Annotated in this window: 48 protein-coding genes, 4 tRNA genes and 1 pseudogene; 17 read left to right on the top strand and 36 right to left on the bottom strand. The window is 44.2% G+C overall.

Translation table 11 applies throughout. The features are described 5' to 3' along the window. A partial coding sequence (locus VGD82_RS05805) for a LexA family protein (protein ID WP_331019500.1) occupies positions 1 to 219 on the top strand: 219 nt, incomplete at its 5' end. Between the two features lie 507 nt (positions 220 to 726). On the opposite strand, the gene VGD82_RS05800 is transcribed toward VGD82_RS05805, so the two are convergent. Further along, the gene (locus VGD82_RS05800) at positions 727 to 870 is read right to left on the bottom strand and encodes a hypothetical protein (RefSeq protein WP_331019499.1); all 144 of its coding nucleotides are present in this window, start codon (positions 868 to 870) and stop codon (positions 727 to 729) included. Positions 871 to 1,087: 217 nt separating this feature from the next. Here VGD82_RS05800 and VGD82_RS05795 point away from each other — a divergent pair, with 217 nt between their 5' ends. Further along, complete coding sequence (locus tag VGD82_RS05795; protein WP_331019502.1) at positions 1,088 to 2,149, top strand: integron integrase; 1,062 nt, start codon at positions 1,088 to 1,090, stop codon at positions 2,147 to 2,149. A gap of 502 nt (positions 2,150 to 2,651) precedes the next feature. On the opposite strand, the gene VGD82_RS05790 is transcribed toward VGD82_RS05795, so the two are convergent. Continuing rightward, positions 2,652 to 4,175 (bottom strand): alkaline phosphatase, encoded by a 1,524-nt coding sequence (locus tag VGD82_RS05790; RefSeq protein ID WP_331019498.1) that lies wholly within the window; start codon positions 4,173 to 4,175, stop codon positions 2,652 to 2,654. Positions 4,176 to 4,801: 626 nt separating this feature from the next. Here VGD82_RS05790 and VGD82_RS05785 point away from each other — a divergent pair. Together VGD82_RS05785 and VGD82_RS05780 are read left to right on the top strand one after the other, a co-directional pair. Then, positions 4,802 to 5,137 (top strand): rhodanese-like domain-containing protein, encoded by a 336-nt coding sequence (locus tag VGD82_RS05785; protein WP_331019497.1) that lies wholly within the window; start codon positions 4,802 to 4,804, stop codon positions 5,135 to 5,137. Between the two features lie 33 nt (positions 5,138 to 5,170). Continuing rightward, positions 5,171 to 5,404, top strand: coding sequence for a sulfurtransferase TusA family protein (locus tag VGD82_RS05780; protein ID WP_331019496.1), 234 nt, complete (start codon positions 5,171 to 5,173; stop codon positions 5,402 to 5,404). 119 nt (positions 5,405 to 5,523) lie between these two features. Here the strand turns inward: VGD82_RS05780 and VGD82_RS05775 are convergent, their stop codons facing one another. The 4 genes from VGD82_RS05775 to VGD82_RS05760 all read right to left on the bottom strand — a co-directional run bounded on the left by VGD82_RS05775 (position 5,524) and on the right by VGD82_RS05760 (position 11,230). Further along, a complete protein-coding gene (locus tag VGD82_RS05775; RefSeq protein ID WP_331019495.1) occupies positions 5,524 to 8,412 on the bottom strand; it encodes a valine--tRNA ligase in 2,889 nt (962 codons plus the stop codon). Between the two features lie 33 nt (positions 8,413 to 8,445). Beyond that, the gene (locus VGD82_RS05770; protein ID WP_331019494.1) at positions 8,446 to 9,342 is read right to left on the bottom strand and encodes a hypothetical protein; all 897 of its coding nucleotides are present in this window, start codon (positions 9,340 to 9,342) and stop codon (positions 8,446 to 8,448) included. A gap of 8 nt (positions 9,343 to 9,350) precedes the next feature. Next, positions 9,351 to 9,917, bottom strand: coding sequence for a LemA family protein (locus VGD82_RS05765; RefSeq protein ID WP_331019493.1), 567 nt, complete (start codon positions 9,915 to 9,917; stop codon positions 9,351 to 9,353). Between the two features lie 89 nt (positions 9,918 to 10,006). Then, positions 10,007 to 11,230, bottom strand: a complete 1,224-nt coding sequence (locus tag VGD82_RS05760) for an FAD-binding domain-containing protein (protein WP_331019492.1) — start codon at positions 11,228 to 11,230, stop codon at positions 10,007 to 10,009. A gap of 157 nt (positions 11,231 to 11,387) precedes the next feature. Here VGD82_RS05760 and VGD82_RS05755 point away from each other — a divergent pair, with 157 nt between their 5' ends. Continuing rightward, a complete protein-coding gene (locus tag VGD82_RS05755; RefSeq protein WP_331019491.1) occupies positions 11,388 to 11,837 on the top strand; it encodes an NfeD family protein in 450 nt (149 codons plus the stop codon). Between the two features lie 36 nt (positions 11,838 to 11,873). Continuing rightward, entirely contained in the window at positions 11,874 to 12,716 is an 843-nt protein-coding gene (locus VGD82_RS05750; protein WP_331019490.1) for an SPFH domain-containing protein, read from the top strand. 42 nt (positions 12,717 to 12,758) lie between these two features. On the opposite strand, the gene VGD82_RS05745 is transcribed toward VGD82_RS05750, so the two are convergent. The 16 genes from VGD82_RS05745 to VGD82_RS05670 all read right to left on the bottom strand — a co-directional run bounded on the left by VGD82_RS05745 (position 12,759) and on the right by VGD82_RS05670 (position 32,831). Further along, on the bottom strand, positions 12,759 to 13,502 hold the full coding sequence (locus VGD82_RS05745) for a molybdopterin-synthase adenylyltransferase MoeB (RefSeq protein ID WP_331019489.1): 744 nt from the start codon (positions 13,500 to 13,502) through the stop codon (positions 12,759 to 12,761). Between the two features lie 3 nt (positions 13,503 to 13,505). After that, positions 13,506 to 14,330: a type II secretion system protein gene (locus VGD82_RS05740; RefSeq protein ID WP_331019488.1), complete on the bottom strand. Its 825-nt coding sequence runs from the start codon at positions 14,328 to 14,330 to the stop codon at positions 13,506 to 13,508. Beyond that, entirely contained in the window at positions 14,327 to 16,024 is a 1,698-nt protein-coding gene (locus VGD82_RS05735; protein WP_331019487.1) for a hypothetical protein, read from the bottom strand. The genes VGD82_RS05740 and VGD82_RS05735 overlap by 4 nt, the downstream gene beginning before the upstream one ends. Further along, positions 16,017 to 16,547 carry a hypothetical protein gene (locus VGD82_RS05730; protein ID WP_331019486.1) on the bottom strand — a complete coding sequence of 177 codons (531 nt, stop codon included), beginning with the start codon at positions 16,545 to 16,547 and terminating at the stop codon, positions 16,017 to 16,019. The genes VGD82_RS05735 and VGD82_RS05730 overlap by 8 nt, the downstream gene beginning before the upstream one ends. Before the next feature lie 2 nt (positions 16,548 to 16,549). Beyond that, a complete protein-coding gene (locus VGD82_RS05725; protein WP_331019485.1) occupies positions 16,550 to 17,182 on the bottom strand; it encodes a hypothetical protein in 633 nt (210 codons plus the stop codon). Continuing rightward, positions 17,179 to 18,825 carry a hypothetical protein gene (locus VGD82_RS05720; RefSeq protein ID WP_331019484.1) on the bottom strand — a complete coding sequence of 549 codons (1,647 nt, stop codon included), beginning with the start codon at positions 18,823 to 18,825 and terminating at the stop codon, positions 17,179 to 17,181. The genes VGD82_RS05725 and VGD82_RS05720 overlap by 4 nt, the downstream gene beginning before the upstream one ends. Before the next feature lie 20 nt (positions 18,826 to 18,845). Beyond that, positions 18,846 to 20,051, bottom strand: a complete 1,206-nt coding sequence (locus VGD82_RS05715) for a type II secretion system F family protein (RefSeq protein ID WP_331019483.1) — start codon at positions 20,049 to 20,051, stop codon at positions 18,846 to 18,848. Positions 20,052 to 20,054: 3 nt separating this feature from the next. Further along, a complete protein-coding gene (locus VGD82_RS05710) occupies positions 20,055 to 21,761 on the bottom strand; it encodes a GspE/PulE family protein (RefSeq protein WP_331019482.1) in 1,707 nt (568 codons plus the stop codon). A gap of 91 nt (positions 21,762 to 21,852) precedes the next feature. Then, a complete protein-coding gene (locus tag VGD82_RS05705; protein WP_331019481.1) occupies positions 21,853 to 23,373 on the bottom strand; it encodes a hypothetical protein in 1,521 nt (506 codons plus the stop codon). 7 nt (positions 23,374 to 23,380) lie between these two features. Continuing rightward, complete coding sequence (gene mshL / locus VGD82_RS05700) at positions 23,381 to 25,252, bottom strand: pilus (MSHA type) biogenesis protein MshL (protein WP_414684460.1); 1,872 nt, start codon at positions 25,250 to 25,252, stop codon at positions 23,381 to 23,383. Positions 25,253 to 25,511: 259 nt separating this feature from the next. After that, positions 25,512 to 27,011: an ExeA family protein gene (locus VGD82_RS05695; RefSeq protein WP_331019480.1), complete on the bottom strand. Its 1,500-nt coding sequence runs from the start codon at positions 27,009 to 27,011 to the stop codon at positions 25,512 to 25,514. Between the two features lie 18 nt (positions 27,012 to 27,029). After that, entirely contained in the window at positions 27,030 to 28,451 is a 1,422-nt protein-coding gene (locus VGD82_RS05690; RefSeq protein ID WP_331019479.1) for a sigma-54 dependent transcriptional regulator, read from the bottom strand. 197 nt (positions 28,452 to 28,648) lie between these two features. Then, a complete protein-coding gene (locus tag VGD82_RS05685; protein ID WP_331019478.1) occupies positions 28,649 to 29,128 on the bottom strand; it encodes a diguanylate cyclase domain-containing protein in 480 nt (159 codons plus the stop codon). Positions 29,129 to 29,544: 416 nt separating this feature from the next. Then, positions 29,545 to 32,001 carry a TonB-dependent receptor gene (locus tag VGD82_RS05680; protein ID WP_331019477.1) on the bottom strand — a complete coding sequence of 819 codons (2,457 nt, stop codon included), beginning with the start codon at positions 31,999 to 32,001 and terminating at the stop codon, positions 29,545 to 29,547. A gap of 384 nt (positions 32,002 to 32,385) precedes the next feature. Further along, positions 32,386 to 32,601: a hypothetical protein gene (locus tag VGD82_RS05675; protein ID WP_331019476.1), complete on the bottom strand. Its 216-nt coding sequence runs from the start codon at positions 32,599 to 32,601 to the stop codon at positions 32,386 to 32,388. Between the two features lie 154 nt (positions 32,602 to 32,755). Next, positions 32,756 to 32,831 (bottom strand) — tRNA-His (locus VGD82_RS05670). A gap of 217 nt (positions 32,832 to 33,048) precedes the next feature. Between VGD82_RS05670 and VGD82_RS05665 the strand changes: the two genes are divergently transcribed. Beyond that, the gene (locus VGD82_RS05665; RefSeq protein ID WP_331019475.1) at positions 33,049 to 33,645 is read left to right on the top strand and encodes a hypothetical protein; all 597 of its coding nucleotides are present in this window, start codon (positions 33,049 to 33,051) and stop codon (positions 33,643 to 33,645) included. A 97-nt stretch (positions 33,646 to 33,742) separates the two neighbouring features. Continuing rightward, complete coding sequence (locus VGD82_RS05660) at positions 33,743 to 34,777, top strand: DUF2806 domain-containing protein (RefSeq protein ID WP_331019474.1); 1,035 nt, start codon at positions 33,743 to 33,745, stop codon at positions 34,775 to 34,777. A 241-nt stretch (positions 34,778 to 35,018) separates the two neighbouring features. On the opposite strand, the gene VGD82_RS05655 is transcribed toward VGD82_RS05660, so the two are convergent. Both VGD82_RS05655 and VGD82_RS05650 read right to left on the bottom strand, forming a co-directional pair. After that, the gene (locus VGD82_RS05655) at positions 35,019 to 35,201 is read right to left on the bottom strand and encodes a hypothetical protein (protein WP_331019473.1); all 183 of its coding nucleotides are present in this window, start codon (positions 35,199 to 35,201) and stop codon (positions 35,019 to 35,021) included. Between the two features lie 259 nt (positions 35,202 to 35,460). Continuing rightward, the gene (locus tag VGD82_RS05650; protein WP_331019472.1) at positions 35,461 to 36,072 is read right to left on the bottom strand and encodes a recombinase family protein; all 612 of its coding nucleotides are present in this window, start codon (positions 36,070 to 36,072) and stop codon (positions 35,461 to 35,463) included. A 475-nt stretch (positions 36,073 to 36,547) separates the two neighbouring features. Here VGD82_RS05650 and VGD82_RS05645 point away from each other — a divergent pair, with 475 nt between their 5' ends. The 5 genes from VGD82_RS05645 to VGD82_RS05625 all read left to right on the top strand — a co-directional run bounded on the left by VGD82_RS05645 (position 36,548) and on the right by VGD82_RS05625 (position 40,462). Continuing rightward, positions 36,548 to 36,940: a DUF1376 domain-containing protein gene (locus VGD82_RS05645; protein WP_331019471.1), complete on the top strand. Its 393-nt coding sequence runs from the start codon at positions 36,548 to 36,550 to the stop codon at positions 36,938 to 36,940. Between the two features lie 637 nt (positions 36,941 to 37,577). Beyond that, a complete protein-coding gene (locus VGD82_RS05640) occupies positions 37,578 to 38,093 on the top strand; it encodes a virion core protein, T7 gp14 family (RefSeq protein WP_331019470.1) in 516 nt (171 codons plus the stop codon). Positions 38,094 to 38,297: 204 nt separating this feature from the next. Beyond that, positions 38,298 to 38,675 (top strand): thermonuclease family protein, encoded by a 378-nt coding sequence (locus tag VGD82_RS05635; protein WP_331019469.1) that lies wholly within the window; start codon positions 38,298 to 38,300, stop codon positions 38,673 to 38,675. 73 nt (positions 38,676 to 38,748) lie between these two features. After that, a complete protein-coding gene (locus VGD82_RS05630) occupies positions 38,749 to 39,579 on the top strand; it encodes a hypothetical protein (protein WP_331019468.1) in 831 nt (276 codons plus the stop codon). After that, entirely contained in the window at positions 39,563 to 40,462 is a 900-nt protein-coding gene (locus tag VGD82_RS05625) for a hypothetical protein (protein WP_331019467.1), read from the top strand. The genes VGD82_RS05630 and VGD82_RS05625 overlap by 17 nt, the downstream gene beginning before the upstream one ends. A 164-nt stretch (positions 40,463 to 40,626) precedes the next feature. Here the strand turns inward: VGD82_RS05625 and VGD82_RS05620 are convergent, their stop codons facing one another. From VGD82_RS05620 to VGD82_RS05600, 5 genes are all read right to left on the bottom strand, one after another. Continuing rightward, a complete protein-coding gene (locus tag VGD82_RS05620; RefSeq protein ID WP_331019466.1) occupies positions 40,627 to 40,929 on the bottom strand; it encodes a hypothetical protein in 303 nt (100 codons plus the stop codon). A gap of 73 nt (positions 40,930 to 41,002) precedes the next feature. After that, positions 41,003 to 41,980 (bottom strand): site-specific integrase, encoded by a 978-nt coding sequence (locus VGD82_RS05615; protein ID WP_331019465.1) that lies wholly within the window; start codon positions 41,978 to 41,980, stop codon positions 41,003 to 41,005. Between the two features lie 97 nt (positions 41,981 to 42,077). Next, positions 42,078 to 42,153: transfer RNA gene (locus VGD82_RS05610), tRNA-His, on the bottom strand. A 21-nt stretch (positions 42,154 to 42,174) separates the two neighbouring features. Continuing rightward, positions 42,175 to 42,251, bottom strand: a tRNA-Arg gene (locus VGD82_RS05605). 109 nt (positions 42,252 to 42,360) lie between these two features. Next, positions 42,361 to 42,437, bottom strand: a tRNA-Pro gene (locus VGD82_RS05600). Positions 42,438 to 42,540: 103 nt separating this feature from the next. Between VGD82_RS05600 and folD the strand changes: the two genes are divergently transcribed. Both folD and dksA read left to right on the top strand, forming a co-directional pair. Continuing rightward, the gene (gene folD / locus VGD82_RS05595) at positions 42,541 to 43,407 is read left to right on the top strand and encodes a bifunctional methylenetetrahydrofolate dehydrogenase/methenyltetrahydrofolate cyclohydrolase FolD (protein WP_331019464.1); all 867 of its coding nucleotides are present in this window, start codon (positions 42,541 to 42,543) and stop codon (positions 43,405 to 43,407) included. 149 nt (positions 43,408 to 43,556) lie between these two features. Further along, positions 43,557 to 43,979, top strand: a complete 423-nt coding sequence (gene dksA, locus VGD82_RS05590) for an RNA polymerase-binding protein DksA (protein ID WP_331019463.1) — start codon at positions 43,557 to 43,559, stop codon at positions 43,977 to 43,979. A 135-nt stretch (positions 43,980 to 44,114) separates the two neighbouring features. On the opposite strand, the gene pnp is transcribed toward dksA, so the two are convergent. From pnp to rimP, 7 genes are all read right to left on the bottom strand, one after another. Next, positions 44,115 to 46,244 (bottom strand): polyribonucleotide nucleotidyltransferase, encoded by a 2,130-nt coding sequence (gene pnp, locus VGD82_RS05585; RefSeq protein WP_331019462.1) that lies wholly within the window; start codon positions 46,242 to 46,244, stop codon positions 44,115 to 44,117. 139 nt (positions 46,245 to 46,383) lie between these two features. Next, positions 46,384 to 46,653, bottom strand: a complete 270-nt coding sequence (gene rpsO, locus VGD82_RS05580; RefSeq protein WP_135278183.1) for a 30S ribosomal protein S15 — start codon at positions 46,651 to 46,653, stop codon at positions 46,384 to 46,386. 151 nt (positions 46,654 to 46,804) lie between these two features. Next, on the bottom strand, positions 46,805 to 47,710 hold the full coding sequence (truB, locus tag VGD82_RS05575; protein ID WP_331019461.1) for a tRNA pseudouridine(55) synthase TruB: 906 nt from the start codon (positions 47,708 to 47,710) through the stop codon (positions 46,805 to 46,807). 21 nt (positions 47,711 to 47,731) lie between these two features. Next, positions 47,732 to 48,088, bottom strand: coding sequence for a 30S ribosome-binding factor RbfA (gene rbfA / locus VGD82_RS05570; protein WP_331019460.1), 357 nt, complete (start codon positions 48,086 to 48,088; stop codon positions 47,732 to 47,734). Between the two features lie 78 nt (positions 48,089 to 48,166). Next, positions 48,167 to 50,893, bottom strand: a complete 2,727-nt coding sequence (infB, locus tag VGD82_RS05565) for a translation initiation factor IF-2 (RefSeq protein WP_331019459.1) — start codon at positions 50,891 to 50,893, stop codon at positions 48,167 to 48,169. 132 nt (positions 50,894 to 51,025) lie between these two features. Continuing rightward, positions 51,026 to 52,492 (bottom strand): transcription termination factor NusA, encoded by a 1,467-nt coding sequence (nusA, locus tag VGD82_RS05560; RefSeq protein ID WP_294841647.1) that lies wholly within the window; start codon positions 52,490 to 52,492, stop codon positions 51,026 to 51,028. A gap of 72 nt (positions 52,493 to 52,564) precedes the next feature. Further along, positions 52,565 to 53,050, bottom strand: a complete 486-nt coding sequence (rimP, locus tag VGD82_RS05555) for a ribosome maturation factor RimP (protein WP_331019458.1) — start codon at positions 53,048 to 53,050, stop codon at positions 52,565 to 52,567. Between the two features lie 293 nt (positions 53,051 to 53,343). Between rimP and VGD82_RS05550 the strand changes: the two genes are divergently transcribed. After that, positions 53,344 to 53,535 carry a YezD family protein gene (locus VGD82_RS05550; protein WP_331019457.1) on the top strand — a complete coding sequence of 64 codons (192 nt, stop codon included), beginning with the start codon at positions 53,344 to 53,346 and terminating at the stop codon, positions 53,533 to 53,535. A 90-nt stretch (positions 53,536 to 53,625) separates the two neighbouring features. Continuing rightward, a pseudogene (locus VGD82_RS05545) lies at positions 53,626 to 53,865 on the top strand (porin); the annotation flags it as partial.

Here is a 53,865-nt window from a genome sequence, read left to right as displayed (position 1 = left end):
TTCTTCGAGCGTCCGCTCTCAAGCAACACTGTGCAAGCCGGTGGATTTACTGCCACTTACAATGATGGTGTAGATTACATTACGATTGACGAGTATCTTGTTAAAAAACCGTCAGTTACTGAATTAATTCCAGTTAAAGGTAACTCAATGCAAGACCTAGGGATACTGGATGGAGATACGGTTATTGTTGGAAACGGCATCGAAAAACCTAACGTTTGAATTAAGGGGCTGGCTTTAGCCAGTCCCGCTTGAATGATGGGTTAGCCATAATTTTATAATGATTGGTTCTCAAACTCATATAAATACCAACACCCCTTTAAGTTCTTAAAGCGGTACTCATATTGCCAGTCAGTGCCCTCTTTAAATACAGTAACAGCAGCTTTAGATGCTGTTACTGAGCCAACTTTGTATTCGAGAGCATTTGATTTTATATGTTCAGAAAGTGAAGGGGTCTTTTCTAATTCAGCTTTGGTGACAAGGCCACTAATAGGTTCAGGTTCATCACTACCAGAGTCGTATTTTATGGTTTTTAGTGGATAGATAGTTCGGTTATTCGCGAACTGTTTATTAGATGACCATTTTGAAAAGAACGTATTAAAACTTTCAAGGTTTTTTGCGTTGCAGCCAGCATTAACAAAGCTTGTACTAAATATTAAATAGCTGGAAAAAAATAAAGAAATATTCGCTTCATGTTGATTTGGCTAACGTTTGAATTAAGGGGCGCCGTTAGGCGTCCCGCTTGAATGATGGGTTAGGTTTGCTTTGAATTGTGCGCGCCCAATTTACGATAAATGGTAAGGCTAGGAAAATAATGCCTAGTACAAAGCCGACAATGTAACCCCACTTGTTGTTTTCTGTTACTTTTGCCATATACAGACCTGCGCCCCATCCAACAGGAAATAATAGTAACGTAAAAATTACGACATATAGTTTTCGTATTATTGACAATAATGTTCCCAATATATGTACCTAACAGTTAATATAGAGACCCATGGGTCCGTATATTAATAATTGAATGTTCGTGGAACATGGCTGGAACTCCCTGTCTTTTCTTGGTTTTACTGTTTATCGGTCTCTATATTGAAATATTAATATAGAGACGCATCAGTCTTGTTTTTCTGATTGTAAACTATTAACTTTTTTATCACCACCAAAGGAGTTCAGCTTATGGGGTCAACCACTTCCAGGTAGCCAACCGCCTCGTCTATTAGAACGCGTTTCAATCATCTGCCGTCGTCGGCATTTTAGTTTTAGAACTGAAGAAGCTTATATCCATTGGATTAAACGCTTTATCTTTTTCCACCAAAAGCGCCATCCTGATTCAATGGGAATTCCAGAAGTCGAAGCTTTTCTGAATTATCTTGCGTTTCATCGATCATGCTCAGCCTCCACCCAAACACAGGCATTAAATGCCTTGGTTTTCTTATATCAGGAAGTATTAGATAAGCCTTTAGGACAGATGAAGGGATTGAATCGAGTACAACAGCGTCATCGGATGCCTGTGGTGTTGAATGTTTCAGAAGTTAAGGCGTGCTTAGAGCTTATGAGTGGGACTTGCCAGTTGATTGCGCAACTAATCTATGGTGCAGGATTGCGGGTCAATGAATGCATGGGGCTTAGAGTAAAAGATTTGGATTTTATAACAGGCTCACTGAGTGTACGAGATGGTAAAGGTGGTAAGGATCGCACGACCCTGCTGCCCAGACAGTTAATTGCACCCCTACAAAAACATTTACTTAAGGTAGCTCAGTTGCATCAGTCTGATTTGAATCGTGGGGCTGGGTTTGCTGCAATGCCAGGTGCGTTATATAAAAAATTTCCGTCAGCTTCACGTTCTTTGGCTTGGCAGTATGTGTTCCCATCTAGTGTTTTACGTTTATGGGGAGATGGGAAGATGAAGGTACGTTGGCATATGTCAGATAGCACGATTCAAAAGGCATTTAAAGTGGCTTTAAGACAGGCGAATATCCATAAGCACGCTTCTGTTCATACTTTGCGTCATTCGTTTGCTACCCATCTCCTCAGTGCTGGTACTGATATTAGAACGATTCAATTGCTATTGGGGCATCGTAGTTTGCAAACAACCATGATTTACACCCATGTGATTGAGGCAACAAAATTGGTGACGAGCCCTTTTGATAATCTTTAAGTCTAAATTAGGTCAAGCAGATGTTTTGATTGAATGTCTGCTTGGGGCCGATAATTGCCGTTCTTCCAAAACTAGGGGGCATGTTTTATTGAGGTCATGGTTTGTGAAAACAGTAACTGATAAAATTAGCAGCGATAGTTATCCATAAGTATTAAAACTTGTTTTCTTAGATCAAATATCCGTAGCCAAAACGTAACTTATTGAGAATAAATCACGCTAATTTAGATTAAATGTAGTTAACTTTCAAAGTGGCGAGCGTTGCAAGTTGTTGATTTAATTAAATATAAATACTGCCTATCTTTTTGAAAATCCGCGTGTCGCCAGTTCGATTCTGGCCCCGGCCACCAGAATTTAGAAAGCTCGCAGAAATGTGGGCTTTTTTTACGTCTATTTCTAATTGCGCTAGGAGCCAAGCTAAAGCCACTCCCTTGCGCAATGTTTACGTCACTTCTACCAGCCACCACCAGCCCGACGTCGCATTTGCGACGTAATGAACTCAACGCTAGCGCTTGGCAGCAAGCCCCATCGCGTCTTCCATCACATAATAGATATAGCTTTGCTCTTGTATGCCATGAAACAATTGCGCGTTAGGGCCGCCGGCAAAAATGGCGACATCTTCCCCGCCATGAGTTTCTGATGCCAGCGGCACCATCACTTCTTGATGAAAGTCTGGGTCTTCGGTATTCACAGCACTCATATCCTCTACTCGGCCAGCACGCGGCGCCTTTTCATGCGCATCGCGATTGGTTGCATACCCTGCGCCATTAGCAAAGCTTATAGTAGTGTAGGGGTTACCATCCAGCGCCTTTTCCGGTGTACTATCACCAGGAAAGACTACCTTGCCCAATATGGGGTTGCCACGCTTGGCATAGCCACCTATCGTCAGGGTATGGCTGTGGTCAGCCGTCACGATAATGAGCGTGTCTTTCATATCGACTTTATGCATGACCAATCTAACCGCATCCGATAATGCAACGGTTTCGCTTAACGTGCGGTAAGCGTTATTCGCATGTGATGCATGGTCTATGCGCCCAGCTTCTACCATTAAGAAGTAGCCATTTTTATTGCGCTTTAATACATCTATCGCTTTATCGGTCATTTCGGCCAGAGATGGCTCACCCGCAGCATCAGTTGCTCGGTCATGATCGTATTGCATATGTGACGGCTCAAACAAACCCAATAACCGTTGTCCGCTGGCTGGATTAAAAGCATCAAACTGCGCCTTGTTCCATACATAGTGCGCATTGAATTTAGTTTGGAACTCCCGTGTTAAATCACGCCCATCATTACGCTTACCTTTAATGCTAGGGTATTCTGGATCAGCCTGTGTTTTAGGCAATAAATAAGTACGGCCGCCACCTAACGCCACCTCTAAGCCATCGCCAATCTGACCCGACCCAAAACTATCAACCAACTGCGCGGCAATATCTTTTACATCAGAGCCTAACGGCAAATTACTGTCTGACTCCCAATCGCGGTTGCTCGTGTGTGCATAAGTGGCAGCAGGCGTGGCATGGGTAATGCGAGCCGTGGATACAATGCCAGTGGAGCGACCACTCAACTCAGCCTTTTCTAAAATGGTGGTTAATCTGTTTGCCTGTATCACTGTATTACTAGGCTCTGACCGCGCAACCGATTGATTCACCGACAAGCCGCCATCATTGGTTTTAACCCCAGTCACTATCGCTGTCATAGTTGGCGCTGAATCTGAGGTTTGCTGATTGGCAGAATAGGTTTTAGAAAGCGCTAAATAGGGTAAGTGCTCAAATGCCAATTGATTGCGCTCACCATCCAAACCCTTGCGCTGCCCTTCAAAAATACGGGAAGCGGTGATGGTTGCAATGCCCATACCATCACCCACAAACAAGATAACGTTTTTAGCCCGCCCTAGCTCTGGACGCAGTTGCTTGGCTGCCGCCAAAGCAGCCTCACCGTCGTTAATCCAGGTTTCTGCATTTTCAGCCATCGCCGGCACTGTGCTAATTGCACATATCAGCGTGAGCATGATTAAGCTTAATCTATTCATCGTTGCTATTCCCAACCTATACTTAAGAAAATATTTTATCGATATCTGTATGCAAACACGGGGTAAGACACCTCGGGTTAACCCAGAGAGTCATCATATATGTAAATTGTGACAGCCCCATATCAACACAACTCCCAGCACTGGCCACGTCCACAATTTATGTGGATAACTTTGTGGGTGCGATGGGGATAGCGTAGCTAAGTCACTGCTGCACATAGCAAACGGCTAATCGTAGAAATTTTGAACACAAAAACTCCATACTTCATAATGAGCAATGGCATGTGACAGATACAGTATGGCAATCATGCGCTTACCCTAGCACTCTGACCATAAGCTTATACTTTGCCGGAGATGAGCTTCTGCACGATTTATATTAGGAATATTAACGCTTTATATTCAGGAGGCTATGTTTTGTATTACCATATGGGGAATAATCATCCATCATCTGCAAACCGCGTATTGGCGATGCTGCTTGCGAGCCAATCTAAACAAATTACTGCGTAGCTTGTCTATCGTTGAGAATGATCAAAACTTGCATACCGCAATGCACGCAATGTTATTGAATGCAGGCATAACAAATGCAAGTTCTTAGCCACTTAATTTATTAGTTAATTCAGGTTTATTTAATGAGCACTTACAATGAAATTGACGCACATGACTTATCGGTCATGCTCACCACAAAATCACTTCTACTCGTAGATGTACGCAATGATGACGAGGTAGCTCGTGGCGTGATTGAACACGCAGTGCACATTCCATTAGCGATGCTGCCCGTTCAATATGAGTCGCTAAACAAGGCAGAAACCATCGTGTTTTACTGTCATAGCGGTGTGCGTTCAGCGCATGCAGCGGCGTTTGCTGCCAGCAAGGGCTGTAAGCACGTTTATAATTTAGCTGGTGGCGTGCTGGCTTGGGCGAGAGCAGGCTATCCATTTGTGCAGATCAACACTCAATCTAAATAACTACCCCGCTTTAAGCAACACAGGAAAACCATTATGGATTTTGATAAAGTAGTCGATGCCACCGGCCTAAACTGCCCGCTACCAATTTTGCGCTGTAAAAAAGGCCTTAGCGATATGGCACCTGCGCAAGTACTAAAAATCATCTCAACCGACCCAGGCTCGGTTAAAGACTTTAATGCTTTTTGCGTACAAACCGGGCATGAGCTTTTATTATTAGAAGAAGACGATACCGCTTTTACGTTTTACATTAAAAAACGCGCCAGCTAATTGCACTGTTAGCGATTAACGCTTACAACGCTGATTAGCCACTAGTACCATAAAAAACGCCGCATTAGCAGCCGACTTAATCGGTGCATAATGCGGCGCTAAATCCCACACAGCAGTCTTTATTTAAGTTTGGCTAACTGGCTTAACAGCTTATCCAAACTAGCACTAAACTCTGCCACTCGCGCTTTTTCCTGCTCTACCACCGCAGATGGAGCTCTTGCCACAAAACTCTCGTTATTAAGTTTGGCGTTGGCTTTATTGATTTCACCTTCCAGACGTGCGATTTCTTTGCCTAAACGCTCTTTTTCTGCTGCAACATCGATTTCAACTTTTAGCATCAGTTTAAAATCATTCACTAACATCACCGGTGCATCGGCTTCTGGCAGCTCAGCAACAATCGCTACGTCTTCCAGCTTAGCCAGCGCTTTCAGATAAGGTGCGTAGGCAGCTAACGCCTCGGCATCACCCGCAGCAAACAGTGGCACCCGTGCCGCTGGGGAAATACCCATTTCACCACGCAGGCTACGGCATGCATCCACAGCTTGTTTCAACTGCGCCACCCAAGCCTCAGACACTTCGTCCAACTTGTCTAGCTGCGCTTTCGGATAAGTTTCTAACATAATGCTAGCGCCATGTTTTTCCGTCATCGGCGCGATAGTTTGCCAGATTTCTTCGGTAATAAATGGCATGATAGGGTGCGCTAAGCGCAAGATGGTTTCCAGCACGCGCAGTAAAGTACGGCGTGTGCCGATTTTTTCTGCCTCACTGCCATTTTGCATTTGTACTTTAGCCAACTCTAAGTACCAGTCGCAGTATTCATCCCATACAAACTCGTATATCGCTTTAGCGGCCAAATCGAAACGGTAATCTTCAAACGCGCGCTCAACCTCAGCTTCTGTACGCTGCAAGATGCTCACAATCCAGCGGTCTGCGGCTGAGAATACGCGGCCACCCTCTACGCAGCTACCAAGGCCAAAGCCATTGTCCTGACCTTCTGTATTCATCAGCACAAAGCGCGTTGCATTCCATAACTTATTGCAGAAATTACGGTAGCCATCACAGCGCTGTAAATCAAACTTAATGTCACGGCCAGGTGAAGCTAATGCTGCAAACGTGAAACGCAGCGCATCAGTACCATAGGCGTTAATACCCTCTGGAAACTCTTTACGTGTGCGCTTCTCGATTTTTTCTGCATCTTTCGGGTTCATCAAACCTGTAGTGCGTTTTTTAATCAGCTCATCCAGACCAATACCATCAATCAAATCGATAGGATCTAACACATTGCCTTTAGATTTACTCATCTTCTGGCCTTCAGCATCACGAATCAAACCGTGTACATACACGTGCTTGAACGGAATCTTGCCGGTGATATGCGTGGTCATCATCACCATACGCGCTACCCAGAAGAAAATAATATCGAAACCTGTGACTAACACAGAAGATGGTAAATATTGCTGCAATGCAACATTGGCGGCATCTTTCTCTGCATCGCCGGTCCAGTCTAGCGTTGAGAACGGCCATAAGGCTGATGAGTACCAGGTATCCAGCACATCATCGTCACGTTTCAAGTTGCCGGCATAGCCATCTTTTGCAGCCTGCGCCTTAGCTTCTGCCTCATCATGCGCCACATAAACTTTGCCGTCATCAGAGTACCAAGCTGGGATTTGATGCCCCCACCATAACTGGCGAGAAATACACCAGTCTTGAATATTATTCAGCCATTGGTTATAAGTGTTGACCCAGTTTTCAGGGTAGAACTTGATTTCGCCACTGGCAAAAACATCCAATGCTTTTTGCGTGATAGATTTACCGTCAGCCGCAGGCTTACTCATGGCAACGAACCATTGATCAGTAAGCATAGGCTCAATCACCACATTGGTACGGTCGCCACGCGGTACTTTGAGTTTGTGCTTATCTGCCTTGACCAAGTAACCTTGCGCTTCTAAATCTGCCACCACCTGTTTACGTGCAGCAAAACGCTCCAAGCCAATCAGATTAGCTGGCATCTCGATAGCTTGCTTGCTAGAGCCGTCCGCAGCCCACACTTCAGCTGCTGCAGGAACAAAACCTTGCAGATTAAGAATAACAATCTTGTCCAAACCTTGACGTTGACCGACCATATTGTCGTTAAAGTCATGCGCTGGCGTTACTTTCACTACTCCAGTACCGAACTCTAAATCGACATAGTCATCGGCAATGATAGGAATTTCACGGTTGCATAATGGCAACTGTACAGTTTTACCTATCAGGTGTTTATAACGCTCATCTTCTGGGTGTACCATCACCGCTACGTCACCCAGCATGGTTTCCGGACGTGTGGTTGCAACTGTCAACACGCCTGAACCATCTGCAAGCGGATAGTTGATGTGCCACATAAAGCCGTCTTCTTCTTCCTGCACCACTTCTAGGTCAGATACCGCAGTACCTAGCTTCACGTCCCAGTTTACCAAGCGCTTGCCACGGTAAATCAGGCCTTCGTTATAAAGCTGCACAAACGTCTTGGTCACAGTTTTGTTAAGACCTTCATCCATGGTGAAGCGCTCACGGCTCCAGTCTGGTGAGGTACCTAAACGACGCATTTGTCTAGTGATGGTGCCGCCGGAGTATTCTTTCCACTCCCACACTTTTTCTAAGAACTTTTCACGGCCTAAATCATGACGCGATACGCCTTGTGCATCGAGCTGGCGCTCCACCACGATTTGGGTAGCAATACCAGCATGGTCGGTGCCCGGTTGCCACAAGGTATTGTCGCCACGCATACGGTGATAGCGTGTTAACGCATCCATTAAGGTCTGGTTAAAACCGTGCCCCATATGGAGCGTGCCAGTCACGTTAGGCGGGGGAAGTAAAATACAGAAGTTATCTTGCTTAGCGGCATCTAAACCAGCGCCATAATAGCCTTGCCCCTCCCAGAACTCATACCATTTACTTTCAATGGTTTTAGGGTCGAATGATTTGGCTAGCTCTTTGTTTTCTTGCATATTCTGTGTCGAATGGTCAGTTGTCATAACCTAGCATTTTATCACAGGGCAAACCTGCTGTTATATCGCGAGGTAACTCGCTACAAAAGAAAACAGAACCGCAATGAAAAATATTGAAAAATGCACAATTGCCCAATAACGATAGCGCTGCCTTAGCGCTTGCGGCGTAATGCCGGATATCACAAATAGGCGCTTGCTTTCAGGCTTGGCAATCAAATGCTGCTCATTTTTAAGCAACTGGCTTTGCTGACGTTTAATATCGGAGTATGCCTGCTCCCGCGCATGCTCCCACTCCAGCATATCAATCTCGCCATCCCGGTTCAGATCAAACCGCTGCAATAGTCTGGATTTAGACTGCTTCCACAGTGTGATCAGCTTACCAACTTCATGGTTTATCTCGGCCTCGGTGTGAGCTTGCGTGCTGGCATCTAAATCACCCAGCACATAAATAGACTTGTCCGCGAACAACACATCCTCAATATAGCGATGCCCATTTTGCGTGACCACATGCCGTTTTGCCGCATAAATATCCGCACCTTTAGGATTGACCAAGCAGATACCTGACTCATCATGCAGTTCGAATACTTGTTCGCTGACTTGGTAGTCTTGTAAACGCCACATGTAGTTGCTATCGCGCGTGTACACCCACAACCTGAACCAAACACAATCTACGCCTTGGATTGGACTGCGCATAGGCAAGCGCTGCCTAGACTTGCCAAATAACTCAACATAACCTTGGGCAGCCGAGGCAATGGTTGAAATAGGCACCTCGGATATTGCCAACAGCCTTTTATAGTTAAATGCCCAAGCCAATATAGCCACTAGAGCACTTACCCCAAACAACATGGGGAGCTGCTGCGCTTGCCTATCCTGCAAATCTACATACACACCTGCCAGCACCAGCCCAAGGCAAGCACAGAGGGCGAGCGGATTTAAATAGTAACTACGTAGGCGCATAGCGCCACCTACAACTTGGCATTAAAACGCTGACTCACGTCAACATCGACTAGCTCTTCACTGGAAAATTTAAGTAATGACTCTTTAGCAAAACCAAGCAGCCTTGCCACGATTAAATCCGGAAACTGCTGTACGCGCACATTGTTAATGTACACACTGTCGTTATAAAACTCGCGGCGGTCTGCAATTTGGTTTTCAAGCCCGGTAATGCGAGTCTGCAACATTAAGAAATTCTGGTTGGATTTAAGCTCAGGGTAGCTTTCAGCCACTGCAAACAGGCCGCCTAAGCCTACACGCAAAGCGCTTTCCGCATGGCCTAGCGCGGTGACATCATGCTGGTCGCGCGCTTCATTCACTTGCGAGCGTGCTTGAATCACTTTCTCTAACGTTGCCTGCTCATGCTGCATATACTGCCTGCAAGTATCAATCAGTTTAGGCAATTCATCATGACGCTGTTTTAACAGAACATTGATATTAGACCATGCTTTTTCAACATTATTTTTAACACTGACCAAGCTGTTGTATGTGATCACAAAATACAGCACAACAACGGCTAACACTATCCACACTAACATCATATCCCCTTATTTTTATTGATGATATTGGCCTGCGGCTACTTATAAAACTGTAGTCGCTATGGATAGTAGCATTTACTACTTAAAGATTAAACATCCGCCATCAACACTGGGCCTACTTTTTCCCAGTAGCGAGAAAAACGCTTCAAGCGCCGCTCACTCAGCCGCACATTCGCCAGCCTCGGCGCGTACTCCCAACTTGGAGAAAATGGAGCCAATATCTCTTTAAGCCTAAAGTTTGGTGTGTCCTGCGTAAAAACCTGCCCCACCCCTTTTTGCAGCAGCACAGTATGGGTATCTCCCATCCACACTTCAACATTCATCATTTCATGCAGGCAGTCAGCTACAAACTGCAAACGGTTTAACGACCAGTGACCACACAGCACAGGGTCAAACACAAAGATTTTAGGGTAAGGTTTACTAAGCAGAACATTCTGTGCAGACAGCATTTCATCATGCACCAGCACTGCCACTGCTTTAAATGTATGCGCGGCCTTCATCGGTAATGCTTTAATCTGATATTGCTTTGGGCTAGCGCTGGCTGTTGGCGTAAATAAACGTGCATTCAACGCCTCATAGCTGGCGTCAAACGGGCATTGCACTGTGCACGTGGCGCAATATTTCCCACCTGTATAACGCTCCAGGTTTTCTTTGTTGAAGTAATAGGGCTTAGAACTAAATGTAGAAGCAATCCATTGCCAGGACAAATGATTACTTGCAAAGTCGCCATCTAACAAGTGCGCCTCAAACCAATCAGCCGCTTCACGCCAATCCATTTTAAGGTGATGCACAACATAGCTCGCAAACCACATGCGCGCATGGTTATGCATATAGCCAGTATCCAGCAATTCTTTAATAAAGCCATCCATGCAAGGTAAACCAGTGCTTGCCTGCTTAACAGCATCGCTCAGCGGCTGATAATCAAGGTTAACCTTAGGTGGCTCCATTTCACTAAAGATGGCATTGCCCTCATAAAACCAGACTTGTCGCCAAAAGTCGCGCCAAGCCAGCTCCATTAGTAGGCTTTCACCTTGCAAGCCAAACTTCTGCTTCACAAAAGCAAAAACCTCATTTAAGCTCAAACAGCCGTGGCGTAGATACGGAGATAAATGTGTGACCGCACCATTGATAAAATTACGATTGCGACCATACTGCACGGCATCAATTGCATGCAGCTTTCTCAGCGCGCCAGTTCTACCTCCAGACCAATCCACTGCAAGATCTGGGCCCTTTGCCTGTGCAAAAATACGTTTGATGTAATGCAATCGCTCTAGCCGATCACTAGGAAGATTAAGTTTCTGTGCAGGGCCCATAGGAGTATTTCCTACAATGTTAATGGAGCGTGATATACCACCCAAAAGGGTACACCTTTTTTGCAGAATTTTATATTAAAAAATATTGAAATATCATGCAATAATAATCACCGATGTTTAGGCTAAACACTTATCAATCTTTGTATCAGGATATCAAATGATAGAAGCAACTTGGATTTGGGCGGTATTAGGTATCGTTTTAATCGCGGTAGAAATATTAGCAATTGGTACTTTATATATCTTATGGTTTGGCATCGCCGCCATTTTTTTAGCCATTGTCACTTGGCTGCTTCCCAACATCCCGTATGCAATACAACTCATCGCGTTTGCCATTCTCTCTATCGGGTCTTTGGCAACATGGCGGCGTTATTACAAAAAAACGGATAGCAACTCAGCCGTGGGTCAGTCTCAAGGCGAGGAAATTGGGCGCATCGGCACCGTGACGCAAACAACCAGCCCGGCACAGAGCGGCTTAATTCGCTTTACGCAAGGCCTGATGGGTAGCCGCGAATGGGTAGCCGTATCCGATGAAGTAATTGAGGCCAACAGCCAGGCAAAAGTGACGGCTGTTGAAGGTAATACATTGCGCATTACAAAAATTAACTAACGCTTTTTTAATCTTCTAACTTAAGGAAATTTCCAAATGACAGAGTTTAGTTTAGTACTCATATTTTTAGTGATTGTCGCCATCATTAAAGGCGTGCGCATTGTGCCGCAAGGTGAGGAGTGGGTGGTGGAACGCCTAGGAAAATTTGCTGGCGTACTCACACCAGGACTGCATGTAATTAACCCGATTTTTACCAGAGTGAGCTACAAAGTTACAACCAAAGACATTATCCTTGATGTACCAGAGCAGGAAGTCATCACCCGCGATAACGCAGTGATTTTAGCCAATGCAGTTGCATTTATTAAAGTGACTAAAATTGACCGCGCTGTGTACGGCATTGAAAACTTCCGTGAAGCTATGCGCAATATGGTGCAAACCAGCTTGCGTTCTATCATTGGCGGGATGGATCTAAACCAAGCGCTTACCTCACGCGACCGCATTAAGTCTGAGCTCAAACTTGCAATTGCAGATGAGGCGCTAGACTGGGGCTTAACCGTTAAGTCAGTTGAAATTCAAGACATTAAGCCATCGCCTAATATGCAGGATGCGATGGAACGCCAAGCCGCTGCTGAGCGCGAAAGAGTTGCAGTAGTAACCGAGGCAGAAGGTGCAAAACAATCTCTTATTTTAAATGCAGAGGCACGCTTAGAAGCTGCGCGTAAAGATGCTGAGGCACAGATGGTGGCGGCAAAAGCCTCTGCGGAATCAATTAAATTCATCACCGAAGCAGTACAAGAAAACAACGCATCCGCTATGTTCTTGTTAGGTGACCGTTACATTACTGCGCTACAAAAAATGTCGACATCGGAGAACAGCAAAGTTGTTGTGATGCCAGGTGACTTGGTTGGCGCTGTTAAGAGCTTAGTAGGTGGCAAGTAAATCTAGCCAATTTGCCATGCTGCACATAGCATGCATGGCAAGTTAAGCGCACACGGTACAGGCTGGGTCTTTACTCAGCTTGATGGTACGCCACTCCATAGAAAATGCATCCAGCAACAACAGCCTGCCTTGCAAACTATCACCAATACCCATCAGTATTTTCAGTGCCTCTGCCGCCTGGCAAGTGCCTATCATCCCCACCAGCGGCGCAAATACACCATTCGTAGCGCAGCGTAAATCACTGTCTTCTCCATTGTCGGGAAATAGGCAGTGGTAGCATGGGCTGACATCCGAACGCATATCATACACCGTGACCTGCCCCTCAAAACCAATAGCAGCACCAGACACCAGCGGCTTTTTTAACTGCACACAAAGGCGATTCAACAGATAGCGTGTGGCAAAATTATCACTGCAATCAATCACCACATCCGTCTGTGCGATTAGCTTTTCAAAGTCTGCGGCAGATGACTTTTCGCAAACAGTATTTACCGTGACCTCTGGGTTAATAGCCAGCAGTGTCTTTTGTGCGGATACCGCTTTATTCAGACCCACAGCGCTTGTGGTGTGCACAATTTGCCGCTGTAAATTAGTTAAATCCACCACATCAAAATCACAGATAGTAAGAGTACCCACTCCCGCCGCCGCCAAATATAAGGCCACAGGCGAACCTAAGCCCCCAGCGCCCACGATTAATGCATGGCTATTGACTAGCTTTTCTTGTCCTTCATATTCAATCTGCGGTAATAAAATATGGCGGCTATAGCGGAGAAGTTGATTGTCGTTCATAAGTTAATGCAATTGTCCTGCTTCGATCATGGCATTATAGAGAACATAAGGAGAAATCCAAGTCACGATATGATCAAACTCACCATTGACGTCAGCAGCACTTCTAGGTTCATGGCTTACGAACACGCCATCATCCACAATACCGTTAGCATCAGCATCATTTAAGTTAGCAGTTTCGTCTGCGCCGCCAATGGCTTGATTCCCAGTAGCGCCTATAGAGTAGATAACAGCCACGGCGTTATTAATCAGATAATTTGTTTCTGGCACTGCGGCAGAACACACCGTAGCAGTTATGCCTACAGAGCTAGCACAAACCCGTAAATCTGGTGCCAAATTAGACATACCAACCACATTCATACCATCTGCCTCGTTTACTAGCGGCGTCGCAGCATTATCTGCAATATTGGTCGTAAAGTCTGGGGTTGCGGCGCCACCTGCGCTAGATTGAGCAACAGCATAACGGATACGATTATTCCAGCCATCTAATGCATACCCTTGCGCATCAGCAGGCTGCATACCCAAGGTTGCGGCTGGCAAGAAACCTACAGCCTGCGTACAAGCAGCCGTACCACCTATCGGTTGCTCTATACCATTGCTAACCGCTGTTGCTGGGCAAGGCAAGCGGCCATGCGTCTGCGCGTAACCTAGCAACGCCCTCTTGGCAATCGCTAGCGTATTTTCCGTTTGTAATTGAGCTTGTTGTTGTCGCTGCACTTGCATAGGCATCAGTAGCGCTCCAAGGACAAATCCAAGGATAACGATGACAATGGCCATTTCTACCAGTGTAAACCCGCCAACACGACGATGTGAGAATGATTTTTTTATCATGGTGCTACGATATAAGTATGGTCATTGTAATTTGGAGTTCTTGTTATATTTTGCCTATCAAATATTTGATCTACATTAGCATTTTCAGCACTATCCAGATAATCATTAATCACACATGACGGCCTTAACTGCGCACTACCTTTCGAGAGTGCGCTAAATGGTGCAACTATCGAACGGCCGGTACCAATTAACAAACTATCTACATTTGTTTTGCTGCCACCCGTTAACTTAATACCAGTCCTAGATGAAGCATAGTAAAAATAATCGTACCATTGATTCGTCATAATCCATGTAGGAAGTTGCGATCCTCCCGTATTAAAAACAGGGTCTACGCACGAAGTTCTGGTAGCGCTACCCGCGCCAGCTCCTGAACATGCAACATCCGTACAGCTCAAACTGCAGCGTGAGTTAGCAGAGGTGAACTCCCCTCCCTTAAAAGTAACCGTACCGTTGAAGTTAGCGTTGCAGCTAGCCAGCGCATTACAACTAAAAGTCTGCCCACCTCTTGAGCACGAGCCCGCACCGGTGCAGGTGCAATCTCGCCCTGAGTAAGAGCAAGCGCCAGAATAGCTCGTAAAATTATTATTTTTCCGCATTACAATTGAACTGACATTCGTAAAGCCAGTACTGCAATTTGCACTCGTCACCCCCCCGCCACGACTATAGTTACAAGTAAAATCAGCCGGCGCAACGCTACTTATCGGCAAGACCCCTGCTACGTTTGACGTCACACAGGCATAATCTTTACTGCTACCCAAACTAGCCGCGTAGGGAAAGTAGCCGATTCCTCTTCCATTCGGTCTATCGCCCGAAGCAGGCTCGTAATAGTTTAAAAGAGCATTCTTTAACTCGTTTGCAGCCCGAGCTTCTAGCGCAGTTAATAGCTCGTCTGCTGTGATGAACACCAGCTTATCATTAAAATAGTATGGCTTTTGAAAGACAGTATCATTAGCACCTACTCTCCTAATATCCTCACCCATGATAAATTGGTTAGCTTCCAGCGGAGGAAGAGCATAGTTTTTAAACGGCACGCCATCGGAACTCCTAACGATTCTATCCAAATACTCTCGTGCGTCAGGTGTGGCAGATGACCTATCCTGCCCACCAACTGACGTCCCTGGCGCAATAATTACAGCGGCTACACGATTGGATATAACACTCCCATTTCTATCCACTACCTCTATCCAATCTGTTGCTACATTCGCAATGCCTGGATTGATGATTGGATTAGAGCCTGTGCCGTTGTAATCATGTACTAGGTTTTTAGATACTGCATACCATAATGGCTCACCTGTCCCATCTCGGAAATCTGCACCTAATGCCGCGGTTACTGTAATTCCATGATTATTACAATTTGGATCTAAACCATGAATTGGCAACCTACCAAGTAAAAAGCTATATGAAAAACTTACGTTAGTAGCAAAACAGTCACTATATCCATCGTAATTGCCATCGCCATTCCGGTCCGGATAAGGCATCTGACCCGGATGATTGGGATGGCTCACCGCCCATGCAATCAATGCTGATTTAGCCTCACCTAACACACGCATTGTTTTTTCGTCTTGCTCGACTTGCAAACTTGATGCGTTGAACATTTTATACATGAATGCTGCAGCGCCTAGTCCAATGATGAATGCGATTAGAATTAGCACTATTCCTCGCTGGCCACTACGCCCAAGTGGACGACTACTCATCACCACCAATCACTCCAGCCTCGTCCAACCTCAGTCGCTTAGCTTTTTCCACCACCTGTAGCTCTTTAATTTGGCTGGTTTCTGGCTCATACACTTGTCCAGCTTTAAGCCGAATCTTTTTACCGCTAGCTTGCACATCAACACCTTCGGTATTTGTGGCCTTAGTTGAAAATCCTCTACGGTTGATTCGCCCGACTTGTACATTATCAACAGCGCCCCCCTCTTGCACGGCCTGATTATTAATCCAGAGCGTACCTTTGACCCCATCGCTACGCTTTACGTAGCCTTGCATGGTAATTGGTGCGGAAGTATCAGCAGGCAATTGCTCCGCGTCACTTTCTTGAGCGGCCTCTTGAGGAGTGGCGACCTTTAATTGTTGGCTTTGCCTGAGTTTATCCAGCTTCTCACGTTCAGCAGGCTTGCTAAATAGCCGACCAAAGTCATCATTAGGCGCAGCTTGGATTGCAGTGAACCCAAGGCTCATTAAGCTAAACACAAACGCATGGAACAGCAACTTAAGCATGGCTATGACCCCGCTACGGCTTGGATTGCTGCAGGTTCACGCAGTGTAAGCCAGTCTAGCTCACACTGCGCATGTAAGTTGGCAATCAGTTGACTGCTCAAAGCGCCGCTCTCGTTCAATCTGGTCATTTCGCAGTCCCTTAAAATCAGCTCCGCAACACTGGCTTTACTTAAAGACTCCGTCAACTGTAATAAATCGCCTTCATGCAGCATATCCAGCTCAAACTGCATGACAGAGCGGTTTAATGTAAAACCACCTAGATTAGGTGCAAATGCAGGCGTATATTTTTCCTGCTGTTTAATACTGTATTTAATGCCAAATAGCTTATGGTTTTTATGTTGATCGCGCAGGCTTTCCACCCACTCTATGCGGCGTTCTTCACCCACAAAACCTTTATTAATCAAGGTTTGATATTGCGGTAGATATGCAGTGATAATCTCTTTTTCCAAACCAGAAGACTGATAGCGTTGGCGCGCTGCATTGAGTTGATTCTGCTGATTAAGCAATGCCAATTCCTGCTCAGTTTCATACTGCTGCACAAGCACAATACACGCTACTACCACGGCAATCACCACACCTAATACCACCAGTGGAATTTGCAGCTTTTTCCAGTCATTGGGCTCTAGTTTCATCATGGCTGAACCCCGCTTACGTTAGCTACATCTGATGCAGGCTTAAGCACTATTTTTAACTTAAAGAACGCCGGCTGCTTTTGTGTAGACTGCTCATCAGTGGTGCTACCCTGTAAGCTAACAAATGAGCTCACGTTTACTGGCTCTTGCAGCACAGTCACGTCAGCAACTCTGGCATCTGCCTTAATGTTGGTCACAAACTGGTTCAGGCTATTTAAAGCGCGCCGATAATCTCCAGTAAAACCAGAAATTTGCGCTGTAAGAAAGCCAACTTCAATCAATTTAGTCGGGTCAGCAGGCGGCAAAGCGTTTGTGGGTGTTTGCACACTACCCGTTGCCACAGGCAGTGGCGTAAATTTATCTTGATCATTGACGTTGCTGTCATTGGTCAGCACCCAATGCAATCGATCGATCTGCACTTCATCCAACGTGCCTTGAGCGGTAGGCGCTAATGCTGTACTGACCACCTGCATCATTAGCCTTGGTGACTTTGGAAAAGCGGCGATGGTTTTATCTAACTCCACTGCGACTTTTAAATCATTGGCGCTAATTTGCGTTACCGGAAAATCTTTTGCGGCCTCGTCATAGCGATGCTGCTGAATCTGCGTATCTTGCTGCGCTTGCTCAAAAGCAGACTTATGATCCCACCCCTCTTTAAACATCCACGCCGCAGCGGCCATGCCAAAGAAACCAACTAAGGCGGTGCCGATCGCCAGACCTTGTTTTAACTTATTAAACTGAAAATATTTAGTAAGCCAGTCTGGTGCCAGGTTATCAACAAAATGTCCGCTTGCCAGTAGTTGCATATGCATAAGCTCCGGCTTTTCTTGCAGCAAGGGCACTGGCAAACCTAATGTTTTAGCTAAGCTACTGAGATTCACATCAGAACAATTCAAACCTTGCTCCTGGCTGATACCTTGGCTAATCTGTTGAGTAGAGCCATTGGCGCTGACCAACGCTAAGTTCAAGTGCGTGTCGCGCGTGATGTAGCGCTGACTCATCAAATAAAGACGTGTTTTCTCAATCTCTACCAGATAAAAATAACCCAGTTGCCCAGACCCATCAGGCACATTCGGCACTAACCGACTCATGCGTAAACAGCCATGATGGAAATACGTTTGGCGCAACCCAGAGGAGAGCTTTTCGCAAATTAACAAGTGTGGCGCGGTTAGCTTTAGCTGCCGCATTAACACCTGGCTTAACATAGGAAGCAAGTAAACGCCCACTAACTGCGCTTCCTGAGCCTTGATAATGGCAACCCAGGCTTGCAGAAAATCATCTTTACTGATGGCAACAAACAAAAAGTTATCGTCTTTTCGCTTGTCTTTATCACGGTCAATAAAATGGGCTGTGCGGTAATCCAAACCTCGGTAGTGCTGATTCAGCTTACGCGTAATCAGCTCTTGCTTGGCACTGCCTGTGGTGTGCGGCAAACTCTCTAACCTAAAATCTTCCTCTACAGCATCTGCAATCAAATAAACCGGGCTGGATGGGTATTGCTGCAAAAATGCTGCAAATGCCTGATGCCCAGCTTCATTATTCGCAAAAGCCTGGTTACCTTGCAGTTTACCCGCATGCCAAACGCCTACCAGCAACTGGTTAGCCGTAGCGCACAACACTAGTTTTTTTGGATTAGCGAATATCATGCTTTGTTATATTTAATCACTTAAATTTTAAGCTTACTAAATGAGTCATAAACCGGCCCAAGTACCGAGAACATAATGAACGCAAGTATGCCGCCCAGTAGTACCGTGAGTGCGGGCTCTATCATCTTGAGCATTTTTTGCATCGCATCATTTACATCACGGTCATAAAAGTAGCTGATATTTAGTAGCGATTTATCTAGCGCCCCTGTGCTTTCACCGACCTTAATCATGCGCACCACAAGTTGCGGGAATAATCCAGCATTGCGAAAGCTTTCACTCATGGCATCTCCCGCATTAATCTGCGTATGCACCCGCGTCAAGGCATCTGCCACTACCCGATTACCAACGATGTTTTCACATATTTTAATCGCATCCAAAATAGGAATGCCGGTTTGGTACATCAAGGCAAAATAACGGGCAAAGCGCGCCATAATGATTTTATGCAGAATCGGCCCGGTAACTGGGATGCTTAATTTAAACAAATCAAACCGGTAACGCGCTGCAGGGTTAGAGCGAATCGTTGCCGCCAACAAAACAACCGCAGCCACCGGCAAACCAAGTATTAGCCACCAATAGTCCACAAAGGCATTCGACATCGCGATCAAAATCTTAGTATTAAGCGGAAGCTCTTGCCCCATGTTACGCAAAAACGACACCATCTGCGGCACTACATAAATCATTAAAAATACAACGGCTAGCAACACAACGACAGCAACAAACGCTGGATAAGCCAATAGCTTTTTGGTTTGCGACATTAATTCATCTTGCCAACGGATAGTATTAAACAAATTATTCAACACTACCGACAGTTGACCGGTACGTTCGCCGGCATCAATCAAGCTCACAAATACATCACTAAATACCGCAGGATGCTCAGCCAAGGCTTGCGACAGCATTTTTCCACCTTCAACCTCCGCGCTAATGGCACCCAGCACTTTTTGAAAGTACGGGTTGTTACTGCTCTCACGCAAATCAACCAAGCACTCCAGTAACGGCACACCGGCATTAGATAGCTGCTCCAGCTGAAAGCAAAACATCACCAAGTCTTGATTTGTGACTTTATTACGATTAAAGAGGCTGGTAGATCTAGTCGCTAAGCGAAAAGTAATTAAATCTAGGCCCATGCGCTCCAGCCGGATTTCTAAATCCACTTCATTAAGCGCATCCACCTGCCCCATGGCAATGCGGCCTAACTTATCAACGGCTTTATAACTAAAAGATGGCATAGATTACGTACTGATCCTGCTGGTTAAATCAATCACCCGCATCACTTCTGGCACACTGGTGTATCCCTCTAAAATCCGGCGCACGCCATCTTCTGCCAACGTGATAAAGCCTTTATCCAACGCCACACTTTTCAATTCATCCAAGTGTGCGCGCCGCGAAATCAAGGCATCCATATCCGTGTCTATGCGTAGCAATTCAATAATCGCCATACGGCCCCTGTAACCGGTTTGATTACAATGTTTACATCCTTTGGGCTTGTAAATCGGGGTTTGGTCGTTTGCTTTAAGTCGCAAAATCTTACGCTCAAGATCGTCTGGCTTATGTTTCTCTTTGCAATGTGGGCATAGTACGCGCACCAAGCGCTGTGCCACCACGCCAATAATATTGCCGGCCATAATGTCAGGCAAAATACCAATATCGGTCAAACGCGGGAACGCACCCAATGCTGAGTTGGTATGTAACGTACTAAATACCTGATGCCCGGTCATCGCCGCACGAAACGCCATCATGGCAGTATCTGCATCGCGGATCTCGCCGACTAAAATGATGTCGGGGTCTTGCCGCATTATTGAACGGATACCATTGGCAAAGTCTACCTTATTCACCTCTGCCACCGACGTCTGGCGCATCATGGTCACCGGATACTCCACAGGGTCTTCCAGCGTCATGATATTCACCGCCTCGGTGTTCTGATGCGTGAGTAATGAATAGAGTGTGGTGGTCTTACCGCTACCGGTTGGCCCCGTTACAATCAGAATCCCCTCAGGACGGGTCATCATCAACTGTAGTTCGTCTAGTGTTTCTGGGCGTAGCCCCATGCGCTCCATCGGGATAATAGACTTCTCGCGGTCCAGCACGCGCAATACGATATTTTCACCATGAATAGTGGGGTGTGTAGACACCCTAAAATCAATAGGGCGCCCACATAAATTCATGTTTAAGCGACCATCTTGTGGCGCACGCGTTTCTGCGATATCTAGCCCACTGACCACTTTTAAGCGGACAGCTAAACCACCCCAATAACTTTTATGCAAACTTCTAATTTGCTGCAATACGCCATCGATTCTATAGCGTATGCGTAAAAAAGCCTGTTCAGGCTCAAAGTGAATATCCGAGGCGCCGCGCTTGACCGCATCCATCAACAAAGCGCCGACCAAGCGTACTACCGGTTGTGTATATTCATTATCATCGGCACTTAAGCTCTGATAATCAATTTCACCGGTTTCAATTTCGCGCAGAATGCCGTCAACCGACAACTCATAACCATAAAACTGGTCGATTACCTCTTCAAGCTGCGCTTCGGCGGCTAATACCGGCTTTAACTGAATCTGGCCGCCTAGCATGGCGCGTAACTGATCCAATGCCACCACATTGAATAAATCTGCCATGGCCACAACCATGGTTCTGGTCAGCGCATCGTACGCCACTGGTAACAAATGGTATCGGCGTGAAAAATCTTGCGGCACCATTTGTAGTGCCTCAAAATCAGCCACTACCGTTGTTAGGTCAACACTTTCGGTACCGATAGTATGCGCAACGGTGTCACGCACCATTGCCTCAGTCACAAAGCCCAGACGCACCAATTGGCGCCCTAAGGGCAAGTCGTTATGCTCTTGCTCAATAAGCGCAATGCGCAGCTGATCCTGGCTAATCAAGCCCTGCTGCACCATCAACTCGCCTAAGCGAATTTTACGCCGCTGTTCAGCCATTTAATTTAGCCTGTTTATATAAGTTCATTATTGTTTTTTCGTTTACTTAATCGGCACTAAGACTATCTTGAATAGTTATGCTGAAGCCTCATTACTGCAACGCACGAACCCTTGCCTCTACCTGAGCACGATCCGGACTGGAAGCACCCGTCATATTCAGCAAATCAAGCGCACGCTGATATTGCACTAGCGCTAACTTAGGCTTACCTAAATGCTCTAAGCTAATCGCCAAGTTAAATGCGTAATCTGCACTGATCGGCGCAAACTGGCTAGCACTAAAATAAGCGGCCTGTGCAGAAGCCCACTGATTTTGCGCTGCATATAAATTACCCAAGGCCGCATGCAAATTAGCTGCTTCCGGCTGGCGTGCCAGCATGCTTTTAATCTTACTCTCCGCCCCTACCGCGTCTGTATTCGCCTCTAAATCTGCCATCGCAGATTGAGCGATGCTGTTTCTAGGCTCAATTTCCGTGACCTTACGATACCATCCCAGCGCATCCATATTGCGGGCTTGGCGCTGCGCGATGGCCGCCATGCCTAGCAACGCATCCACATTACGGACATCCCTTTGCAATACTTGGCGGTACTTCTGCTGCGCTGAAGCATCATCCCCGCGGTTAAATGCCTCATACGCACCCAGCAATGTCGGATCAACCCCTGCAGCCTGCGCTTTGCTTATCAGCCTTAGTGGCTCACTCGATTCTGTCGTCGCAGACTCACGCCGCACCGCCTCTTCCACTTTCGCAGGTTTGCGCGTGGTAACCGCAGCTGACTGCTGACGCACTAATGTCGCATCCCCTGCAGCAGGCTCGCCAGCTGACATTGGTTCATCTATCTTGCTCTCTGCCAACTTATGTTTTTCTAATGCTGGGTTCACCACTGTGCCACTATCCTGCGCTTTAGTAGCAACCACATCAGCAACACCATCAATTGCGCCATCGACCCCATCCTGCGGACTAGCAGCGACCTCAGGTTCGGGACTCACTTGATCTTCTACTACAGCAACATTAGCCGCAGGTGGTGGCGCTGGCGTGACAACCACTACTTCACTGGTGCCAAGTGCTTTAATATACTTATATCCTTGCAAGCCCAGTAAAATCATTAAAGCCCCAGCCACACCCAGCAAAAGCAAGGCGGTGCGTGAGCTCGCCGTCTTAGCTGCATGATTCGCCACAAATACGCTGGCAGCTGCTTTCTGATTACCCTTAGCCACATCAGCCTGCGCTTTCAGGTTAGCAACGCTTGCCATTGCCGCTTCATTAAAAGCATCCGCCTTACTTTTTGCCTTAGTAGCGGCTTGCTTTGGCTCGGCAACTTGTTTAGTGAGCGCATCCTCTTTAGGTTTGGTATCGGTACTAATTAAGCCAGCCTCTTCAGCCAGAGATAAATCCATACTCTTGAACACACCATTATCTTGCGCCAAAGCAAAGGACTCAACATGATTACCCATTGCTCCTTCATCAGAACTTGCAACAACCTTTGCGTTATCTAACTCAAGCTCAAGTGGCGAAAGTGACAAGGCATCAGAAGACAAGGCTTCGCTGCGTCCGGCCTTATTAGCCTTCTCTTTATCCTTTTCTGCAGTCGCCAGTGCTTTGATTAGCAAACTCATTTGCTAATTACCTTTCACTCTCGTCATCTGATGTATTTTCCAATTGCTGAGAAGGTAGATACTGTTTATAAGAAGAAAGCTCATCACTTTCTAAACTAGCGCTAATAATCACCGTAGGCCGCAGGAAAATCACCAATTCGGTTTTACGATTTGCATCGTTTTGCCCAGTAAACACCTTCCCTACACCAGGCACTTTTGATAAACCCGGCACTTTATCTGTATTCGTCAACACATCGTCTTGCATTAACCCGCCAAGCACCGCTGTATTACCACTTAGAATCTGCAACATAGACTCCATTTCTCGCACTTGAATTTCAGGCACCAAACTTTCAACCGTTAAATTAGGGTTAGGGTCTTTTTTGAACCCCAACACTCTCGAAACAGTTGGTCGTATATTGATATTCACGTTACTCAAGTCATTGATTTGCGGGGTAACACTCATAACGACACCAACAGGCACAGTATTGGGCGTAGTTGTCACGGTAGACAATATACCGCCGCCTACCGAGCCCTGTGATTGCTGTGATTGCACCGTAAAGTAAACCAAATTATCTACAACTTTTAGCACTGCCGTTTGGTTATTTAGCACCATCAATTTTGGGCTGGACAGCACTTTAGTTGACCCAAATTGCTCAAGTAAATTAATAGATGCAGCAATATTACCTATTTTGCTCACTGGGTTAAGGTACCCAGCCACAAATCCCGCATTGGTCGCTACGCCAAAGGCATTCGCTGTAGTACTGAAGGTATTCCCTGTAGCATTAATACCGTTCGTTTGCGCCCCTAACTGCTGCCTAAACTGAAAGCCACTATTAGTTGCGCTATTGTTTAGCCGGCTCCAATCAATACCAGCCTGAAAGCTGTCACTAAGCCTTACTTCAACAATGGTTGCCTCAATTAGCACCTGACGTTTAGCACTCGCCAGCACTTTATCCAAAAACTCCTGAACTCGCTCATGCTGCTTGTTGTTGCCACGAACGCTTATGACGCCAGCCTCACGATTAGAAATGACATTGGCAGCAAACAAGGTTTTGTATTCAGTAAAGGCTTTTTGTGTATCCACTTTTACGTTATCAGTCTTTTGCGCACTTCCCGTGATAGCACCAGCGGAACCCTCTTTAGCACTTTGACTATCAGCGCTAGCCGATTGCTTATCTGCCTCTAATCGACCAATAATGATTTCTTTGTCACTCTCGGCCAACAGTGCAGTAATGTTTTTTTCCAAGGTATCCCAAAAGCGATTGTTTGACTCACTTCTAACCATAGTACGAGAGCTATTATTCGCCCCTGTACCTGAGGTATTGCTTGTTGTACTGCCGCTAGCGCTAGAGCTCTGACCGGTGCTGGAAATTTGGCCATCCACACCGATAAAACCAACAGCATCACGCGACATATTCACATAATCAACTTTATACGTCCTCAACACTGGCTGATCTGGCGTAATTGTCAGCACTTTACCTTTAACGTTATAAGTTAAATCCACCTGCTTAGATAAGCGCTCTAGAATCGCAGGCAGGGTTTGGTCTACGGCATTTAAAGTCACGCGCCCTTGAATGGCAGGGTGAATATCAATATTGAGCTTGCTGTCCCTGGCTATTGCAAACAGCACTTCTTTCACAGGTGTGTCGTAAACAACAATGCTGTAAACAGGCTCTTTTGCTTTAGGTGTAGGCGGTGGTAAGTAGGGACTGTTAGTAACTGGCTTAGGAATCGCTGCAGATGCTGCAGGCGTTGCTGGTTTTGACGTTAGGGATGGCGATGATGTATTTTTGCCATCAATATGGCCTGTTGATGGCTTCACTTTGGATTGATGTGAGCACGCCGACACCCCCAAAACCAAGGTCATGCATAGCAGTGTTGATACTGTTTTATTCTTTATCACGGCTTGGTTACCCCTACATTCTGTAACTTTATCTGTACACTTTTTAATCATTTTCCATGATACCGCAAAAAATGCAAGAAAATACAAATAGCAACAACAAGTTACAGGAGTAAATCAAGGTTATTAATGAGGTTGAACACCAAACTTTACAGCGAACTCATGCGTAATTAAATTCTACACCCGCGTAGCATCGTCAATCTAAACACGCACAATCATTAAAAACAGATAAATATCACTAAATACCCACTACAAAAAGTTAATTAAGCGGCACTATATCTTTATTAATTCCAGCTAAGGTTCTTAAATAAGGCCGATTGTTTTTAATAGATGGCGGCAAGCTTTTGAGTGCATCCAGTGCATCAGACCGCTGCGCGTAAGCGCCATACAACACTACTGTATATAAGCCATCAGATTTGCGCATACGGTAAAGATAAATATTATCCACCTCCACTTGTCGACTTAACCCCTCAAGCTCGGTAACCAATTGCGCATCCTCAATCTGCTCATCGGTCGACACCGCATTAGGCACTGATTTAATTTGCAGCAACACAGTTTCTGGCTTTGCGCTCTGCAATAGCTTACTCATCGCATCCAAACGCTGACGCACCAACCCCTCTGCGCCTTCTAGAGTAGGTTTATCAACAGCCACAGCGATATCTTTCAATGTGACGGGTGCATTAGCATTAGTCAGCGCAGAAAAGTCATTGACCTTCACTTGTGTATTAGTAACTGCAACAGCGGATTGTTTAGCTACCTGAGGCAGGCTAGACTTAACGGCGGTAGGCTCCGACTGGATTGCTGGAGTTGTCACCTTTGCACCACTTGGTGAAGCAGATGAGCGCTGCCAAATCATTGTTGCGATTAGCACACCACTTATAATCACCAGCAAACATAGAAACCACACGGCAACTTGTTTATAACGGCCAAATTTCTGCCCATATAGGCTTTCTGCGAACTCACTATCGTGGATGGCGGCATTTACATGCTTAGGTGTTACTTGATAGACATTGTCAGCAAATGCTGCCAACAAAGCTTTATCCGCTAAGATATTCACACGCCTTACCAAGCCTTTTGCCGCATGAGACAGTTTTTTAATTGACGCATCGGTAAACAAATGGGGGCCATGGTAGCCCGCCGCACGCAACCTAAAAATCAGATACTCACCTACATCTTTAGTGTGCAAAGGGCCTAAATTAAAACGATGCGTGATACGCTCACGCAATTGGCGGATTTGCTCTTGGTTGAGATTTTCATCCAGCTCAGGCTGACCAAACAGCACTATCTGCAACAGCTTATCCTGCTTGGTTTCTAGGTTAGATAACAGGCGAATCTCTTCTAGCGTTGCCAATGGCATGCCTTGCGCCTCTTCAACGAAGATTACGACTTGACGGCCTTCAGCATGACGGCTTAACAGGTGCGCCTGCAAAGCCTGCATCACCTTCAACCGATCCGCATCTTTAGGCAAATCAAGCTGCAGCTCAAAAGCAATTGCATGCAACACATCTTCAGGCGCTACACTGGGATTTGCAAGATAAATACTCTCGATTCGCTCGGGAAGTATCGTTTGCAACATTCGGCACAACATGGTTTTTCCACTACCCACTTCGCCCACTACTTTGATAATACCTTCGCCATTACTAATGGCATAAACTAAGGCATCCAGCACTGCGCCCCGATTACCGCCAGAAAAGAAAAAGTCTGTATTGGGAGTAATCTTGAATGGGGGCTGCTGCAAACCAAAGTGTGGATAATACAAGTGATTTCCTAGCGACGATTAGTCTTCTTGTGTGTTCATGCGGCTATATAGCGTTGTTCGATTCACATTTAACAATTTAGCCGCTTGACTTAAATTGCCATGCGTCATCTTCATTGCTGCATCTATGTACGCGCGCTCCCAAGACTTAAGCACAGCATCCAAACTCACATTCACTTGGCGCTGTAAATGCTTTTGCGCTTGCGCGGTCATGCTGGCATCATCGTTAAAATTGAAGGAGTCCGCACCTGATGCCGGCTCGCTTAAATCAAACTCGGCTATCAGTTCATTTTCTTTAACGGTTTTACCGGAGTACTTGGCAATTAATCGTATCACTATATTTCTTAGCTCGCGCACATTGCCGGGGAAATCATAATCTAACCAACGCACTTCAGCTTTAGCATCTAGCTTAAATGGCGCTTTATCAATTTGCTTGGTATAAAACTCAATAAAATGATCACGCAACAAGTGCTTATCATCCGCCAACTCACGTAACGGTGGCACATGTACGGTAAATACACTTAAGCGGTGGTATAAATCTGACCTAAATTTACCGGCACGCACCTCTGCCCTTAAATCACGATTGGTCGCAGCCACGATGCGCGCACGACTCTTACGTGTTTGCGTCTCACCGATACGCTGATACTCGCCATTTTCCAATACACGTAGCAGTTTTGCCTGCAGCTCCAAAGGCAGCTCACCAATCTCGTCTAAAAATAAAGTGCCCTCACCCGCATCTTCAAAATAGCCAGCATGTGCAGCCACTGCGCCTGTAAATGCGCCTTTTGCGTGACCAAACAAGATAGACTCGGCCAACAATGGGGAAACCGCAGCACAATTAACCGATAGATAAGGATAGAGTAAACGCTGGCTTGCAAAATGAAAGCTACTCGCCACCAATTCTTTACCGCTGCCAGATTCACCTTCAATTAAAACTGGGAAGGGAGAGTCCGCAAACTGCCTAATTTGCATACGTAACGCTTGGATAGGTAAGCTATCGCCAAGCAAGCCGCCATGCTCTTGCTCCACCCGCATCTCATTCAGCTCAACGTCTTGTACCTTGAGCGCATTCAACAACATGTCTTTAAGTTTTTCTACATCGCAAGGCTTGGCAATAAAATCCACCGCGCCCAATGCAAGCGCATGCTTCACGTTCACATCATCACTTTGACCTGAAAGCACATGAATTTTAATCGTTGGAGAGTGTGTCAGCAGTGCGCTGATAACTTTAAAGCCTTCTTCAGGGGTATGGGGCGTTGGCGGCAAGCCCAAGTCTACTAAAGCCAGGGCAGGAGGGGCATCTAACTGTTGCAGTAAACTTTTCAATTGCGTATATGACTCTGCCACACACACTTCAAAATATTTACTCAACACAAAATGTAAGGTATCAGTGATTAGCGGGTCATCATCAATAATCATCAATACAGGACGTAGTGCCGCCATTAACAAACCCTTTTTTCTAAATTAGATAACAACTATAACCAACGCAACTATAGCCTGAATAGTTTGATGTATCAACACTTTCACCGCCCTTGCAGCATAGCGAAAGCTTAGATAAAAATCATGATTAAACACCTAGCCAATTCATCAGCAAAAACGGCGAAGTTCCCTAGTGTTATTATTTGCCACTTTGCAGACGATCACTCTGCAAGTTGACTAGAAAGTATATGGCGATGTGCTTTTAAGTAAGCCAAGAACTCAACACCGTTAAGCTCCCTGAGCTTTTGATTTACCTCTTCATTCTCACTGGGAAAACAAAAGATTGACGCATCTTGCCCTACAACCTTCAAACCATCATGTGCTGTGTCCTGTACTATGCTTCGCACTTTATCCTGAACCTTCTCAGTAGCGGGCGTATATGGCACGATGATCCAGAAATCACTTCCTATCCTAGCCACTAAATCTGTACTTCTAAACGCCGCTTTTAGATGGCTCGTCATTGCAACCAACTGCTCGGCAGCATCTTTTGCGCCGTAAGCATTTCCCAGCTCATTTTTATCTCCATGATCTATGTGCACTAAGCCAAACTGCATAGCGCACATGTATCTAGACATAATCGCCATCAGCCATTCAAATATAAAAAGAAAGCGATCTCGATTCTCAATATCTTCAATTAACATGACGAACACCCCACATTAAATATAATGATTACAAGCAAAAATCAGCTCACCTAGGCCAACATGCACTACTTAAGCCGCACAAAATATAGATCGACCATCAAAGCAAAGATACCCTTTTTATCATGCAATTGATACTACTTTAACGCAAACAGCTTAAGCTAGCATCATCTGGCCAATATGTAATTTATGTGTTTATTCAGCACTAATGATTACGTATTTGGAATCCCATGCGAGTGAAAACTGCCAAAAAAAGCCCTGCACAGTGCAGGGCTTTAAAGCAGAGGGTTAACCAAAAAGCACTAACCCATACGAACAAAAGTCACATTTTCAAGCTCATTAACAGATAGCTAATAGTGATTACGGTCGCTAAGTGGCGGCCTGAACAATGACACATCATTATCATATCTACCTAAGTATTAATCTGCAGATGGTGCGTAAGCTGATTTCTTGCCTCCAAACTCATACCGTACACCGATCCATGCTGAGCGTGGCGCACCTGGCGCCAAGAACGTCTCACCCACGGTCATGGAGCGGCGGTTATTTGAACCACCGATCATGTAATTACCGCTTGCTGGACTAAACGGACTCGCGCCCAACTGGCCGGCCGTTGCATACTCTTTATCCAACACGTTATTCACACGAGCAAACAGGTTCCATTCATTGTTAATCTGGAACGCTGCCGATAAATTAATGGTGCTATAGCCAGCAATTTTTCCACCACCAAGGAAGCTACCACCTAACTCATGCTTGTTATTCTCGTTGCCACGCGCGTACGATCCAGCAATCGCTAGCAGATCGCCGCCTACGCTGAACCTGTCCGTCACACGGTAATTAGAATAGAACTTGAACACGTTTCTTGGCACCAATGGAATGCGATTACCTTTTTTCACGTTGATTTCGCCATCATCAGCTGAAGAGTTCGCCTCGCTCATGAAGGTTTCGTTACTTTGATAGGTCGCATCCAAGAAAGTATAGTTTGCACCAAAGCCTAAATTACCAACCACTGCATTCAGGCCACCCTCAACCCCACGACGGCGGGTTTCGCCAAAGTTCTTAAAGTAGCCTTCGCCAGAGGTTGGGCTGCTAATGAACTGGATGTCATCGTAGTTAGTTGCTGTGAACAAGCCCGCATTCCAAGATACCGCATTATTCAGCTTACCGCGCAAACCAGCCTCCCAGGTTTTAGTGACCACTTGATCAAGCGGAGGGTCACCAGCCATGGCATTAGGTAAGCGGCAACCGTTATCCGGATTCGCACATCCAAGCTCAATACTAGTTGGTGCACGACTACCTTCATTGTAGCCAGCATAAGCATTCAAGCCATCGCTTACCGCATAAGTCAGGCCTAATGCTGGATTAACACGGCTGAATGTGTGATTACCACTTAATGAGTCATCATCATCGCGATAGACATCCCCATCTAGACGGTCACTATTTTTCACACGGATGTGGTTATAGCGTGCTGCGGCAGTCACATGTAACTTGTCGGTAACCGCCAAGGTGTCTGTCGCAAAAATGCTCCAAGTGTAATTCTTGCCGCGTAAATTAACGCGCGCATCATCCAACTCATTATCCGCATTAAAGCCCATACCGTTAGTAGGATCAAGGAAGAAACCTGTGCCGCGTATACCACGATCACTAGTCACACTGCCGTATTCAGAAGATGCTTTATAGGTGCTACGGCTGAAGTCAAAACCACTACCAATACTGTAACTGTTAGCGCGCCCCCAAAGCTGGCTATTTACGTTAACCTGGCCGAAAATCCCCATGTTTTCTTGGTTAACTTCGCTACGGTTAATTAAGCCAGTACATTTTTCCAAGGGCTCACCACCCACGCTAGCAAGTTGCACTGGGCATCCAGAGACAAAGCCGGCGGTCAAAATGTTCTGCCCCACGCCACCAACTTCTTCAGGTAACGCGCCATCATTCAGGTCACCGTTATAACTACGGGTTTTAATCTTGCGGTAGTAGGTGTTACCAGTCAGAGACACATTATCAGTAAAGTAATGTGCTAATTGCAGGTTTAAAAAGTTAGATTTATTCTGCGTATTATCCGGCCATGTAAATACGCTGTCGTAGTTACGGCGCAACATACTTTGCGGCGTCATACCATTACCATTCAGGTCGGTATCAGCCCAAGCGTAAGTGAGGTTCAGGTCGGTTTTCTCGCCATGCCAGCCCAATTTACCGAACAACTGCTTAGAGTTAGATTCAGAATGATCACGCCAGCCGTTTTCATCAAAGAAAGTACCGGCTACAAAGTAATCAATATTATCAACTACGCCACCGTACTCCATATTGGTAACATTACGGCCCCAACTACCAAACAATGTCTGTAACGCACCACCCGGGTTATCACGTCCGTTTTTAGTTTGAATCGACAATGCACCACCTAAGGTATTCAACCCAAACATCGGGTTTGAGCCTGGCATAAGCTGCATGCCTTTAATCGCATTTTTAGGAATCAAATCCCAGCTAACTACATCACCAAATGGCTGGTTCATACGCACACCATCCATGTAAATTGAAAGACCTTGCGGCGTTCCAAGCAAAGGTGATGCGGTGAATCCACGGTAGTTGACGTCAGGCTGTAGCGGATTGTTTTGAACTTCGTTCACATACACGCTACCCATATGACGCTTCATGTATTCGCTAATATCTAGAGATTGTGTACGCTCTAAATCTTCAGCATCTACAGTCTGCACATTAGATGGAATTTGGCTGACTGGCACGCCTACAGATGGCAGCGGCGTTGTACTCACCACCTCAACCTTGTCAATTGTAATCTTGTCTCCAGCTTGCGCCATATGCGGCGCTGAATAGGCGGCCAATATGGCCAGCAACATCAGCTTTGGTTTTATTGTATTTTGCATACATCTCCCTATAGTTATTTTAAATACGGGGGTCTAGTACGCAAAAGACATACCAACATCAGGAATTTACAATATTTACATTTAATCAATCACTTAAAATCCACATGTACAAAACCATGCATTACCGCGCAAGAAAATTGGCTTTACTCAACCACCAAAATGGCTATTAACAGCCAGAGCATAACTAAGTAACGCTAGCTTTGTATAGATACCGCCAGCTAAAGTCAAATCTGACCTGACGGCATGTGCACAAAGCACATAGACAATATAGAGGGGTGCGCAGCCTGAGAGGCCAGTTTAGGGCCTAGGCATTAGCAGAACACAAGACATCCGCAACAACGGAACAAATATAAGCCTATGAAAACAACCGCACTAAAGTAACCACTAATGGCAGTGATATGGCACAGACTTATTATGACAGCCGTACTTATCCAAGCCTCCACCATGAGAAGGCGCGCCATGCGTACCTTCTGCGTCATGGGTATGGCCCCCAAAGAACGTTACAGGCTGCCTTGGATTTAACATATCTGCATTAACAACACTTACTCCAATAGCAACTAGAGCCAACATTCCTAAAGCGACAACTTTTGCCTTCTTCATACATTCCCTTAATCTAAGAGCGTGATCAATAGCTAACGTATCGTGCGCTCTATACAGATTAAAATCAAATATTAGATGCCTGCAGAATACACGGCTACTTTAATCATACTAACAGGCAATAAAAAGCCCCGCAGTTAGCGGGGCTTTTAGTATATGGGGTGGCTGATGGGGCTCGAACCCACGACAACAGGAATCACAATCCTGGACTCTACCAACTGAGCTACAGCCACCATAGAGACTTTTTTAAAATTCAATGCTATTTGTCCTACTCAAAAGGACAAAAAAAGGACAAAACCACTGCCCTGCTAAACTACATGAATAATGATATATCAAAGCTGTAAGTTTGTGTGATTGAGAAAATGAGATATGCTTTATGAAAATAAAATCATGAATCCAAGAAAATGATTAGTGAGCCTTCTAGTTCACACGCCACAAAGGATTTAAGTAGTGAATGACATCAACCCAAAAGCTCTGGAAGAAATAAATCATATTGAGATGCTCGTAGGGCGAAATATATTACTTTTTCAAGAGGTAGAGCTCCTCTTAAAAGAGATTAATCATCTGAGACATGGTGCAGGAACGGAAAATAATCTTCTAGAACGGAAAAGGAAAATTAATGAGTTGTCGTTGGGTAGACTAAGCGACACTTCCGTATTAACCAAAATTGATTCTAAATTAAGTGTGAAAAATGATACTGATTTGTATCATACATACGACCTACTTAAAGACTATGAACCATTAAACGCAGCTATAAAGTTTTTTAACGATATTAATACAGATAGAAATTTTCTTGTACACAACTTCATTGCCAAATGGAATCTAGACGAAGCTGAAGTCAGAATTAAAGCAATTGAATGGTTAACAAACCAACATGATGTTAGCTTCTCCCAAAAGGAGGTACTGGTCTTGTCACTTAATATTATTAACAGTCGTATAGACATTATTAATGAATACTTTAGCTCTGAAGAAGGTGAGAAAAGGTGGAATGAATTTTTAGACTCAAATGAAGAAGCCCACATTAGTTTCACTTTTCAAGACAAGTAAAAGCGTATGCACCCATCAAATTTATTGAGATTTCTGACTGTCATAAATTGTAGGTTTATAGCTATACTCAACTATACATTCAGCATTAGAGATTAAGATGGATATCAACATTAACTTACCGGGCGAAAAGCTAGTTATAAAACTTTGGGAAACCATTACAGATAGAGGAATTGGCTCACTACTTAAACCCTTGCAAATAAAGCGTGAAGGTAAAGCTCTTGCAGAGGCTCAAGCAGAAGCAATGAAAATTATTGCCCAAGCAGAAAAAGACGTTGAGGAGATAAAGTTAGGTAAAGGAATTTACATTGAAGGTAAATTTCTACCCCATTCAAATTCAGAGTCAAACACCACATCTCACAACCAATCTAATAAAATTGAGCCTTACATTGATCCAAATAATCTTGCACAACTGGTAGTCAGCAACGGCATTAAAGGTGCAATGCGAAAAGAAATAAACGTAAGTAAAGCTATATTAATAGCTGAGGCAACACTTGCCGGGGACTCTCAAAAGCCCTCAGAAAAGCAAGTTGACAAAGATTGGATATATCGTTGGCGAGATTATGCAGGTGATGTTTCAATGGAAGAATTACAATCCTTATGGGGCAACGTTCTCGCAGGTGAGATTAAAGCTCCCGGAAAGTTTTCGTTAAGGACACTTGAGTTTCTACGTAATTTATCCAAAGAAGAAGCTGGTAAAATTCAAACTCTAGGTAGCTACGTACTCGCTGATGCTATTTTCAAAGAGAGTGAAAGCTACTTAATGAGCAAAGGTATTTCTTTTGGATTTCTATTAGATATGCAGGAACTTGGCATTGTTTCTGGGGTTGATTCAACCGGCTTGAGTTCCGAATTTTCTTCTACTTTAGCAGATGAGTTCCTTGTAAACTTTAAATATCATGGTAGGTTTCTTCAAATATCCCATGAAAATGCACAAATAAAACTCACGTTGCCAGCTTATGCAATCACTAAATTAGGAATACAAGTACTCTCATTAGGTAAGTTTGAGCAAGATGAGAATTTCCTCCGAGTTATTGGGGAGGCTGTAAAAAGCCAAGGGTTTAAAGTAGCAATAGGTGATATAAATACGGTTAATGGGAACGTAACTACATTCATTAATAAACAATTTCTATAAACACCCCGGACTATAAATAATTTCACTAGAAAAATTTGTTTAGCTTCTCTATACGCTGAGCGCAGAAACTTCCCCCTCCGGGGTAGTCTTTAGCACCCTCAAACCTATCTTATTCAAATCATCCAGCAATTAATGAGTTTTAATTAACAGATGATATTAGGAATTATTCCTTTACGACACACAGAGAAAAGCCCTCAAGTTTTATCTCAAGGGCTTCAAGGGTATTGCTTAAGAGGTAAGCTTAGTTAAATCTCTCAAACACCAGTTTATTCGGGGATGCTGCTGCCTTACTAATGAGTACTCTTACCTTCCCTAGCTGCAACTCGCGCTCTGTAGCCGACTCCTTGATATAGCTAAAGCTTGAGTAGCTAACAGGCTCAAGCATAAACTCGAAGTTGAATAGTCTTAGGTAAGTAGGTCTCATTTGTTTTTATCCTTAGTTAATCTCTTAGGAGTCTAAGAGGAACTACAGAATATCAAACTCAAGTAAGCGTGTAAACTTAAATATTGTTTATAATCATATAGTTAGTTACTTATAAGAGACTATCAGGAAGCTAACTATTATTTATACTTAGAACTATTAAACGAAGATGCAATTGAGGCATACGCTCTTAAATACACCCTAGATAACTAAGGGCACCCAAGAGAAGACTTAAGGGCTTACAGGGTGCTTTGCAGAAGCTTTAAGGGGTGGCTAGGATACGCTGCACTGTGCTGACACCTATCTTTAATTCCTTAGCTATCTTAAGCATACCCTTACCTTCAGCTCTAAGCTGTCTAACAAGTGGCTCAGGGTTTTCTATTGAAGCTGGACGACCATGAGGTCTACCTGACTTAGTGCCTGACACCTTACTCCTAGCAATACCTGATACCACCCGCTCTCTAATCATTGCTCTCTCGAACTCAGCAAAGACTCCACACATTTGAAACAGAGCCTTCCCTGCTGGAGTCCCTGTATTAATCCCTTGTTGGTGTAGATATAGGTCTACTCCGCTAGAGTGTATCTCACTTAAGAACTCTACGAGATGCTGAAGGCTACGCCCTAGCCTATCCACTGACCATGCTGCAACCATATCAAACTCTCTACGAGTTGCACCCTTAAGTAATAAATCAAATGCTGGTCTCTTGTCTCTACCCTTCGCTCCACTAATTGCTTGGTCTACGAACTCAGTTACAACGAGCCACCCCATCCTTTCAGCTACAGCCCTAAGCTCAATCAACTGGTTATCTGTAGTTTGATTCTCGGTACTTACACGAGCATATAGAGCCACCCGCCTTGCTTTAACTGTAGTCATTATGCTACCTCTTTAGAGTTAATCTAAATACATACTAAATCATTTGTTTTGGTATGGTCAAGCATCTTTGTTAAGAGGCTAGGTTTTATAGGGTTTCTGAGGGAGTGATTTTGTAGGGTTTTAGTATGGGTATGAAAAGTCCTAACAGGCTAGCCACATCAGCAACTTACAAGCTCACATACACACCTTAGGAATAAAGACATTGCTTCATATATGTCATGGACTTAGGGGCTGACGTACACACCTTAGCAATACCAGTTCCAAATCTATTAACTATCTGAATAAGGAAAACAATGCAGGATATAAACGAAGTAAAGGTGTATAGGAGCTTCGCCTTACCCTTAGTCACCTTTGAGTATCTCAAGTTATTTCAAAGGCAATACCTAAAGAAGCACAAAGTATCTATCAACAACAATCAAGCAATAGCTGTATTACTGGCTGAACATAAACAATTAAATGTAGGAAGTGAATAGCAATGGCGCGTAAGACAACTAAGGACAGCATGGCATGGTTCAAATTACCAACTACAGGATTCTTGCTAGATATGGCCGGATATAGTGATGCGCACATAGCAATTTACGTCAAACTGATGATTACTTACTGGGCTGGGGGTAACAAGCTACCTGAACTAGATTCAATTAAACGCAAAGTTGGCGTTATATCAGCAGAAAGTGAAAAAGCTCTCAGTGAAATACTCGATGAGTTCTTCCCTAAAGATGCCGATGGCAACTATAGCCATGATGAACTAGATAGGCAACTTGAAGAGGTTAAAGACCTCAGCGCAAGACAATCAGCTAGAGCTAAGTTACCACGTAGCCACTCTAGAACTCACTTAGTAACTTCACATGATGACCCAGATGACTTTTAACCACCGCTAAGCCGTGGCTAACCAAACTGTAACCAGTGCTAGCCATAGATAGATAGATAAATAGATATATAAATAGATATACAGACACATAGATAGATAAATATATAGAGAGATATACAAAGATACAACTAACTAACATATTTATTAAGTCTAATAACTAATCACATTAACTCAAGTATCAGTTAGTAATCTATAAGGTTAATTCTTGAATCTACTAACTGTTATGTTGAGATTACTAGGGTGAGTTTTATTCATTATTTATATCTATTTAACTAATTTTCTAGTCAGTTAACCATAAGTAGCACTACTAGCTACAAGTGTTAATTCTTATAGATACTTAAAAGTTACCACTTGATTCTAGTAGTAACTTACAGCCTCTCTCCACTTACATTTCCCCTCTTCATTGTTAGCTATTTTAAGCATAGCAATCCATATAAATTGAAAGAAACTATGAACAACGACCGAATGGTTCTACCCTGCCCACTTTGCAAAACTCCCCACCTCGTTCCAATCTCCCGTAACCGATCTAAATGTAAAGGCTGTAGAACATGGCTACAAATTAATGACAATGGAGACTCTTTACAAGACTATTTTGTAGCTAAGAATAAAGTGTATCTAACCAAGAAAGGATATACCAATGTGCCTTGAGCCAACAACAGCTATGTTAATAGCCTCAGGCGCTTCAGCAGGACTCTCTTATGTTGGAGGTCAGCAGAACGCTAAAAGTGTCACCAAGACTCAGAATGAAGCTTTAGCAAACAATTACGATGCCTTAAACAATCAGCAGCATCAGACCAACCAACGAGCAGCTCAAGAGAAATCTATTAGAACTCAAGAAGGGATGAATGAAAGAGCTAAACTATCTACTATTGCTGGTGAGTCAGGTGCGTTAGGTCTCTCTAGCGATAGGTTAATCAATAACTCCTTCATGCAGGAAGGCACTGATATATCTACTATTGAGCAGAATCGTTTGAATGACGTCAATGGAATCAATTCTAAGATGGCTAACAGCAACATTACAGCTCAATCCACTATCAATACAGCTCATCGTAAAGCCCCTACCCTCATTGAGTCAGGCTTACAGATAGGTTCTGATTATCTTAAGGTTAAAACAGGCTCTACAAAAGCAGCAAAGACCAAAGCTAGTGTTTAGATAGGTGAAATAACCACAGGTGTCTTAAGATAAACTTAGGATGCCTGTGCTTGTTCATCTATTTTTTTATTCAACAAACGTGTGTAAGATAATCCCGCTATGAATAAATACTTACTTTTACTTCCGCTCCTCTTTTTATCACCCGCTCAAGCTGATGTTCTTCAGGCTAGAGTTGTAGGTGTTACTGATGGAGACACGATAACAGTGTTAGATGCTAACAACAATCAATATAAGATTAGGTTAGTTGGTATAGATGCTCCTGAAAAGAAGCAACCATTTGGACAAGCTTCTAAGCAGTCCCTTTCAGATTTAGTCTACAACAAGACAGTACTGATAGACTGGTCTAAGCTAGACCGTTATGACCGCATACTCGGCAAGGTGTGGGTCAATCAGATTGATGCTAACTTGGAGCAAATAAGGCGAGGGTTGGCGTGGCACTTTACCAAATATGCAAAAGAGCAACTTATAGAAGACAGAACCTCTTACTCGCGCACTCAAGAGCAAGCTAAATCAGCAAAAGTAGGCTTATGGATAGAACCTAACCCGATACCTCCTTGGGACTGGAGAAAGGGTGAAAGGTAAATTTATGCTTTGACAAAATAACCCGAGAACCTTTTAATGATACCGTTTTATGCTCAGTGAGGAAGTTAGAGTAATGGAAGAAATTTGCTATTGGCTGCTTTGCTTTACTCCAATCCTAGAAAGCTCAAATGAAAGAATATTTGGATTCTCTGAATACCTCACTGCTGTAGCCCTGCTTGCTCTGCTATATACAATTACTGACACTAGATACAAATTCCGCATCGCTATAACTCCCGGACATCTGCATACTACATCCTACTATTTACTTGCAATAATCGGCATTCAGAGCTTACTAAGTGAAGTTTGGATTGCTGAAGGCTGGTGGGTTCCTGTCACAAAAGGTCTAACCTATTCAATTTGGCAAATGATTTTTGGCATGTTATTTCTAGGGATATTTCTTACTTGGATGTATTACGCATTTATACGCCCTCCAATTTTTGGTAAACGCAATGCCCGTAGATATGCAAGAGAACTCTATAAGTATGTTTTAAAAGGCTCGGATGATGAGCTCAAAGTAATTGCAGACGAGCTATCTAGGTCAGCGCGTACGCTAATCGAACTAACACATAATATTGAGAGTTATGACAATACTAAGGGGCAGCATCACCCAAAAAGGAAAGTGAGTGCTCGAGACTATGCTCACGACATATTATTACTATTAGGCAGCCGCAGGTTATGTATGCATATAGTCGCAACATCACCAATTACAGCACAAGCTTTCTTTGAAGAAATGGCAGCTAGAAATAAGTTTAATATTCCAATAGGTCAATTCGCTAAAAACATCTCTAGTGAAGCTATTGCACAAAAAGGTTCATTTTTATATGTAGAGTCAGAAGGCTACACCTCAGGTTTGCTAGGATATCTAAAACCAGTAAGTACAGCCATTTATGGTAATTTTAGTTGAAGCTCTAGCTGTAAATAATATGTCCCCATTGGATATCAACTACAAAGAACGATGGAAATGGGACTCAGAGCAATGGGAAGCATACTCTAGAGCGACACTAATCACCATTAAAGATTACCTAGTAAGAAGTAGAAGCCCATATAGCGCATACTCAATTTTTAACGCACTTAATGATATGGAAGACGCCCTCTTAGACCTTCATACATTAAATGGGCTTACTTCAACTTATGATATGGACACCTCTAAAAAACTCTCAGTGATTGTCCACTTTGTAGAAGACGCAATAAAGTTACTTGACCATCATAAAAGCATCAAAATTCTGTTAAGAAATGTTCAAAAGGATACTTACTCTGAAAACCTCTACGATGAATTAGCTTCCCTTATATTTGAGCTATGTTTCAATGCCTCTAGCGTTAAGTCACCGCAAGATACTTGTTGGGGCATTCATTACAATATAGTTTGGAGTAGATTGTTTACGCACAATAATGGAAACGCATGGAAAATTGTACGCCATAAAGTCCGGAGGCTTATCTATGATGAGATTGTGCGACTAGAACAATTCCCCAACTATAAAAGCTCAAGGATTCTTGGCTTTTGTTTAAACATATTAATAGACACTCCTAAGCCCACCACTGACTTTGGAAGAGCTCAATATCCTCTAGCTAAAGCTATTCAATCATGGACTAGTCAGCACTATCTTCAATTAAGAAAAGCTAATATTGAGGTAGCCAACTCAGTTTTGGTTGGTAGCATAAGCTTCGACAATACAGGAAAGCAATTAATAAAAACTTATAACAAAGGGCTTAACAAAGCAGCTCCCCAAGCCTATCTAAAACTTAGGCATATTAAAACAATTCGAAAAACTAGAGCTACTCCAAAATAGTTAACTTACTGTTAGTAATTCAGAGAGCATCAAAAAGAATAACGTTGCTTATCGGAATAGTGTTATCAGTAACGCAAGGATTTCAGATAGGTTTAACTGACTCTGCAAAGACTAAAGCTACTGTTTAGCTAAACCTCTCTATTTATATACTCGTCAAGTACGCTCTAATCATAGGCAGCTCTCTTTTGAACTTTAGAGGGTACAGACATCTCATGACATCCTTCGAAACCTGCTGGAAAATCTGCACGATCTCTCAACCCTTCCTCATAAAGCGCCTTGGCTACACAACTCCAAGCCCTACCTGTTCTAGTGTCGCCAATTAGAACCCAATTTTGTCTCTCTGGAGTAAAAGTATAACGACCTACTTTAGGAGATGTATTAGATTCTGAGTAGATAAATGAAACAGCCAAAATACCTGCTGCCCATAATATCGTTGATGACAACTTATCTACTGTAGACTTTTCCATTTTTATCCTTTTTATGTTTTGTGATTACTCATAAATTACTGCTAACGAATTGCTCTCGGCCTTCGTAAAAAGACTAACATAGCTTCATTGCAATACTTTCAGCGGAGAGATGCGTATAACGCCTAAGCATCGCCCAAGTCTTATGGCCACTTATAGTTGCAACCTCGGGTAACGAAAGACCTTTCTCAAACAATCTGCTTATTGCCTCATGCCTTAAGTCATGGAAGTGTAAGTTAACTAACTTAGCTCTTTTACAAGCCCTTCCAAAAGCGATTGATATAGCATGAGCAGTAATATTAAAAACCTTACTATGATTTTCATGTGTCAGCGATTTTAGTAGGTCTAGGGCTACAGGAGACAAAGGAACTTCTCTAGCTTCACCATTTTTGGTAATGGGTATTAACAGTGTTCTCTTCATTAGATTGATGTGCTCCCATTCAATTGAGGCAATCTCACTTCTCCTCATACCTGTTTCGACAGCGAGTATTGCAATGGGTCTTAGGAGGGGTGAGCAACTGTTTTGAATGATTAACTCGAACTCTTCACTACTGAGCCTTTTAACTCTTCCTGAGGGTAGCTTTGGAAGCTTAACTTTTGTAGTAGGGTTAGTAAGGTTTTCGTAACCCCACTCATTAGCTGCAACCGTAAACAGGTTTGATAGTACGGCTAACTCTAGCCTAAGGGTATTAGGGGAGCGACCAAGCTTAATTCTCTCGTCACGCCACTTCGCTATGTCTGAACTTTTAACACTAGAGATAGGTTGATTGGCTATGGGATGCCTCAACCAAAAGTTAATTCTGTATGCTTCTGCGGATGAATGCTTCTTGTGACAAGTAACTTCACTTTTATACCGCTCAAGTAAATCTTTGAGTAAATCTTTAGAGCTGACTATAGGTTGCTGAGTGAATACTCCACTATCAAGCTCTGACTCAATCTTTCTAGCCCATACTACAGCTTCAGAACGAGTCTTAAACGATTTTGATTGGTCAGGATACCCACTACGTTGAACTCTTGCTTGCCATGCGTTAGAACGCTTTCGAAAGGTCGCCATTCACTTCTCCAAAAGGACAAGAGAAGGACAAATAGATTTGCTAAGTTACACCGAGAAACTTGGGTGCTACTAACAGATTGAATCTTAAGGGAGTATATGGGGTGGCTGATGGGGCTCGAACCCACGACAACAGGAATCACAATCCTGGACTCTACCAACTGAGCTACAGCCACCATAGAGACTTTTTTAAAACATGGCCTGCCCGACAGGAATCGAACCTGTAACCCCCAGCTTAGAAGGCTGGTGCTCTATCCGGTTGAGCTACGGGCAGATTTTGGTTACAAGGCTTTATATCATCTACAACATAAAGCACTAACTTTTCGGGCTGACTTTTAATTTGGGTGTTAAAAGTAAATCTTACTTTTAACACCCAAAAATTTTGGTCGGCGTGGAGAGATTCGAACTCCCGACATCCTGCTCCCAAAGCAGGCGCGCTACCAGGCTACGCTACACGCCGAAGAGGCAGTAATATAACCAAAACTAAGATTAAGGTCAATCGCTATATGCTAAAATAGCACTTTATTTTATAAATTAATTGAATTTTTAGATTCTGATACCCAATGACTGCTCAAATTATCAATGGCAAAGCGATTGCCGACAATTTATTAGACTCAATCAAAGAAAGAATCAACCAACGCCTGTTAGCTAACAAACGCGCGCCAGGCCTTGCGGTTATTTTGTTAGGTGAAGATCCAGCCTCCGCCATCTACGTACGCAACAAGCGCCTAGCTTGTGAAAAAGTGGGCATTCGCTCCGTTGCTTATAACTTACCGGCATCGACTAGTGAGCAAGAGTTGCTTACCTTGATCACACAGCTCAACCAAGACAATACGATTGATGGCATTCTGGTTCAGTCACCTCTGCCAACGCAAATTAAAGAAGAGCACATCATTGAGTGCATTAGCCCAAACAAAGATGTGGACGGGTTCCACCCATACAATATTGGGCGCTTGGCTGTGCGCCAGCCAACGCTACGCTCATGCACACCATTTGGCGTCATTAAAATGCTAGAAGCCACAGGGATCAACCTAATGGGGCTAGATGCCGTGGTGGTAGGTGTATCTAACCACGTGGGCCGTCCTATGGGCTTAGAACTATTGTTAGCTGGCTGTACAGTAACCAACTGTCACCGCCATACCAAAGAACTAGCGAAGATGGTTGCACATGCAGACCTAGTAGTTGCTGCTGCAGGCAAGCCAGGCTTAATCAAGGGCGAGTGGATTAAACCGGGCGCCATTGTGATTGATATCGGCATTAACCGCTTAGAGGATGGCCGTATCTGTGGTGACGTAGATTTCAACGTGGCAAAAGAACGTGCCGGCTGGATTACTCCAGTGCCAGGCGGCGTTGGCCCAATGACGGTTGCAACGCTGATGGAGAATACATTACTCTCGCTAGAACTTAGCGAGCAAGACGGCGCAATTTAATTACATGAAATCAATTGGATAGATACTCCCTAATTAGGCTTTTGCATCTATCCGTTAATCAGTGTACACTCATGCGCTAATTTTAAGAGCTAACATTTTAGTTAGCTCAGTTTTCAATATTTTTAATTTTTTGTATTTGGGTAATTATTATGGCAGATGTAATTAGTAAGCAATTCACGCCTTATCAGCCGAAACCTGATGAAGAATACATGAGCAAAGCTCAACTAGAACATTTTCGTTCTATTTTAAATGACTGGAAAGCTGAGTTAAGCCAAGAACTCGACCGCACTGTACACACCATGCAGGATGAGGTAACGATGTTTGCCGACCCAAACGATAGAGCCAGCCAAGAATCAGACATGACGCTTGAATTACGTAACCGCGACCGCGAACGTAAGCTTATTAAGAAAATTGATGAAACTCTACGCAACATCGAGCACGACGAGTACGGATATTGCGAAGGCTGCGGTATTGAAATTGGCTTAAAACGCTTGGAAGCACGTCCAACAGCTACTTTATGCATCGACTGCAAAACATTAGACGAACTAAGAGAGCGCCAAGTCGCCAAATAAGTAGCATCTAAACTTTAGCGTTTTATCCATTTAAGCTTTACCTACCAAACTTAAATGCATATTTAAAACAATAAGATAACAAAAAGCCCGCAATTGCGGGCTTTTTGTTATCTAGCAAGTAACACGACTACCGTATTACTCGTCAGCTTCTGTTTCAGCTTTAGCTTCTGCAGCTGGCGGGTCAATCAAAGCTTTCATGCTTAGACGTACACGACCTTTTTCATCAGCCTCAACTACTTTAACCTTCACTACATCGCCTTCTTTCAAGAAGTCAGCAACCGCATTCACACGTTGATGTGCAATTTGTGAAATATGTAGCAAGCCATCTTTACCTGGAATCAAAGTAACAATCGCACCGAAATCAAGCAACTTGATCACAGTACCCTCATAGGTTTGACCCACTTCAACTTCAGCAGTGATTTCTGCAATGCGACGTTGCGCTTCAGCACCTTGCTCTGAGCTTGTGCATGCAATTTTCACAGTACCGTCATCTTCAATATCAATCGTTGTGCCGGTTTCTTCAGTTAACGCACGAATCACAGCGCCGCCCTTACCGATCACATCACGGATCTTCTCAGGGTTGATCTTCATGGTGATAATGCGTGGTGCGAATTGTGACATTTCTGTATTCGCGCCGCTCACAGCTTGTTTCATAATACCCAAGATATGTGCACGGCCTTCTTTAGCTTGCGCTAAAGCCACTTGCATGATTTGTGCAGTGATACCAGTGATTTTGATGTCCATTTGTAGCGCTGTGATACCATCTTCTGTACCAGCTACTTTAAAGTCCATGTCACCCAAGTGATCTTCATCACCTAAGATGTCAGTCAACACAGCAACGCGGTTACCTTCTTTGATCAAGCCCATTGCAATACCTGCAACGTGATTTTTCATTGGCACGCCAGCATCCATCAATGCCAAGCAGCCACCACATACTGATGCCATTGAGCTTGAACCGTTAGATTCTGTAATTTCAGAAACCACACGCATGGTGTAATCAAAATCTTCTTTCGCTGGCAGTGCAGCAACCAAAGCACGCTTTGCTAAACGGCCATGACCGATTTCACGACGTTTTGGTGTACCTACGCGGCCAGTTTCACCAGTTGCATACGGAGGCATGTTGTAATGCAGCATAAAACGGTCATTGTATTCACCTTGCAACGCATCAATGGTTTGCTCATCGCGGCCGGTACCTAAAGTAGCCACTACCAACGCTTGTGTTTCACCACGCGTAAATAGTGCTGAACCATGCGTACGTGGCAACACGCCAGTACGGATGCTTATAGGACGTACAGTGCGTGTATCACGGCCATCAATACGTGGCTCACCATTTAAAATTTGGCTACGTACAGTTTTGGCTTCTAAATTAAAGATTTCATTTTTAATTTTGTTCGCTTCTGAAGTTGAAGTTTCTTCAGTCACTAACTCAGCCAACACACGGTTGGTGATTTCTTCCAATTTAGCTGAGCGAGCGCCTTTAGCTTTAATTTGGAATGCGGCATTAATGTCAGCAGCAGCTAAGCCAGCTACTTTTTCAATCAATGCAGTATCTGGCTCTGGTGCAACCCAGTCCCAAGCATCTTTACCAGCTTCAGCTGTTAATTCGCTAATCAATTTAATCACTGCTTGCATTTGCTCGTGACCGTAAACCACAGCGCCTAGCATCACTTCTTCTGAAAGTTCTTTAGCTTCAGACTCAACCATCATTACAGCGCTTTCTGTTGCTGCAACCACCAAGTCAAGCTCAGTTTCTTCTAACTGTGCTTTAGTTGGGTTTAATACGTACTCATCATTGATATAACCAACACGTGCCGCACCTAGTGGACCATAGTATGGAATACCTGATAATGACATCGCTGCTGAAGCACCGATAATTGCAGGAATATCAGCATCGATTTCTGGATCTGATGACAACACAGTTGCCACTACTTGTACTTCGTTATAAAACGCTTCTGGGAACAGAGGACGTAATGGACGGTCGATTAAACGGCTAGTTAGGGTTTCCTTTTCTGAAGGACGGCCTTCGCGCTTGAAAAAACCTCCTGGGATTTTGCCCGCAGCATAGGTTTTTTCCATGTAATCAACAGTTAACGGGAAGAAGTCTTGACCTGCTTTAACTTCACGTTTGCTGGTAACGGCTACTAACACTACCGTATCACCGTAGCTCACCATCACCGCAGCATCTGCCTGGCGTGAGATTTCACCGGTTTCAAGGGTTAGCGTGTGTGCGCCGTATTGAATACTTTTAGTAACTTTATTAAACATTTATTTTCCTTTTTCAACAGACTGTTATTCACTACCCAATAACAATCTAACAATAAAAAAAGCCGATGCATATTGATGCTATCGGCTTTTTACAGCAATTATATAAGTGAAGCCAAAAAGCTAAGCACTTTTATAACTGTTACTTACGCAGACCTAAACGTTGAATCAATGTTTGATAACGGCTAGAGTCTTTACGTTTTAGGTAGTCTAACAAGCTACGACGTTGGCTAACTAAAGCTAATAAACCACGACGTGAGTGGTTGTCTTTTTTGTTAGATTTGAAGTGCTCTGTTAGATAGCTGATGCGGTTTGTTAGAAGTGCAACTTGCACTTCTGGGCTTGCCGTATCATTTGGTGCGCGTTGATATTCTGCAACGATTTTCGCGGTATCTTGTGCTGTAACTGCCATAACTTTTTCCTAAATTTAGAGGTTTTGCGTCAATACAAAAGTAGCCCAGAATCTGATTTAGATACCAACCCACAATTGCATTCATTTACATGAACCGCACATTATAGTGACAAGTTTGCAGCTTAACAAGTTATTTTAACAAACCGCCTCACTATATTACTTGTTGCATCAAGCGTTTAGGTGCAATTTTGCCATCACTTTGCTGCTCGCCTAAACCTAAAAACACATGGCGCTCATCATACAAGCGCAACAAACCAGCTGGCACCTTGCCACTTTGCCACACAGCTTGTCCCTGCATTAAATAGAAAGCGCTATCCGCGCCCAATACCAGCGCTGGCAAATCATCTACTGCCGTATCTGGCGCAGCTAATTTTGCCAAGCGCTCATCAGCGCTCAGCGCTTCAAACTCGGCCAAGGTGATGGCCTGAGCAATGTCATAGCCTGCGGTATAGGTTCTGCGTAAGCCGATTAGATGCGCACCACAGTCTAGGCTGGCGCCAATATCCTCCGCCAGCGTACGAATATAGGTACCCTTACTGCAAGATACTTCAATTTCTGCAACATCCTCTGCAAAACTAAGCACCTTGATGGCATGGATATTAACGGTACGCACTTTACGCTCAATTTCTATACCCTCACGCGCGTATTCATACAAAGCTTTGCCTTCATGCTTTAAGGCCGAATACATAGGAGGGGTTTGATTAATGACACCAACAAACGGTAGGCACGCATGGCTAAACTGTGCTGCGCTAACCTGCACGAGCGCTTGTTTCAGCACTTCACCTTCAGCATCACCAGTAGTGGTGGTGATGCCTAATTTAATGGTTGCGTGATAAGTTTTGTCTGCATCGGTGAGGTAGTGCGCAAACTTGGTGGCTTCGCCAAAACAAAGTGGTAACAAACCTGTAGCTAAAGGGTCTAGTGTACCGGTGTGACCAGCTTTTGCCGCCTGCAGCAGCCACTTCACCCGCTGCAAGGCTTGGTTAGAAGAAAAACCCAAAGGCTTATCTAATAACAAAATACCATTGATATTTTTTTTGACTCTTTTGAATTGCAAAGGGAGGTTAACTCTAAGAAGTTAAGTCTTGGTTTTATCTGAAGCAATCGCCTCATCAATCAACTTAGACATCATCATGCCGTTATCGATGGACGCATCATACACAAAGTGCAACTGTGGCACTGTGCGCAACAACATGCGCTTTGCGAGCTGTGTACGCAAAAACCCAGCAGACTTTTCCAAGCCTTGCTGCGTACTATCACTCTGCTTTGCAGCACTATAAAAAATCTTAGCATGCGCCATGTCACCCGTTACCTCAACTGCGGTTACAGTGACCATGCCAACACGCGGGTCTTTAATTTCAAACATCAGCAAGTCTGCGATTTCGCGCTGCATTTGTTCAGCCACACGGTGACTACGTGAAAAATCTTTTGCCATTCTAATCCTAAAAGTGCTGATATATGACCTGCCGCATATCACTGCTCGCAAGCCATACATCAAACACTGGGTAAGCGCTTATAGCGTACGCGCTACTTCAATCATCTCGTAAACTTCCAAGATATCACCAACTTCGATATCGTTGTAGCCCTTCAATGACAGACCGCACTCGAAATTGTTTTTAACTTCTTTAACGTCATCTTTAAAGCGTTTGAGTGAATCTAACTCGCCAGTATGTACGATCACGTTATTACGCAAGATACGTACTTTAGAGTTACGTTTAATCATACCGTCTTGTACATAGCAACCAGCAATCGCACCAATCTTAGAAATACGGAATACTTCACGTACCTCTACAGTACCAATCATGCTCTCTTTTTGCTCTGGTGCCAACATGCCGCCAAGCGCCGCTTTGATTTCGTCTACTGCTTCATAAATAATGTTGTAGTAACGTACATCCACACCTAAAGTATCAATCAATTTACGTGCGCCTGAGTCAGCACGTACACTGAAACCAATCAACACAGCTTTAGAAGCTGCAGCCAAGTTCACATCTGACTCACTGATTGCACCCACGCCGGTGTGAATAATATTGACTTTCACTTCGCTGGTAGATAGTTTTTGCAAGCTGGTTGCCAATGCTTCGTATGAACCCTGTACATCTGACTTGATAATCAAACCTAGTGTTTGCACTTCGCCTGATTCCATTTGCTCGAACATGTTTTCCAGTTTCGCCGCTTGCTGTTTAGCAAGCTTCACATCACGGTATTTACCTTGACGGAACAATGCAATTTCACGTGCTTTGCGCTCGTCATTTAATACGATTACTTCTTCACCCGCGCTAGGCACGTCAGACAAACCTAGAATTTCCACTGGCATAGATGGGCCAGCTTCTTGAATATCTTTACCGGTTTCATCTAACATCGCACGTACTTTACCAAAAGTAGTGCCAGCGAGAATCATATCGCCACGCTTCAACGTACCAGACTGCACTAGAATAGTTGCCACTGAACCGCGGCCTTTATCCAGACGCCCCTCAATCACCAAGCCTTTGGCCGGTGTATTTTTAGGTGCTTTCAACTCCAACACTTCAGCCTGCAACAACACTGCCTCTAGCAAGTCATCAATCCCTTGACCAGTTTTAGCTGATACAGCACGGAACATAGTGTCGCCACCAAAGTCCTCAGGCACCACCTCTTGGCTCACCAACTCCATTTTTACACGTTCAGGATCGGCATCCGGTTTATCAATTTTATTGATCGCTACCACAATCGGCACACCCGCCGCTTTAGCATGGTGAATCGCTTCGATGGTTTGCGGCATCACGCCGTCATCAGCTGACACCACTAGAATCACAATATCCGTCGCTTTAGCACCACGCGCACGCATCGCAGTAAACGCTTCATGGCCTGGAGTATCTAGGAATGTCACCATGCCGCTAGGGGTTTCTACGTGATAAGCACCAATATGCTGCGTAATACCGCCAGCCTCACCAGTTGCCACACGGCTACGGCGAATGTAATCCAATAATGATGTTTTACCATGGTCTACGTGACCCATTACCGTAACAACAGGTGGACGTGTTTCCATGACCGCTTCAGCATGTTCAGCTTCTTCGATAAACGCATCCGGATCATTTGGTGCTGCAGCTTGGGCTTTATGGCCCATTTCTTCCACAATGATAATCGCAGTTTCTTGGTCCAATACTTGGTTGATGGTTACCATCATACCCATGCCCATCAGCGTTTTAATCACTTCGCCTGACTTCACTGACATTTTGTGAGCCAAATCAGCTACCGTAATCGTTTCTGGCACTAACACTTCATACACCAATGGCTCGGTTGGCGCGGTAAATGCATGCTGCTGATCATCATCGTGATGCTTACCGCCTTTGCCTTTCGGCGCACGCCAGCCGGTTTTACCGCTCGTTACATCACCACGTGTTTTTAATCCACGTTTTTTGTTTTCGGCATCGGTCCACTCTTTATTATTACCTTTACCTTTTTTCGCATCTTTCACACCTGGTTTTTCAGCGCCTTCTTTTGCCGCAGGTTTATGCAAGGTACCTTCTGAAAGTTTAGCTGCTTTAGCTTTGGCAGCTTCTGCTTCTGCCAACTTTCTCGCCTCTTCGTCTAAACGACGTTGTGCTAATTCTTCTTTTTTGCGCTTATCTTCTGCTTGCAATGCTAACAAGGTAGCATGGCGCTTAGCCTCTTGCTCACGCAAGGCAATTTCTTCTGCACCAAGCAAATCTTTGCGACTAATGGTTTGCTGCCTAACCACAACCTTCTCTGGCTCCGCCACAGGCTCAGCTGGCGCTTCAGCCACTACTGGCGCAGCAACTTCAGGCTCAGGCTCAACCACCGGCGCTACCTGGGCTTCAACCACGACCGGCTCAGGCTCAGCAACTGGCGCTTCAACCACTGGTGCTGGCACTTCAACGGGAGCCTCAACAGCTGCTTCAACTACCACATCTTCAACAACATCCTCTTCTAGCAGGTCAGCATCTTCGCGCTGTTCAATCACGCGTTTCTTACGTACTTCCACTTGAATGGTACGGGCTTTACCGCTGTTATCGGTTTTTTTAATTTCCGTGCTAGATTTGCGTGTGAGGGTAATTTTGTTTTTAGGAGCAAGCGTGCCGTGCTCTTTACGCAAATGATCTAGCAATGCCGCTTTATCATGTTCACTTAACTCATCTTCTGCGCTTGTTTTATGCACGCCAGCACTTTTAAGCTGTTCTAATAACAATGCCGTCGGCAGCTTTAATTCGCCAGCAAATTGTTCTACGGTTGTTTGTGCCATCTTGTTGCTCCAGTATTCTTCTTCCTAAGCTTTATTGCCTAGCGTTACCACTCATTATTACTACGCTTTAGTTCGGCCAAACTGAATTGACCGACTCTATAAAGCGCTACATTTGAAATTACTTAAACCGTACTATTTAAACCAAGGTGCACGAGCTGTCATGATTAGTGTTTTCGCGCGCTCTTCGTCCATGTTAGTTAACTCAACCAGCTCATCAATTGCCAACTCAGCTAAATCATCCATGGTTGAGATGCCTTTTGCCGCTAGTTGATGTGCAGTCGCATCATCCATACCTTCTAGCGTTAACAAGTCTTCAGCAGCCTCTTCAACTTTCTCTTCTTTGGCAATCGCTTCTGTCAACAATGCAGCACGAGCACGCTTGCGCAACTCTTCTACAGTATCTTCATCAAAAGCTTCAATTTGGTTCATTTCTGCTAGTGGTACATAAGCGATTTCCTCTAATGTACTAAAGCCTTCTTGCACCAGAATTTCAGCCACCTCCTCATCAACGTCTAGTTTTTCCATAAACAATTGACTAACACCAGCGTACTCTTCTTGATTCTTCTGTGCAGCTTGATCAACTGTCAAGATATTCAATGTCCAGCCGGTCAACTCTGAAGCCAAACGCACGTTTTGACCGCTACGGCCAATCGCTAACGCTAATTGCTCTTCTTCTACCACCACATCCATGCTGTGCGCATCTTCATCGACAACGATGCTAGAAACTTCAGCTGGCGACATTGCGTTAATTACAAACTGTGCCGGCTCCATGCTCCATAACACGATATCCACACGCTCACCAGCTAACTCGCCAGTTACTGCCTGTACACGTGAACCACGCATACCCACACAAGTACCCACTGGGTCTAGGCGCTGATCATTGCTCTTAACAGCAATTTTTGAACGCAAACCAGGGTCACGGGCTGCAGAGCGAATCTCTAACAAACCCTCTTCAATCTCAGGCACTTCCAACTCAAACAAGCGCACCAAGAACTCAGGGATAATTCTAGACAAGATTAATTGAGGACCACGACCACTGCGCTCGATACGTAATAAGTAAGCACGCACACGGTCACCCACACGTAAATTCTCTTTTGGAATCATTTGCTCACGCGGCAATAATGACTCGATACGACCTACTTCAATGATCGCATTACCTTTTTCCATGCGCTTGATTACACCGGTCACCAGCTTCTCATCACGCGCCAAGAAGTCTTGCAAGATTTGCTCGCGCTCAGCTTCACGTACTTTTTGCAAAATAACTTGTTTAGCAGCTTGTGCGCCAATACGGCCGAACTCAAGGTTTTCTAAAGGCTCTTCGTAATAATCGCCGATAGTTAAACCTTTAGAGCGATCATCTTCTTCATCGATTTGATAAGCCGAATTTTCCAACAAGTCATAATCCACGTACTGCCAGCGTCTAAAAGTTTGGTACTCACCAGACTCACGATCAATAGCAACACGCACATCGGCGTCATCGTGATGTTTTTTCTTTGTAGCCGAAGCCAAAGCAAGCTCTAGCGCGGTAAATATAACGCTTTTATCAACGTTCTTTTCATGCGCTAAGGCATCTACCAACAGTAAAATTTCACGACTCATTTTCAATCTCCGACTATATATTGCAGCTTAACTGCCTTATTTATTAAATTCTTACAATACAAACACTTGCATTTAAAACACTGGGTTTAACCGTGCCTTATCAATATTACTGAGCGCCATTTTGTAGGTAATGCCTTCAAAATCCAGCATCAAATGCCCATCTTCAACGCCTTTAATCAACCCTAAAAAGGTCTTTCTCGGCAGTGTTGTTTCTGTTGCGTTAGGACCTTCATCTTTGATACCAACGCGCAACTTGATAGACACGCGCTCACCTATAAACCTTAGGTAGTCAGACTCTTTTTTCAATACGCGGTCCATACCTGGAGACGACACTTCCAAGCGGTCATAATCAATTTCATGCTCAACCGCCAGCAAGTTACCCAACTGGTTACTTACTAGTACGCAGTCATCAATGTTCACGCTGTCTTTGCTATCAGCAGGATTTTGCTTATCAATAAACACACGCAACAATTTGCCTCGATTAGAAATCTCTAAATCCACAAGCTCATAGCCTAGCTGGCTTACTGATTTTTCTATTAACGTTTGCAAATCCTGCATAAATCGATCCTTCACTTTCACTGCACAATCTGCGCGCGCATACCGAATGCATGCGCAGATTGCAGAAACAAAAAATGGGCACAAAGCCCATCAAAAAATTCATCCGCATTATACCAATCAATTCAATGAATTGGAAACACTACAGTTAATAAAGTGTGGTTTTTGTGCTTTTTGTATGAATTACCCTCTTATATTCTTTTTAGTTATAAATTTATGACAATTAATTATTTTTAATTATTAAATGGTTTATTTATAGTGCGTACTTTCTTACTTATTAAGTAGTTATAGCGCAGATGCCAAGCAACCAGACAACTAAAACTGTTACACAAGAAATTTTACGTGTAGTGCAAGAGCTCAGTAGTGGCACTGGATTTGGATCGGTAGAGATCACCGTACACGGAGGGCGTGTGACATTTATCGAAAAGCGCGAGAGATTAAGATTTAACCACACTTCAGTCTCAGGAAACATTAGCAAACTTTCGTAACTGCACCAGCAGGCAATAAAACTATTAATTAAAACCATTAATTTAGATTAGCTGACCAGTTAACTGGAAGTTTGACTCAGGAGATTTAGCATGCAATTCCAATATTCAAAATTTGCCGTCGCACTATTATCAGCAGGCATCTTATCATCACCAGCCATTGCTAACGCAAATGATAGCAATGAGCTTGAAGAGCTACGCGCTTTAGTTCAAGAGCTTAGCCAAAAAGTAAAAGTTATTGAACGAAAAGATGAAATCAATGAAGAGGCTGCAGTAGCAGCTAAAAAAGAAACCCCTGTTGTAAAAGCGAGTGCTAATGGATTTGGCCTAGAG

The sequence above is a fragment of the Methylotenera sp. genome, assembly GCF_036401095.1.
In the GTDB taxonomy this organism is placed as follows: Bacteria; Pseudomonadota; Gammaproteobacteria; order Burkholderiales; family Methylophilaceae; genus Methylotenera.
This window is presented reverse-complemented; position numbering and strand designations above follow the sequence as displayed.

Coding starts and splice junctions, on each gene's coding strand:
- VGD82_RS05680 (WP_331019477.1), bottom strand. CDS start 32,001: ATGCAAAATACAATAAAACCAAAGCTGATGTTGCTGGCCATATTGGCC.
- rimP (WP_331019458.1), bottom strand. CDS start 53,050: ATGCAGGATTTGCAAACGTTAATAGAAAAATCAGTAAGCCAGCTAGGC.
- VGD82_RS05685 (WP_331019478.1), bottom strand. CDS start 29,128: ATGTTAATTGAAGATATTGAGAATCGAGATCGCTTTCTTTTTATATTT.
- VGD82_RS05790 (WP_331019498.1), bottom strand. CDS start 4,175: ATGAATAGATTAAGCTTAATCATGCTCACGCTGATATGTGCAATTAGC.
- VGD82_RS05660 (WP_331019474.1), top strand. CDS start 33,743: ATGGATATCAACATTAACTTACCGGGCGAAAAGCTAGTTATAAAACTT.
- VGD82_RS05620 (WP_331019466.1), bottom strand. CDS start 40,929: ATGGAAAAGTCTACAGTAGATAAGTTGTCATCAACGATATTATGGGCA.
- VGD82_RS05740 (WP_331019488.1), bottom strand. CDS start 14,330: ATGATAAAAAAATCATTCTCACATCGTCGTGTTGGCGGGTTTACACTG.
- VGD82_RS05705 (WP_331019481.1), bottom strand. CDS start 23,373: ATGAGTTTGCTAATCAAAGCACTGGCGACTGCAGAAAAGGATAAAGAG.
- VGD82_RS05785 (WP_331019497.1), top strand. CDS start 4,802: ATGAGCACTTACAATGAAATTGACGCACATGACTTATCGGTCATGCTC.
- VGD82_RS05550 (WP_331019457.1), top strand. CDS start 53,344: ATGCCAAGCAACCAGACAACTAAAACTGTTACACAAGAAATTTTACGT.
- rbfA (WP_331019460.1), bottom strand. CDS start 48,088: ATGGCAAAAGATTTTTCACGTAGTCACCGTGTGGCTGAACAAATGCAG.
- VGD82_RS05655 (WP_331019473.1), bottom strand. CDS start 35,201: ATGAGACCTACTTACCTAAGACTATTCAACTTCGAGTTTATGCTTGAG.
- VGD82_RS05800 (WP_331019499.1), bottom strand. CDS start 870: ATGGCAAAAGTAACAGAAAACAACAAGTGGGGTTACATTGTCGGCTTT.
- VGD82_RS05780 (WP_331019496.1), top strand. CDS start 5,171: ATGGATTTTGATAAAGTAGTCGATGCCACCGGCCTAAACTGCCCGCTA.
- VGD82_RS05765 (WP_331019493.1), bottom strand. CDS start 9,917: ATGTTAGTGTGGATAGTGTTAGCCGTTGTTGTGCTGTATTTTGTGATC.
- dksA (WP_331019463.1), top strand. CDS start 43,557: ATGGCAGATGTAATTAGTAAGCAATTCACGCCTTATCAGCCGAAACCT.
- nusA (WP_294841647.1), bottom strand. CDS start 52,492: ATGAGTCGTGAAATTTTACTGTTGGTAGATGCCTTAGCGCATGAAAAG.
- infB (WP_331019459.1), bottom strand. CDS start 50,893: ATGGCACAAACAACCGTAGAACAATTTGCTGGCGAATTAAAGCTGCCG.
- VGD82_RS05625 (WP_331019467.1), top strand. CDS start 39,563: ATGGTAATTTTAGTTGAAGCTCTAGCTGTAAATAATATGTCCCCATTG.
- VGD82_RS05710 (WP_331019482.1), bottom strand. CDS start 21,761: ATGGCTGAACAGCGGCGTAAAATTCGCTTAGGCGAGTTGATGGTGCAG.
- VGD82_RS05735 (WP_331019487.1), bottom strand. CDS start 16,024: ATGAGTAGTCGTCCACTTGGGCGTAGTGGCCAGCGAGGAATAGTGCTA.
- VGD82_RS05645 (WP_331019471.1), top strand. CDS start 36,548: ATGGCGCGTAAGACAACTAAGGACAGCATGGCATGGTTCAAATTACCA.
- VGD82_RS05715 (WP_331019483.1), bottom strand. CDS start 20,051: ATGCCATCTTTTAGTTATAAAGCCGTTGATAAGTTAGGCCGCATTGCC.
- VGD82_RS05750 (WP_331019490.1), top strand. CDS start 11,874: ATGACAGAGTTTAGTTTAGTACTCATATTTTTAGTGATTGTCGCCATC.
- rpsO (WP_135278183.1), bottom strand. CDS start 46,653: ATGGCAGTTACAGCACAAGATACCGCGAAAATCGTTGCAGAATATCAA.
- VGD82_RS05615 (WP_331019465.1), bottom strand. CDS start 41,980: ATGGCGACCTTTCGAAAGCGTTCTAACGCATGGCAAGCAAGAGTTCAA.
- VGD82_RS05690 (WP_331019479.1), bottom strand. CDS start 28,451: ATGGCGGCACTACGTCCTGTATTGATGATTATTGATGATGACCCGCTA.
- VGD82_RS05630 (WP_331019468.1), top strand. CDS start 38,749: ATGGAAGAAATTTGCTATTGGCTGCTTTGCTTTACTCCAATCCTAGAA.
- VGD82_RS05725 (WP_331019485.1), bottom strand. CDS start 17,182: ATGATGAAACTAGAGCCCAATGACTGGAAAAAGCTGCAAATTCCACTG.
- VGD82_RS05675 (WP_331019476.1), bottom strand. CDS start 32,601: ATGAAGAAGGCAAAAGTTGTCGCTTTAGGAATGTTGGCTCTAGTTGCT.
- VGD82_RS05760 (WP_331019492.1), bottom strand. CDS start 11,230: ATGGGCCCTGCACAGAAACTTAATCTTCCTAGTGATCGGCTAGAGCGA.
- VGD82_RS05720 (WP_331019484.1), bottom strand. CDS start 18,825: ATGATATTCGCTAATCCAAAAAAACTAGTGTTGTGCGCTACGGCTAAC.
- VGD82_RS05650 (WP_331019472.1), bottom strand. CDS start 36,072: ATGACTACAGTTAAAGCAAGGCGGGTGGCTCTATATGCTCGTGTAAGT.
- VGD82_RS05770 (WP_331019494.1), bottom strand. CDS start 9,342: ATGCGCCTACGTAGTTACTATTTAAATCCGCTCGCCCTCTGTGCTTGC.
- VGD82_RS05730 (WP_331019486.1), bottom strand. CDS start 16,547: ATGCTTAAGTTGCTGTTCCATGCGTTTGTGTTTAGCTTAATGAGCCTT.
- VGD82_RS05755 (WP_331019491.1), top strand. CDS start 11,388: ATGATAGAAGCAACTTGGATTTGGGCGGTATTAGGTATCGTTTTAATC.
- VGD82_RS05745 (WP_331019489.1), bottom strand. CDS start 13,502: ATGAACGACAATCAACTTCTCCGCTATAGCCGCCATATTTTATTACCG.
- pnp (WP_331019462.1), bottom strand. CDS start 46,244: ATGTTTAATAAAGTTACTAAAAGTATTCAATACGGCGCACACACGCTA.
- VGD82_RS05775 (WP_331019495.1), bottom strand. CDS start 8,412: ATGACAACTGACCATTCGACACAGAATATGCAAGAAAACAAAGAGCTA.
- VGD82_RS05640 (WP_331019470.1), top strand. CDS start 37,578: ATGTGCCTTGAGCCAACAACAGCTATGTTAATAGCCTCAGGCGCTTCA.
- folD (WP_331019464.1), top strand. CDS start 42,541: ATGACTGCTCAAATTATCAATGGCAAAGCGATTGCCGACAATTTATTA.